The organism is Variovorax sp. CCNWLW225, assembly GCF_037204045.1.
Taxonomy (GTDB): Bacteria; Pseudomonadota; Gammaproteobacteria; order Burkholderiales; family Burkholderiaceae_C; genus Variovorax.
Window position 1 is genome coordinate 110,488 of record NZ_JBBCBV010000005.1, and the last position, 57,031, is coordinate 167,518.

50 protein-coding genes (2 of these 50 running past the window's edge) are annotated in these 57,031 nt (G+C 66.9%); 30 read left to right on the forward strand and 20 right to left on the reverse strand.

The genetic code is table 11. The annotated features are described in order from the left end of the window. The 3 genes in view from V9L20_RS11940 to V9L20_RS11950 are tightly spaced (at most 34 nt apart) and all read right to left on the reverse strand, a layout consistent with a single transcriptional unit that may run on beyond the window. Positions 1-1,406: the 5' portion of an MATE family efflux transporter gene (locus V9L20_RS11940; RefSeq protein ID WP_337296762.1), read on the reverse strand. 4 nt of this gene lie to the left of the window's left edge; only the first 1,406 of its 1,410 coding nucleotides appear in the window; its start codon is at positions 1,404-1,406; its stop codon lies off the left edge, out of view. A 34-nt stretch (positions 1,407-1,440) separates the two neighbouring features. Continuing rightward, positions 1,441-2,676, reverse strand: a complete 1,236-nt coding sequence (locus V9L20_RS11945; protein ID WP_337296763.1) for an MFS transporter — start codon at positions 2,674-2,676, stop codon at positions 1,441-1,443. Further along, positions 2,669-3,166 carry a MarR family winged helix-turn-helix transcriptional regulator gene (locus tag V9L20_RS11950; RefSeq protein WP_337296764.1) on the reverse strand — a complete coding sequence of 166 codons (498 nt, stop codon included), beginning with the start codon at positions 3,164-3,166 and terminating at the stop codon, positions 2,669-2,671. The genes V9L20_RS11945 and V9L20_RS11950 overlap by 8 nt, the downstream gene beginning before the upstream one ends. 50 nt (positions 3,167-3,216) lie before the next feature. Between V9L20_RS11950 and V9L20_RS11955 the strand changes: the two genes are divergently transcribed. The 9 genes from V9L20_RS11955 to V9L20_RS11995 all read left to right on the forward strand — a co-directional run bounded on the left by V9L20_RS11955 (position 3,217) and on the right by V9L20_RS11995 (position 11,846). Further along, positions 3,217-3,762 (forward strand): PaaI family thioesterase, encoded by a 546-nt coding sequence (locus tag V9L20_RS11955; RefSeq protein WP_337296765.1) that lies wholly within the window; start codon positions 3,217-3,219, stop codon positions 3,760-3,762. 14 nt (positions 3,763-3,776) lie between these two features. Then, positions 3,777-4,469, forward strand: coding sequence for a nitroreductase (locus V9L20_RS11960; protein ID WP_337296766.1), 693 nt, complete (start codon positions 3,777-3,779; stop codon positions 4,467-4,469). A 133-nt stretch (positions 4,470-4,602) separates the two neighbouring features. Then, positions 4,603-5,664, forward strand: coding sequence for a Fe(3+) ABC transporter substrate-binding protein (locus tag V9L20_RS11965; RefSeq protein ID WP_258501548.1), 1,062 nt, complete (start codon positions 4,603-4,605; stop codon positions 5,662-5,664). 34 nt (positions 5,665-5,698) lie between these two features. Continuing rightward, complete coding sequence (locus V9L20_RS11970) at positions 5,699-7,378, forward strand: ABC transporter permease (RefSeq protein WP_337296767.1); 1,680 nt, start codon at positions 5,699-5,701, stop codon at positions 7,376-7,378. After that, positions 7,375-8,058 (forward strand): ABC transporter ATP-binding protein, encoded by a 684-nt coding sequence (locus V9L20_RS11975; RefSeq protein ID WP_337296768.1) that lies wholly within the window; start codon positions 7,375-7,377, stop codon positions 8,056-8,058. The genes V9L20_RS11970 and V9L20_RS11975 overlap by 4 nt, the downstream gene beginning before the upstream one ends. Before the next feature lie 99 nt (positions 8,059-8,157). Continuing rightward, positions 8,158-8,835: a glutathione S-transferase family protein gene (locus V9L20_RS11980; RefSeq protein WP_258501554.1), complete on the forward strand. Its 678-nt coding sequence runs from the start codon at positions 8,158-8,160 to the stop codon at positions 8,833-8,835. A 47-nt stretch (positions 8,836-8,882) separates the two neighbouring features. Next, entirely contained in the window at positions 8,883-9,323 is a 441-nt protein-coding gene (gene gloA, locus V9L20_RS11985) for a lactoylglutathione lyase (protein WP_337296769.1), read from the forward strand. A gap of 307 nt (positions 9,324-9,630) precedes the next feature. Beyond that, complete coding sequence (locus V9L20_RS11990; protein WP_337296770.1) at positions 9,631-10,788, forward strand: hypothetical protein; 1,158 nt, start codon at positions 9,631-9,633, stop codon at positions 10,786-10,788. Continuing rightward, positions 10,785-11,846, forward strand: coding sequence for an acyltransferase family protein (locus V9L20_RS11995; RefSeq protein WP_337296771.1), 1,062 nt, complete (start codon positions 10,785-10,787; stop codon positions 11,844-11,846). Before V9L20_RS11990 ends, V9L20_RS11995 begins: the two co-directional genes overlap by 4 nt. A gap of 26 nt (positions 11,847-11,872) precedes the next feature. Here the strand turns inward: V9L20_RS11995 and V9L20_RS12000 are convergent, their stop codons facing one another. The 4 genes from V9L20_RS12000 to V9L20_RS12015 form a co-directional block, all read right to left on the reverse strand. Next, positions 11,873-12,601 (reverse strand): haloacid dehalogenase type II, encoded by a 729-nt coding sequence (locus V9L20_RS12000; RefSeq protein ID WP_337296772.1) that lies wholly within the window; start codon positions 12,599-12,601, stop codon positions 11,873-11,875. A gap of 2 nt (positions 12,602-12,603) precedes the next feature. After that, entirely contained in the window at positions 12,604-13,239 is a 636-nt protein-coding gene (gene eda, locus V9L20_RS12005) for a bifunctional 4-hydroxy-2-oxoglutarate aldolase/2-dehydro-3-deoxy-phosphogluconate aldolase (RefSeq protein ID WP_258501562.1), read from the reverse strand. 16 nt (positions 13,240-13,255) lie between these two features. Then, complete coding sequence (gene edd, locus V9L20_RS12010) at positions 13,256-15,082, reverse strand: phosphogluconate dehydratase (RefSeq protein ID WP_337296773.1); 1,827 nt, start codon at positions 15,080-15,082, stop codon at positions 13,256-13,258. A 172-nt stretch (positions 15,083-15,254) separates the two neighbouring features. Continuing rightward, on the reverse strand, positions 15,255-15,806 hold the full coding sequence (locus V9L20_RS12015; protein ID WP_258501564.1) for an OmpA family protein: 552 nt from the start codon (positions 15,804-15,806) through the stop codon (positions 15,255-15,257). Between the two features lie 45 nt (positions 15,807-15,851). Here V9L20_RS12015 and V9L20_RS12020 point away from each other — a divergent pair, with 45 nt between their 5' ends. Together V9L20_RS12020 and V9L20_RS12025 are read left to right on the forward strand one after the other, a co-directional pair. Then, positions 15,852-16,685, forward strand: a complete 834-nt coding sequence (locus V9L20_RS12020; protein WP_443098570.1) for a gamma-glutamylcyclotransferase — start codon at positions 15,852-15,854, stop codon at positions 16,683-16,685. Further along, entirely contained in the window at positions 16,682-17,224 is a 543-nt protein-coding gene (locus tag V9L20_RS12025; protein WP_258501565.1) for a superoxide dismutase family protein, read from the forward strand. Before V9L20_RS12020 ends, V9L20_RS12025 begins: the two co-directional genes overlap by 4 nt. A 7-nt stretch (positions 17,225-17,231) precedes the next feature. Here the strand turns inward: V9L20_RS12025 and V9L20_RS12030 are convergent, their stop codons facing one another. After that, on the reverse strand, positions 17,232-17,804 hold the full coding sequence (locus V9L20_RS12030) for a nucleotidyltransferase family protein (protein WP_126746227.1): 573 nt from the start codon (positions 17,802-17,804) through the stop codon (positions 17,232-17,234). 55 nt (positions 17,805-17,859) lie between these two features. On the opposite strand from V9L20_RS12030, the gene pdxH reads away from it, so the two are divergent. Then, positions 17,860-18,513, forward strand: coding sequence for a pyridoxamine 5'-phosphate oxidase (gene pdxH, locus V9L20_RS12035; RefSeq protein WP_258501568.1), 654 nt, complete (start codon positions 17,860-17,862; stop codon positions 18,511-18,513). 6 nt (positions 18,514-18,519) lie between these two features. Here the strand turns inward: pdxH and V9L20_RS12040 are convergent, their stop codons facing one another. After that, on the reverse strand, positions 18,520-19,728 hold the full coding sequence (locus V9L20_RS12040) for an OmpA family protein (protein WP_443098571.1): 1,209 nt from the start codon (positions 19,726-19,728) through the stop codon (positions 18,520-18,522). An 18-nt stretch (positions 19,729-19,746) separates the two neighbouring features. Here V9L20_RS12040 and V9L20_RS12045 point away from each other — a divergent pair, with 18 nt between their 5' ends. Then, positions 19,747-20,121 carry a hypothetical protein gene (locus V9L20_RS12045; protein ID WP_337296775.1) on the forward strand — a complete coding sequence of 125 codons (375 nt, stop codon included), beginning with the start codon at positions 19,747-19,749 and terminating at the stop codon, positions 20,119-20,121. A gap of 97 nt (positions 20,122-20,218) precedes the next feature. Here the strand turns inward: V9L20_RS12045 and V9L20_RS12050 are convergent, their stop codons facing one another. From V9L20_RS12050 to msrA, 4 genes are all read right to left on the reverse strand, one after another. Beyond that, positions 20,219-21,169, reverse strand: a complete 951-nt coding sequence (locus tag V9L20_RS12050) for an AEC family transporter (protein WP_337296776.1) — start codon at positions 21,167-21,169, stop codon at positions 20,219-20,221. A gap of 80 nt (positions 21,170-21,249) precedes the next feature. Continuing rightward, positions 21,250-23,334 (reverse strand): TonB-dependent receptor, encoded by a 2,085-nt coding sequence (locus V9L20_RS12055; RefSeq protein WP_337296777.1) that lies wholly within the window; start codon positions 23,332-23,334, stop codon positions 21,250-21,252. Between the two features lie 80 nt (positions 23,335-23,414). Beyond that, positions 23,415-23,843 carry a hypothetical protein gene (locus V9L20_RS12060; protein ID WP_337296778.1) on the reverse strand — a complete coding sequence of 143 codons (429 nt, stop codon included), beginning with the start codon at positions 23,841-23,843 and terminating at the stop codon, positions 23,415-23,417. A 23-nt stretch (positions 23,844-23,866) separates the two neighbouring features. Continuing rightward, positions 23,867-24,418 (reverse strand): peptide-methionine (S)-S-oxide reductase MsrA, encoded by a 552-nt coding sequence (gene msrA, locus V9L20_RS12065; protein WP_337296779.1) that lies wholly within the window; start codon positions 24,416-24,418, stop codon positions 23,867-23,869. A gap of 101 nt (positions 24,419-24,519) precedes the next feature. On the opposite strand from msrA, the gene V9L20_RS12070 reads away from it, so the two are divergent. The 4 genes from V9L20_RS12070 (at position 24,520) to V9L20_RS12085 (ending at position 27,893) form a co-directional block, all read left to right on the forward strand. Continuing rightward, positions 24,520-25,197 carry a TetR/AcrR family transcriptional regulator gene (locus V9L20_RS12070; protein ID WP_337296780.1) on the forward strand — a complete coding sequence of 226 codons (678 nt, stop codon included), beginning with the start codon at positions 24,520-24,522 and terminating at the stop codon, positions 25,195-25,197. A gap of 90 nt (positions 25,198-25,287) precedes the next feature. After that, complete coding sequence (locus tag V9L20_RS12075; RefSeq protein ID WP_337296781.1) at positions 25,288-25,965, forward strand: protein-L-isoaspartate O-methyltransferase family protein; 678 nt, start codon at positions 25,288-25,290, stop codon at positions 25,963-25,965. Positions 25,966-25,979: 14 nt separating this feature from the next. After that, complete coding sequence (locus V9L20_RS12080; protein WP_157614927.1) at positions 25,980-26,318, forward strand: rhodanese-like domain-containing protein; 339 nt, start codon at positions 25,980-25,982, stop codon at positions 26,316-26,318. A gap of 21 nt (positions 26,319-26,339) precedes the next feature. Continuing rightward, entirely contained in the window at positions 26,340-27,893 is a 1,554-nt protein-coding gene (locus tag V9L20_RS12085) for a TolC family outer membrane protein (protein ID WP_337296782.1), read from the forward strand. A 17-nt stretch (positions 27,894-27,910) separates the two neighbouring features. Here V9L20_RS12085 and V9L20_RS12090 read toward each other — a convergent pair whose 3' ends face one another. Then, complete coding sequence (locus V9L20_RS12090) at positions 27,911-29,290, reverse strand: 3-deoxy-D-manno-octulosonic acid transferase (RefSeq protein ID WP_258501582.1); 1,380 nt, start codon at positions 29,288-29,290, stop codon at positions 27,911-27,913. 5 nt (positions 29,291-29,295) lie between these two features. Next, on the reverse strand, positions 29,296-30,678 hold the full coding sequence (locus V9L20_RS12095) for a phosphomannomutase/phosphoglucomutase (protein ID WP_126746240.1): 1,383 nt from the start codon (positions 30,676-30,678) through the stop codon (positions 29,296-29,298). 111 nt (positions 30,679-30,789) lie between these two features. On the opposite strand from V9L20_RS12095, the gene V9L20_RS12100 reads away from it, so the two are divergent. The 3 genes from V9L20_RS12100 to V9L20_RS12110 are packed head-to-tail and all read left to right on the forward strand — an operon-like array spanning position 30,790 to position 33,900. Beyond that, positions 30,790-32,394, forward strand: coding sequence for a DNA-3-methyladenine glycosylase 2 family protein (locus tag V9L20_RS12100; protein ID WP_337296783.1), 1,605 nt, complete (start codon positions 30,790-30,792; stop codon positions 32,392-32,394). Positions 32,395-32,400: 6 nt separating this feature from the next. Continuing rightward, on the forward strand, positions 32,401-32,895 hold the full coding sequence (locus tag V9L20_RS12105; protein WP_258501584.1) for a methylated-DNA--[protein]-cysteine S-methyltransferase: 495 nt from the start codon (positions 32,401-32,403) through the stop codon (positions 32,893-32,895). 36 nt (positions 32,896-32,931) lie between these two features. After that, positions 32,932-33,900 (forward strand): DMT family transporter, encoded by a 969-nt coding sequence (locus V9L20_RS12110; protein WP_258501586.1) that lies wholly within the window; start codon positions 32,932-32,934, stop codon positions 33,898-33,900. On the opposite strand, the gene V9L20_RS12115 is transcribed toward V9L20_RS12110, so the two are convergent. After that, entirely contained in the window at positions 33,875-34,525 is a 651-nt protein-coding gene (locus V9L20_RS12115) for a DUF1345 domain-containing protein (protein WP_337296784.1), read from the reverse strand. The genes V9L20_RS12110 and V9L20_RS12115 overlap by 26 nt on opposite strands. Before the next feature lie 211 nt (positions 34,526-34,736). Between V9L20_RS12115 and V9L20_RS12120 the strand changes: the two genes are divergently transcribed. The 5 genes from V9L20_RS12120 (at position 34,737) to V9L20_RS12140 (ending at position 38,419) form a co-directional block, all read left to right on the forward strand. Continuing rightward, positions 34,737-35,576, forward strand: coding sequence for a hypothetical protein (locus V9L20_RS12120; protein WP_258501590.1), 840 nt, complete (start codon positions 34,737-34,739; stop codon positions 35,574-35,576). Between the two features lie 110 nt (positions 35,577-35,686). Further along, positions 35,687-36,574, forward strand: coding sequence for a phosphate/phosphite/phosphonate ABC transporter substrate-binding protein (locus V9L20_RS12125; protein ID WP_337296785.1), 888 nt, complete (start codon positions 35,687-35,689; stop codon positions 36,572-36,574). Positions 36,575-36,631: 57 nt separating this feature from the next. Next, positions 36,632-37,336: a glutathione S-transferase N-terminal domain-containing protein gene (locus tag V9L20_RS12130; protein WP_258501592.1), complete on the forward strand. Its 705-nt coding sequence runs from the start codon at positions 36,632-36,634 to the stop codon at positions 37,334-37,336. Between the two features lie 242 nt (positions 37,337-37,578). After that, positions 37,579-38,193 (forward strand): RNA polymerase sigma factor, encoded by a 615-nt coding sequence (locus V9L20_RS12135; RefSeq protein ID WP_337296786.1) that lies wholly within the window; start codon positions 37,579-37,581, stop codon positions 38,191-38,193. A 10-nt stretch (positions 38,194-38,203) separates the two neighbouring features. Beyond that, positions 38,204-38,419: an iron dicitrate transport regulator FecR gene (locus V9L20_RS12140; protein ID WP_258501596.1), complete on the forward strand. Its 216-nt coding sequence runs from the start codon at positions 38,204-38,206 to the stop codon at positions 38,417-38,419. A 12-nt stretch (positions 38,420-38,431) separates the two neighbouring features. Here V9L20_RS12140 and V9L20_RS12145 read toward each other — a convergent pair whose 3' ends face one another. Together V9L20_RS12145 and V9L20_RS12150 are read right to left on the reverse strand one after the other, a co-directional pair. Continuing rightward, positions 38,432-38,677 carry a hypothetical protein gene (locus V9L20_RS12145; RefSeq protein WP_258501597.1) on the reverse strand — a complete coding sequence of 82 codons (246 nt, stop codon included), beginning with the start codon at positions 38,675-38,677 and terminating at the stop codon, positions 38,432-38,434. 9 nt (positions 38,678-38,686) lie between these two features. Then, positions 38,687-40,378: a cyclic peptide export ABC transporter gene (locus tag V9L20_RS12150; RefSeq protein WP_337296787.1), complete on the reverse strand. Its 1,692-nt coding sequence runs from the start codon at positions 40,376-40,378 to the stop codon at positions 38,687-38,689. 182 nt (positions 40,379-40,560) lie between these two features. Here V9L20_RS12150 and fhuF point away from each other — a divergent pair, with 182 nt between their 5' ends. From fhuF to V9L20_RS12175, 5 genes are all read left to right on the forward strand, one after another. Continuing rightward, positions 40,561-41,289: a siderophore-iron reductase FhuF gene (gene fhuF, locus V9L20_RS12155; RefSeq protein ID WP_337296788.1), complete on the forward strand. Its 729-nt coding sequence runs from the start codon at positions 40,561-40,563 to the stop codon at positions 41,287-41,289. Between the two features lie 49 nt (positions 41,290-41,338). Further along, positions 41,339-42,190 (forward strand): formyltransferase family protein, encoded by an 852-nt coding sequence (locus tag V9L20_RS12160; protein WP_337296789.1) that lies wholly within the window; start codon positions 41,339-41,341, stop codon positions 42,188-42,190. Further along, a complete protein-coding gene (locus tag V9L20_RS12165) occupies positions 42,187-43,230 on the forward strand; it encodes a GNAT family N-acetyltransferase (RefSeq protein ID WP_337296790.1) in 1,044 nt (347 codons plus the stop codon). The genes V9L20_RS12160 and V9L20_RS12165 overlap by 4 nt, the downstream gene beginning before the upstream one ends. A gap of 12 nt (positions 43,231-43,242) precedes the next feature. Then, positions 43,243-44,577, forward strand: coding sequence for a lysine N(6)-hydroxylase/L-ornithine N(5)-oxygenase family protein (locus tag V9L20_RS12170; protein ID WP_258501602.1), 1,335 nt, complete (start codon positions 43,243-43,245; stop codon positions 44,575-44,577). A 169-nt stretch (positions 44,578-44,746) separates the two neighbouring features. Beyond that, positions 44,747-46,948 (forward strand): TonB-dependent siderophore receptor, encoded by a 2,202-nt coding sequence (locus tag V9L20_RS12175; RefSeq protein ID WP_337296791.1) that lies wholly within the window; start codon positions 44,747-44,749, stop codon positions 46,946-46,948. 84 nt (positions 46,949-47,032) lie between these two features. On the opposite strand, the gene V9L20_RS12180 is transcribed toward V9L20_RS12175, so the two are convergent. Then, on the reverse strand, positions 47,033-51,136 hold the full coding sequence (locus V9L20_RS12180) for an amino acid adenylation domain-containing protein (RefSeq protein ID WP_337296792.1): 4,104 nt from the start codon (positions 51,134-51,136) through the stop codon (positions 47,033-47,035). Continuing rightward, positions 51,136-57,031 carry the 3' portion of an amino acid adenylation domain-containing protein gene (locus tag V9L20_RS12185; RefSeq protein ID WP_337296793.1) on the reverse strand. It continues 1,973 nt past the right edge of the window, so 5,896 of the gene's 7,869 nt are visible here — the last part of the coding sequence; its start codon lies off the right edge, out of view — the gene reads right to left on this strand; the stop codon is at positions 51,136-51,138. The genes V9L20_RS12180 and V9L20_RS12185 overlap by 1 nt, the downstream gene beginning before the upstream one ends.

Sequence of the window (57,031 nt, forward strand, 5' to 3'; positions counted from 1 at the left end):
GCTTGTGCCGCCACGCGCCGCAGCAGGTTTGCGGGCGAGCGCGGCCAGCCGACGCGGCCGAACCACGCGCCGCCTGCAATTGCCGACGCGATGACGATGCCGTACACCACCAGCGCCACGCCTTGCGCGGCGAACACGCCGGTCAGCCCGCCGCCCCAGCGCAACGCCAGCCAGCCGCCGATGCCGGCCACGGCCAGCCGCGCGATGTTGCCGAGCACGGGCCACAGCAGGCGACCTGCTCCCTGCGAAGCAAAGTACAGCACCAGGCCCACACCGAAGAAGCCGTAGAGCGGCCCCACCACGCGCAAGTAGTGCGCGCCGGTTTCGAGCATGGCGGGGTCATTGCCGAACAGCAGCAGCCAGGGGCGCGGAAACAGCGCCGCGGCCAGGCCGATGGTTTCGGTCAGCGCAAAAGCCAGCGCGGCACCGGCCCATGTGGCGCGCAGCGCGCGTTCGCGCTGGCCGGCGCCCATGCAGGTGCCCACCATCGCGACCAGTGGCGCGCCAAGTCCGAACACCAGCGGCACCAGCAAATATTCGAGCCGCGATGCGGTTCCGTAGCCCGCCAGTGCGCCTGAACCGAAATGGCCGGTCAGTGCAGTCGCAATGCCGATCGACAGGTTGGTTGCCACCGTGGACACCGCACCCACCAGCCCGATGCCCAGGATGTTGCGGAACAGCGGCCAGCGCAGCTTCAGCGCGGCGAGCGTCGGGCGCAGCAAGCTGCGCGGCGAGCGCAGGTACACGATGAGCGCCGCCGAGCCCAGCAGGTAGTACAGCAGCAGCGCCATCGCGCCGCCCGCAATGCCCATGCCCGGCAGCGGACCCCAGCCGAAGATCAGCAACGGCGATGCGGGAATGAGGAACACCACGCCCGCCACCGTTACGTTCGCCGGCACCGCCATGTTGCCGGTGCCGCGGATGATGGCCGACAGCGAGTTGAAGAGCCACACCAGCACCGCGCCCGCAAACACCCAGTTCGAGTACGTCAGCGCCGCCTCGAGCGCGGCACCGGTGCCGCCCATGATTCCGTACAGCCAGCGCCCGCCGGCCAGCAGCGCGAGCGAGAAGAGCAAGCCGAAGCCGATGGCAATGACTACCGCGTGCCACACCAGCGCGTCGGCATCATCGCGGCGGCGCGCTCCCAGCGCGCGTGCAATGGACGAGGCAATGCCGCCGCCCATGGCGCCGCTCGACGTCATCTGCATCAGCATGACGATGGGAAACACCAGCGCCATGCCCGCGAGCGCCTCGGTGCCCAGCTTGCCGACGAAGTAGGTTTCGATGAGCCCGACGGAAGCCTGCGCCACCATCACGAGCACATTGGGCGCGGCCAGCCGCAGCAGCGTCGGCACGATGGGCGCTTCGAGCAGCCGCCGCGTGCGCGGATCGAATTCCTGGTTCATTCATCGACCCCTGTGCTTTGCACGCGGTGCGCGCTCATGCGGCCGCCAGCTTCGAACGCACGAGCCGCGCTTCGCGGATCGGCAAGTGCACCAGCGCGGCCCCGGCGGCGAGTGCGATGTCGATGTACCAGACGATGTCGTAGTTGCCCGTGGCCTGGAAGACGTAGCCGCCCAGGAACGCGCCCAGGAAGCCGCCGACCTGGTGCGCCAGCATCACGATGCCGAACAGCATTGCCATGTTGGCCGGCCCGAACATCTTGGCGACGAGGCCCGCGGTCGGCGGCACGGTCGACAGGAAGGTCACACCCATCACGGCGGCAAACACCAGCATCACCGCGGTCGTCTTCGGCGCCAGCAGGAACACCAGCACGGCGATACCGCGCGTGGCATAGACCAGCGACAGCAGCGACTTCATGCGCCAGCGCCCCACGGCCCAGCCCATGGCCAAGCTGCCGACAATGTTGAAGAGCCCGATCATCGCCAGCGCCCAGCCGCCGACTTCGGCCGGCAGCCCGCAGGCTGCGACGACACCGGGCAGGTGCGTGGCCAGAAAGGCGACGTGAAAGCCGCAGACCAGGAAGCCCAGGCTCAGGTAGCGGTAGCTGGGCGTCGCGAGCGCCTGGCCGATGGCCTGGCGCGCACTCAGCGGCTTGGTGCCCGATGCGGCCGCCGACGCCGCGGCCATGGCGTTCGAATTGCCCTTGAGCACCCATGCGGCCGGCAACGCCAGCAGCACCAGTACGCCGAGCCACTGCATCGCGCCGGCCCAGCCCACCGCCGCCGTCAGGCCGACGGCGATCGGCGCCATCGCGAACTGTCCGAAGGAGCCACCGGCATTCACCATGCCGGTGGCCAGGCCACGCTTGTTCGCCGGCACCAGGCGCGTGGTCGCGGCCATCAGCACCGAAGGGCCCGCCATGCCGGCGCCGCCGGCCGCCAGCACGCCAATGGCGAAGATCAGGCCGGCCGTGCTCGTCATGAGCGGCGTGATGAGCGTGCCGATGGCCACCAGCAGCACGCCGATGAACACCACGCGCCCGGTGCCGATGCGGTCGGCCACGGCCCCCCCGAAGGGCTGCGTGAGCCCCCACCAGAGCTGCCCGAAGGCGAACGCAAGGCTGATGCTGCCGATGCCGAGCGCGGTCGAGGTGTTGAGTGCCGAGAGGAACAGCCCCATCGTCTGGCGCACGCCCATCGTGAGCGCGAAAGCGCCCGCGGCCGCCAGCAGCACGAGCCAGAGCGCATGGCGCCGTACAGAGGTTTCATTCATCGCGGGCTCCTGTTGGGTCTTCCGGCTGTGCATCGCCCAGCCCGGCACGCTGCAGCAATTCCAGGCTTTCGTCGAGAAGGGCATGCAGCGCCAGCACGCGCTCCGTGCCGAGGATGTCGTTGAGCGCCAGCTGCGCGCCGTGCCACAGGCGCTGCGCCTCGGCCCGCTTTTCGCGGCCCGCGTCGGTGATCGACAGCATGCGGCTGCGCGCATCGGGGCCTTCGGTCTGCACCAGGAAGCCCGCCGCCAGCATCGGCTTGAGATTGCGCGTGAGCGTGGAGGCGTCGACGTTCATCTCACGCGCCAGGTCGACCGGGCGCAGCGGCCCGAAGTGCAGCACATGCGAGAGCAGTGAATACTGCGTGGTCTTGAGCCCGCTGGGCGCAACGTGCGCGTCATACAGGCGCGACGCCAGCCTGGAGAGCCGCCGCAAGCGGAAATTGGTACATCCCTGGGGCTTCAGCTGAGGGGGCTTCAGAGCGGTGTTCATTTTTTGATTGTAGCTACAATAATTGCATCTACAACCATCGAGGAGATTTCATGTCCGAGCCCCATTCCATCGACGCCTGGATCGCCCAGGAGGCGGAGATCGTCCAACGCCTCGATGCGGGACCCGGCCCCGGCCTGGCACGACCCGAGCAGATCGCCGGCAAAACCGGGCTGGAAATGATGGAAGCGATGCTGCGCGCCGAAATCCCCTACGCCGCCATCGCCAAGACGCTCGACTTCACGCTTCTTTCGGTGAGCCCCGGCGTGGCCGTGTTCCAGGGCACACCGCTGCCGCAGCATCTGAATCCGCTCGGCACCATCCATGGCGGCTGGGTTGCCACGCTGCTCGATTCGGCGCTGGGCTGCTCGGTCCACACCATGATGCCGGTCGGCCGCGCCTACACCACCGCCGAGCTGAGCGTGAACTACGTGAAGGGCCTCACACCCAAGGTGCAGCGGGTTCGTGCCGAGGGCAAGGTCATTCATTGCGGCCGGCAACTCGCCACCGCCGAGGCGCGGCTTTTCGGACCGGACGGGACGCTGTACGCGCACGCCACCACCACCTGCCTGGTGTTCGAGATGCCTTCTCCTCGGTAAGCCGGGCCGCCGCCATGCCATCCACGCCCCTCGACCCTGGCCTCGCGCCGGCTTTCAAGACCCTTCTTGCCGAGAGATACAGCTGCAGGGCCTACCTTGCCGAACCCGTCGCGCGCGAGACGATCGATGCGATCCTTCAGATGGCGCAGCGCACCGCTTCCTGGTGCAACTCGCAGCCATGGCAAGTCATCGTCACCAGTGCGGCCGCCACCGAACGCCTGCGCCAGGTTTTCGATTCCGACGAAGCCGCGGCCGATGCCGCGTTCGACATCGCGCCTCCGGCGGAATACCGCGGCGTGTACCAGGAGCGCCGCCGCGAATGCGGTTTTCAGCTGTACGAAAGCGTCGGCATCGCGCGCGGCGATCGCGAGGCTGCGGCGCGGCAGGCCAAGGAGAACTTCAGGTTCTTCGGGGCACCGCACCTGGCCCTCGTGACCACCGAGGCAGTGCTCGGCACCTACGGCGCGGTGGATTGCGGCGCCTATGTCGGCAACTTCATGCTGGCGGCACGCAGCCTGGGCGTGGCCAGCATTGCGCAGGCGGCCGTGGCGTCGCGCTCGAGGTTCCTGCACCGCTGGTTCGAGATTCCGGACGACCGCCAGATCGTCTGCGGGATCTCGTTCGGCTATGAGGATCCGTCGCACCCGGCCAACCGCTTTCGCACCACGCGCGCAGCGCCGGGCGAGGCTTGTCAATGGGTGGATTAACCGGCGCGGCCCGGTGCTTCTTGTAAGTGCAAGGACGTAAAACCGCCTCAATGGCAGTGATAATGATTCGCATCGTTGCCATGCGGCCGCGATGCTTCTCTCGAAACCTGTCCCTGCACCTGGAGGATCCTTCATGACCGACCGCCTCGGCGTTCAAGGCCGCGCCGCCCGCGCATTGCTCGGCGTCTCCGCCGCCTGGCTGGCCGCTGCCGCCCTGCCTGCCTTCGCCGCCAACGACGAACTCACGCTCTACACAACGCGTGAACCCGCGTTGATCCAGCCGCTGATCACGGCCTTCAGCACGCAGACCAACATCAAGGTCAACACCGTGTTCGTGAAGGACGGCCTGCTGGAGCGCGTCAAGGCCGAAGGCGCACGCTCGCCGGCCGACGTGCTGATGACGGTGGACATCGGCAACCTGATGGACCTGGTGGACGGCGGCGTGACGCAGCCGGTGAAATCGGCCGCGCTCGAATCGGCCATTCCCGCCAACCTGCGCGGCGCCGATGGGCAGTGGTTCGCGCTCTCGCTGCGCGCGCGCGTGCTCTACGCCGACAAGAACCAGCCGCTCACCCGCTTCAGCTATGAAGACCTGGCCAACCCGAAGTGGAAGGGCAAGGTCTGCATCCGCGCGGGCCAGCATCCCTACAACACGGCGCTGATCGCATCGATGATCGCGCATGACGGCGAAGCCAAGACCGAACAATGGCTGCGCGGCGTCAAGGCCAACCTGGCGCGCAAGGCCACCGGCGGCGACCGCGACGTGGCGCGCGACATCCTGGGCGGCATCTGCGACATCGGCCTGGCCAACTCGTACTACGTCGGCCAGATGAAGAGCGCCAAGGAAGGCACCGACGCACGCAAGTGGGGCGACGCCATCAAGGTGATCCGCCCGACCTTCGCGGGTGGCAAGAGCGGCGGCACGCACGTCAACATCAGCGGCGCGGCCGTGGCCAAGAACTCGCCGCAACGCGCCAACGCGGTCAAGCTGCTCGAGTTCCTGGTGTCGGAGCCGGCGCAATCGCTGTACGCCCAGGCCAACTACGAATACCCGGTGCGCAAGGGCGTGGCGCTCGACCCGATCATCGGCGAGACCATCGGCGAGCTGAAGGTCGACCCGCTGCCGCTCACCGACATTGCCAAGTACCGCAAGCAAGCCAGCGCGCTTGTCGACAAGGTCGGCTTCGATCAGTGATGAACACGGCCGGGCACGCCTTGCCGGTGCCTGAATGCTGATCGCGCGGAGGCGGTTGCCGGGCCTGCACGCTGCAGGCCCGCTCTGGCGCAGCGCTTCGTTCGCAATTGCCGTCGGCGTACTTGCGCCGGTGCTCACGCTCGCCTGGCTCGCGTTCGGCTCCGGCGTGGCGCACTGGGGGCCGCTGTTCGCGCACGTGCTGCCGCAGGCGGCGCTCAATACGGCCGTGCTGCTGGCAGGTGTCGGGGTGCTGGTGCTGGTGATAGGCACCGGGTGCGCCTGGCTGGTCACGGCCTGCGACTTTCCGGGGCGCCGCGTGCTGCACTGGGCACTGCTGCTGCCGCTGGCCATGCCGACCTACATCGTCGCCTTCGCCTACCTGGACCTGCTGCACCCCATCGGCCCCGTGCAGGGTGCAATCCGCTGGGCATTGGGCTTCGACAGCCCGCGCCAGTTCCGCCTGCCCGACCTGCGCTCGATGCCCGGTGCAATCTTCGTGCTGGGCTTTGTGCTCTACCCGTACGTCTACATGACGGCGCGCGCGATGTTCATGACGCAGCCGGCCCACTTGATGGAAGCCGCCCGCACGCTGGGCGAAAGCCGGCGCGGTGCGTTCTTTCGCGTGGCGCTTCCGCTCGCGCGCCCGGCGCTTGCCGTGGGGCTGAGCCTTGCGCTGCTCGAAACGCTCAACGACATCGGCGCCTCCGAATTCCTGGGCGTGAACACGCTCACCGTGGCGGTCTACACCACGTGGATCACGCGCTCCGACCTGGCCGGCGCGGCGCAGATTGCCTGCGCAATGCTGTTCGTGGTGGTGGCCCTGGTCTGGCTCGAACGCAACGGCCGCCGGCATCAGCGTTTCGGCTCGACGCAGCGCATGCGCCCGATGCAGCCGCGGCGCCTGCACGGCTGGGCGGCATGGCTGGCCACTGCCACCGCCGCGTTGCCGGTGATGATCGGATTCGCAGCGCCTGCTCTCTACCTCGTCTGGGAAAGCAGCAAGCGCCTGCGCCAGGGCGGCGGCATTTCGCAAGGCCTGCTCTCCAGCCTCGGCAACACGCTGGCACTGGCCGCGGGCGTGACCGTCGTCGCCGTGGCCGCCGGGCTGGTGGTGGCATGGGCGGCCCGCAGCCAGGGGTCGCGGCCCAACCGCGCGCGCTGGCAGGCGCGCGTGGCCGCGCTGGGCTACGCCGTGCCGGGTACGGTGCTCGCCATTGGCCTGCTCACGCCCGCGCTGGCGTTCGACGCCGCATTGGCAAACACGTTCGGCCTCGCGGGCCTGCCGCTGATGGGCGCGGGTGTGGTGCTGGTGGTGGCCTGCGCCATCCGTTTTCTCGCCATGCCGGTGGGTGGCATCGAAGCCGGGCTCGCCCGTATTCCTCCGGCCATCGAACAGGCCTCGCGGCTGCTGGGCGAAACCACCGGCGGCACGCTGCGCCGTGTGCACCTGCCGCTGCTGCAGCCCGCCATTGCCACTGGCGCGCTGCTGGTCTTTGTCGACGCCATGAAAGAGCTGCCCGCCACGCTGCTGCTGCGCCCCGCCAATTTCGACACCCTGGCCACATGGCTCTATGCCGAGGCCGCCCGCGGCACGTACGAGGAAGGCGCCATTGCCGCGCTGGCCATCGTCGCGGCCGGGCTGCTGCCTGTGGTGCTGCTGGCACGCAATCAACTGGGCACGCCATCGGCTTTGCCCGGTCCGGACAAAACATGAGTTCCCCCCTTTCCCTCGAGTCGATCCAGCTCGCCTACGAAACACCGCGCGGCCTGCACACCGTGGTGAACGACTTTTCGCTGTCCCTGCCCGCAGGCGAAATAGCCTGCCTGTTCGGCCCTTCGGGCTGCGGCAAGACCACCGTGCTGCGGGCCATCGCCGGCTTCGAGCCCGTGCGCGCCGGCACGATCCGGCTCGGCGACGTGCTGCTGTCTTCGACCCAGGTGCACCTGCCGCCCGAGCAGCGGCGCGTCGGCATGATGTTCCAGGAGTACGCGCTGTTTCCTCACCTCTCGGCAAGCCAGAACGTGGCTTTCGGCTTGCGCCGCGCGGGCCGCGTGCAGCAGCAGTCGCGCACGGCCGAAATGCTCTCGCTCGTCGGCCTGGCGGACGCCGGTGAACGCTTTCCGCACGAGCTCTCGGGCGGCCAGCAGCAACGCATTGCGCTGGCCCGTGCGCTGGCGCCTTCGCCCGCGCTGCTGTTGCTCGACGAGCCTTTTTCGAACCTCGATGGCGGCACGCGCGAACGCCTGACGGCGGAGGTGCGCGGCATTCTCAAGCGCGCCGGGCAGACCGCCATCCTGGTCACCCACAACGATGCCGAAGCCCATGCCATGGCCGACCGCATCGGCGTGATGCACGCAGGCCGCATCACGCACTGGCTGGACACCGCCAAATAGCACAAGGCGCCCATTCGGCGAATGGGCTTTTCGGGAAAAGGTTGTTCGGGATCGCAAGAATGCGGCGCTCCCACCTTCCTATTTTTCCGGAGCACGCCCATGGCCCAACCCCTTACCCTCGTCAGCCACCTGCTGTGCCCCTATGTGCAGCGCGCAGCCATTGCCCTGGCCGAGAAGAACGTGCCTTTCGAACGCGTGGTGATCGACCTCGCGGACAAGCCGGACTGGTTCATTGCGATCTCGCCGCTCGGCAAGGTTCCGCTGCTGCGCCTTCAGCGGCCAAGCGGCGGCGAAGCGGTGCTGTTCGAAAGCAACGTGATCTGCGAATACCTCGAAGAAACCCAGCCGGGCCCGCGCCTGCATCCTGAAGACCCGCTCACCCGCGCCGAGCACCGCGCGTGGATGGAATTCGGCTCGGCCATATTGGGCGACCTGTGGGGCTACGAGACCACGCGCGATGCCGAAGTGTTCGAGCAGAAGCGCCTGGCGCTCGCCGCCAAGTTCGAGCGCGTCGAAGCAGCGCTAGGCGCCGGCCCGTACTTCGCGGGCGAAAACTTCAGCCTGGTCGATGCGGTCTTCGCGCCCGTCTTTCGCTACTTCGAGGTGTTCGACGAGATCAGCGACTCGCACATCTTCGATGCGCTGCCCAAGGTGAATGCATGGCGCAAGGCACTGGCCGCGCGGCCCAGCGTGCGCAGCGCCGTGGTGCCGGAGTATCCGCAGCACCTGCGCGAATTCCTGAAGAAGCACGAGGCGCACTTGCTCACGCTCGCGTAAAACCGACAATCGAATTCTTCCCACAACAACGAACAGGCACCCACGAGATGCGACTTCTCCACACCATGCTGCGCGTCGGCAATCTCCAGCGTTCCATCGACTTCTATACGAAGGTGCTGGGCATGAACCTGCTGCGCACCTCCGAGAACCCCGAGTACAAATACAGCCTCGCCTTCGTCGGCTATGGCAACGGCAACCCCGACCAGGCAGAGATCGAGCTCACCTACAACTGGGGCACCGAAAGCTACGAGCTCGGCACGGCCTACGGCCACATCGCGCTCGGCGTGCCCGATGCCTATGCAGCCTGCGAAAAGATCAAGGCGGCCGGCGGCAACGTCACGCGCGAGGCCGGCCCGGTAAAGGGCGGCAGCACCGTGATCGCCTTCGTCACCGATCCGGACGGCTACAAGGTCGAACTGATCCAAGACAAATCGAAGACCTCCGGCGACAAGGCAGACGCCGCCGCAGACGCTTTGCGCGCACCTTGATCAGCCGCCGCAATGAGTGCCGGCCACCGGGCCGGCACCGCCAGGTTGCAAGCAACCGTAAGAAACGCGAGGCCTGGAATGCGCGGGCGAATTAACGAGACAAAATAGCCGCCTTCGCAGGGGCGACCGGCATATTCTTTGCTGCTGTTCCTTGGCAAGAAGCGTTAATGCTTAACGCTTCAGACGCCCGAATTTGCAACAAGAACTTTCATGCTTGAACGCGGATAGCAGTTCAAAAGTATTGAAATGGCTCGTTGATTTTTTCCCCGTCTTCCAAATGAGCGCTTTCTTCTAAAGCGGAACGAATTTGACCAGTTTAAGCATCCGCGGCAAGGCGATCGACCCGGCAATATCGCTCATCGTATTTCTATTTGCCGCGCTCGTCGTTGGAGCCATTCCGTTCGCGTATCACGACACGGCAGCCCAGATCTTTCCGGACGAGGACACGCTGCTGAGCTTCTTCGGCGCCGATTCATGCCAGCTGACCTCCACCACCATCGAGGAAAGAAACTCCTACGCCTGCAGCGCGTTCCTTCTTGAATCGGTGGGGTTGAGCGCCGGCACCGCGCCATTGGCGGGCGCCCTGCTGAGCGTGTCGCTCACCTTGATTCCGATCTTTCAGTTCGCCCGCATTCCCTTGGGCGTATTTCTCGCGTCGCTGGCCTGGGGCGTCATCCGGGCGATTTTTCTTTCTGTTCTCTCCAAGGACATGCTGTCCGCCGCCGTGGTCCTCGTTTCGGTCATGGCTGCCCGGCAACCATGGTTCGGGCTCACGTGGCTGTTGTCCGCCACGATTTACGGCTGGGTCGTCAGAAAGTACTGGCTGCTGGTCAGCGGCGTCTGGTTCGGGCTGAGGCTCATCAGAAAGCAGCTCACTGTATTCAGGCTGCTGGTCGTCATTGTTCTGGTTTACATCGCACTGGCGCTGACATTCCAGATTGCGCTGGGCGTCACGCTGGACTTTGCCCGCCTCGCGGTCAATGAAAACCGGGAGGTTGGTGCCGAAGGATCGCGAACGGTGATCGAGGCGGTCATTGCTTCCGACAATGCACTGCTGCAAGCGCTCAATGCGACGATCACATTTTTCAGGCTCGCATTTCCGCTCGAGCTTCTGCGCTTTGGATCGGTCAGCCAGCTGGCATTTATTTCGATCATGCCTTTCACCTTCATCTGGATGGTGAAGGTCATTGTCAAGAGCGCGAAGTCTGACGATAAAAGGATCATCCAGGCCGGCAAGATTGCCTTGGCGCCTTTGTCTTTTCTCATTATCGAAGGCGTGTTCGAGCCCGATTTCGGCTCCTTTGCCCGTCACTTCGCCATTGTGAGCCCGCTTGTTTTTTCCGCCATGGCAATGCTGCAGAAAGCCGAACTGCGTGAAGAAAAGCGGCTGCGGCGCAGCGGCAATGCCGCCCCTTCCGGCGCACCGGCTCTCGTTGGCGCCATTCAGCAGGATCGCATCTCGTGAAGTCTCAATCCATCGCGGTCGACCAGCCCCAGTACGTTGAATCCATCCAGGCGGGAAGAGGCATTGCCGCTCTTTTGGTGGTGGTTCATCACATCGCGCAGAAATCGCACGCGCTTTCGGGCGGCGCCATTCCGTTGTTCGATTTCGGGATCGTCGGGGTTGATATCTTTTTCATGATCAGCGGCTTCATCATCTACTTTGTCACCGCGAACAAGACGATGACACATGTGGAGTTCATGGAAAAGCGGATCGTGCGGGTGTTTCCGCTGTATTGGGGGCTCTCGTTGCTGGCATTGCTGGTTCTGATCTTCAAGCCCAACCTGATCAACAGCAACGCGCAGCAAGCAACGGATATTGCCGCCTCGTTTTTCTTGTGGCCCACCACCGCGCCATACCTGGTGAACAACGGCTGGACGCTGACCTACGAGATCATCTTCTATGCGCTCTGGGCACTCGTCGCGCTGCCGACAGCCAATCGAAAAACCGCAACCATTGCGTGCCTGGTACTGGCTGCGGGTTCATTCATGGGGCTGCTTTTCAACGTAGATCCCAAGGTCATCAATTTTTCGCTGTTCGTGGAATTTGCCTTTGGCGTGGCCGTTGGCGTCGCGTTCAAGAAGGGGGTGTTCCGCCAGCACATTCCTGCCGCCATCGGCCTGACCGTTGCCGGTGCTTTTCTCGCCCACCTGGCCATATCCCAGGGCCTTGGCAGCGGCCAGTTGCGGGGGTTTGCGCTGGCAATTCCTTCGGCCATGATGTTCATCGGAATCATCCTGCTCGGGCCGTTCTGGAAAAGAATGCGCACGGTGCTGGCCATTGGTGACAGCTCCTATTCGCTGTACCTCTTTCATCCGTTCATCCTGGTCGGCATTCCCATCACGGTGAAGCTGCTCGGCATTTCCTCGCCGGTGCAGATACTCGCCATTTCCGCCGCGGTCGGCGTTGCGGCCATTGCGGCTTCGCACATGGTCTACAAGCTGGTGGAATTTCCGCTCACGCAAATGATGCGCGGAATGATCAAGTCCGCGAAGTCGCTTGGCGCAGCAAGAGCCAGGTAATTGCGGTCCGCTGAGCCTCGGCGCGATCAGCAGCCCAGCAGATCGGCCAATTGGTTGATGTCTCGCGCATGCAGGTTGTTCTCTGCGTTCGGCGAAACATCCTTGGGCTGCGCGCTGCCGAATTCGTGGGGGCGCTCGATGTAGGCGGTCTTCAGGCCGCACACGCGCGCCGCGGCAAGATCGTCATGGTGCGCCGCCGCCAGCATGACCTGGCCGGGCGTTGCGTCGAACACGCCCGCCACGCCAAGGTAAGTGCGCGGATCGGGCTTGTAGGCCTTGAACACTTCGGCCGAGAGCACGCAATCCCATGGCAGGCCGGCGCGTTTGGCCATTTCGGTGAGCAGGCCGATGTTGCCGTTGGACAACGTGCAGATGGTGAACTTCTTCTTCAGGCGCGTGAGCCCCTCGACCGCATCGGGCCATGCGGGCAGCCGGTGCCAGGCGCGGCTCAGGTGGCGCTTGGCGGCGGTGTCGAGTTGCTCGGCCAGGCCGAAGTCATGCAACACCTGCTCGAGCATGCTCAGGTGCAGTTCGTCGAGCAGCGTGAAGCCGCCCTCGCCCGCGGCAATGCGCTCCATCACCGATTTCATTGCGGGCTGGTAGCCGGCGCGCCACGCCAGCGCGAAGGTGGCGCCGTCCACACCCGGCAACGCGAGTTCGGCCTCGGCGGCAATGCCGCTGTGCCAATCGACCACCGTGCCGAAAACGTCGAACGCGATGACCTTCAGGTCGCTCGCGTCGAAATCCGCGCGCATGGTCAGCGCTGCAGTTGGCTCGCGGCGCGTGCCAGCTGCTCGATCAGCGCCCAGTTGCCTTCGCGGATCGCGTCGGTCGGCACGATCCACGAGCCGCCCACGCAAGCCACGTTCGAGAGCGCGAGAAACTCGGCTGCGTTGCCCGCATGGATGCCGCCGGTGGGGCAGAAGGTGACGTCGCCGAACGGCCCTTGCCAGGCCTTGAGCATCGGCAGGCCGCCCGCCTGCAGCGCGGGAAAGAACTTGAGCTCGGTGTAGCCGTCTTCCTGCGCCGTCATGATTTCGCTGCCGGTGGCCACGCCGGGCAGCAGCGGCAAGCCGAGGTCGTGGCAGGCCTTGCCCACCGCGCGCGTGTAGCCCGGGCTCACGCCGAACTTGGCCCCGGCCAGCGCCGAGGCTTGCGCATCGGCCGCGCTGCGGATGGTGCCGGCGCCGGCCACGGCTTCGGGCACGTCCTTGGCAATGGCTTCGATGCACTCGAGCGCCTGCGGCGTGCGCAGCGTGACTTCGAGCATGCGGATGCCGCCGGCCACCAGCGCGCGCGCCAGTGGAATGGCATGTTTCACGTCGTTCAGCACGATGACCGGGATGACCGGCGCATCGCGCATGACGTCGAGTGCGGTGAGTTTGTCTGTCATTTCATTGCTCCATTGTTCACAGCCACGAGCATGCGCCCTCTTCCGCGGTCAGTGCATTGCGCCGCATGCCGGCGAACAGTTCGCGGCCGAGGCCGTGGCCGTCGGCGATGCGCTTGGCTTCGGGCAGCTTGGCAAGCTCGCGTTCGGCCCATTCGTCGTCGGGCACCAGCACGGCAAGCGTACCCGCTACCGCATCCAGGCGTATGACGTCGCCGTCGCGCACCTTGGCGAGCGGGCCGCCCGCGGCGGCTTCGGGCGAGACATGAATCGCGGCCGGAATCTTGCCCGATGCGCCGCTCATGCGGCCGTCGGTGACCAGCGCCACGCGAAAGCCCTTGCCCTGCAGCACCGACAGCGGCGGCGTGAGCTTGTGCAGCTCGGGCATGCCGTTGGCCTGCGGGCCCTGCCAGCGCACCACGCACACCACGTCGCGCTCGAGTTCGCCGGCGGTAAAGGCCTGCTGCAGCGCGGCCTGCGAATCGAAAACGCGCGCCGGCGCTTCGATCACGTGGCGGTCGTCGGGCACCGAAGACACCTTGATCACGCTGCGCCCCAGGTTGCCGTTGAGCAGCTTCAGGCCACCAGTGGCGCTGAAAGGGTTCTCCACGGGCCGAGCCACCGCCTCGTCCTTCGAAGGCGCGGCGGATTGCCACACCAGGCGCTTGTCGTCGGCCATGGTGGGCACGTTCGCAAATTCGCGAATGCCGCCGGCGCGCACGGTCAGCACGTCGGCATGCATCAGGCCCGCATCGAGCAGCTCGCCCATCACGAAGCCCGGACCGCCCGCCGCCTGGAATGCGTTCACGTCGGCGCTGCCGTTGGGGTACACGCGCGTCAGCAGCGGAATCACGTCGGAGAGGCGCGAGAAGTCGTCCCAGTCGATCACGATGCCGGCCGAGCGCGCCACGGCCACCCAGTGGATCAGGTGGTTGGTGGAGCCGCCGGTGGCAAGCAGCGCAACCATGGCATTGACGATGCAGCGCTCGTCCACGACTTCGCCGATGGGCGGGCAATTGAATGCGGTTTCGCTCGCGCGGCCGAGCACCGTGCGAACGGCCTCGCGCGTGAGCGTTTCGCGCATGGCGTCGCCGGGCTGGATGAAGGCCGTGCCGGGCACATGCAGGCCCATGGCTTCGAGCAGCATCTGGTTGCTGTTGGCCGTGCCGTAGAAGGTGCAGGTGCCCACGGTGTGATAGGCCGCCATCTCGGCGTCGAGCAGGCCCTGCCGGCCGACCAGGCCTTGCGCGGCCTGCTCGCGCACCTTGGATTTTTCGCCGTTCGACAGGCCCGAGGGCATGGGGCCAGCGGGCACGAACACCGTGGGCAGGTGGCCGAAGTGCAATGCGCCGATCAACAGGCCCGGCACGATCTTGTCGCACACGCCCAGAAGCAATGCGCCGTCGAACATGTCGTGCGTGAGCGCCACCGCGGTGCCCATGGCGATCACGTCGCGGCTGAAGAGGCTCAACTCCATGCCGGGCGTGCCCTGGGTCACGCCGTCGCACATGGCGGGCACGCCGCCGGCCACCTGCGCCGTGGCGCCGAGGCTGCGCGCCTCGTTCTTGATGATGTCGGGGTAGCTCTGGTACGGCGCGTGGGCCGAGAGCATGTCGTTGTAGGCGGTGACGATGCCGATGTTGGGCGCGCGCTCCGTCACCACCCTGAACTTGTCGTTGGCAGGAATGCCGGCCACGGCGTGCGCGACGTTGGCGCAGCCCATGCGGTCGGAGCCGCGGTCGCGGTTGCGGATTTCGGTGAGGCGCTGGAGGTACGCGGTGCGCGGCCCCCGGCTGCGTTCGCGAATGCGAGCGGTAACGTCAAGGACGGTGGGATGTGTGCTCATGGGGATGTATTCGGTCGCACTGCCGGCATCTGGCCAATGTCACTTTTGCGACCTTCGACTTGGAAGTGAATAGTACCAAGACAGCAAGACCAAGGCCGATCGAAAACGGCCTTCCGGCAATACGCATTTACATCCCGCATCGAGATCCACGGGCTGATTGGGCGGAGGCCGCTCAATCGATGAGCTTGACTTCGACGCGGCGCGCCTCTGCGTTGTTGCCCGAACCCGCCGTGACAGCGGGCTTCTGCAGGTCGACCTTGCTCGCCGGAACGCCCAGGCCCACCAGCACGTCGCGGATCATCTCGGCGCGCTTCTTGGCAAGCTGCTCGTTGATGGCCGCGTCGCCGGTGGTGTCATGAAAGCCCGAGACCACGGCCTTGCGGCCGCTCTCCACGCCCTTGATGACGGCGGCCAGCGCCTCGGCGGCACCGGGTGCGAGATCGGCGCTGCCGGTCGCGAAATAGAAGTTCACCACGCCGTTGGCCACGCGGATGCTGGCGCCGTCGGGGATCACGACTGTGACCGTTTCGGTGACCTCGGCCACGGTGGTGGTGGGCGCCGGCGCCGCGGGGGCCGCTGCAACCGCTACGGCGGGCCTGGCCTTTGCCGCCGCGTTCTTGCCCTTGTGCCAGAACGCGATGCCCAGTACGAAAGAGATCACCAGCGCGATCAGTATCACGAGAAACCCGAGGGCGAATTTTTGCTGGCTGTCGTCTTCATTCATGGGTCTGCGTTCTCCGTAGGGAAGAGGTCGGTAAATAATGGTGCGGTGAACCATGATCGCCAAATTGTAGGCGCCGGCCCGTCGGGCCCCGCACCCGACCCCGGGCCGCCGGGGCTGGACCCGATGCCCCGGCCGTTGCGCGACCCGCAGCCGATGCTCGAACAGGCCATTGCCGACTGGGGCGGCCGCGAGGACCTGTGGCTCTTCGGCTACGGCTCGCTCATCTGGCGCCCCGAGTTCGACTTTGCCGAGCGGCGCTTTGCCTGGGTGCATGGCTGGCACCGCGCGCTGAAGATGTGGAGCCGCATCAACCGCGGCAGCGTGCAGACGCCGGGCCTCGTCTTCGGCCTGCTGTCGGGCGGCAGCTGCCGCGGCATGGTGTTCCGCGTGCCGGCTGTACAGGGCCTCGAAACGCTGCGCAGGCTCTGGCTGCGCGAAATGCCCACCGGCGTGTACGACCCGAAGTGGCTCAAGTGCGTCACCCCCGAAGGCCCGGTGCGCGCGCTTGCCTTCACGCTCTCCAGGCGCAGCCCCAATTTCACTGGGGAGCTCAGCGACGAGCGTTATCGCCACATCTTCACCCATGCGGTCGGCCGCTACGGCAGCTCGCTCGACTACGCACGCCAGACCTTGCTGGAGTTGCGCCGCCACTCGATCCACGATGCGGCACTGGCCCGGCTGGTTGCTCTGGCGCACGAGAGGCAAGAGCAGCAGGAGCAACACGACCGTGAGGCGCAGCAAGCGCAATCCGGCGCCGCGGCTGATTGCGGCACGCCTCCTGCTCCGGTATATGTTCCGGGGTCTCCGGACAAAAAAACTTCTTCTTCCCGTTCCTTTTCTTCCCAACAATCTTCCGGACCGTCCAAGGAAAAACCATGAACCATCGTCTCTCGATCGCCACCGGCACCGCCCTTCTCGCCAGCGCCCTGCTCTCGGCCTGCGGCGGCATGATGGGCGGCAAGCCGAGCGCGGCCGCCGAACTGATGCCCACCGCGGCGATCTCGCCCAACCCCACGCGCGGCACGGTGACCTTCACCGCGCTGGACCACGGCGTGCGTGTGGCCGGTGAAGTGCGCGGCCTGGCACCGGGCAGCGAGCACGGGTTCCACATTCATGAAAAGGGCGACTGCGGCGACAACGGCAACGCCTCGGGCGGCCACTTCAACCCCACCGGCGGCACGCACGGCAAGTTCGGCGCGCCGGGCAGCCACGCCGGCGAGCTCCCCAGCCTCGTGGCCGATGCCAGCGGCGTGGCGCGCTTTCGCGTCGACATCCACTCGATCTCGCTGACCGAAGGCGCCGCCAACAACGTGGTGGGCCGCGCGCTCGTCGTGCATCGCGACCGCGACGACTTCACGACCCAGCCAGCCGGCAACTCCGGCCCGCGCACGGCATGCGCGGTGATCGCGCGGCGCTGATCGCCGGTTAAGCCAACCCCGCCGAGCGCTCCCGCCAAAGGGCCTCGGCGTGCGCCAGGGCCTCCGGCGTGTCGATGTCGGTCACGATGCCCACGTCGTCCACCACAAGGTCTGCGACCGCGTCGATGGCGCGCATCGCCTTGAGGATGGGCGCGGCGCCGAAGTTTCCCTGCAGCGCCGCGAGCTGTGCGCGGCATCCGGCCGCAAAGCCCACCGGATGGCCGCGCTCGCCCTTGTATTGCGGCTGCGCGGCGCACGTGCGGCCGGTGAGGGCCCCCGCCACCGCGCGCAGGGTTTCAGGGCGCACCAGCGGCAGGTCGCCCGGCAGGATCAGCCAGCCGGCGGCGTCGGGCGTGGCCCGCACCGCGGCGGCAATCGAATCGCCCATGCCCGGGTGGCCGGCGTCTTCCAGGCGCCAGGGCAATCCGCTGGCGCGAACGGCATCGAGCGTTCGCTCGAGCACCGGCTTGCCCGCGAGCGGCGCCTGCAGCTTGGAGCCCACGCCACCGGCCGCGTTGAAACGCTCGCCGCGCCCCGAAGCCAGCACGATCACCCACGGAGAATTAGCCTTTGTCGCCATGGGCCGAGTATGTGCGCGGAATGGCGGCGGGCAAGGCTTGCGCAACAATGTCGGCATGACCTCTTCTCCAACCAACGAAACGTTGGCCGCGCTGCGCAAGAGCTACGAGCGGGCCGAACTCGGCGAAACCCACAGCGCCGACGATCCGCTGAAGCAGTTCGAACGCTGGCTCGGCGAAGCCATCGACGCCCAGGTGCCCGAGCCCAATGCGATGACCCTGTGCACCGTGGGCAGCGACCTGCGGCCTTCGAGCCGCATCGTGCTCATCAAGGGCTACGACGCACGCGGAGTCGTCTGGTACACCAACTACGAAAGCCGCAAGGGCCGGGAGCTGTCGGGCAATCCGTATGCGGCGTTGCAGTTCCACTGGGTCGAGCTCGAACGCGTGGTGCGCATCGAGGGCCGCGTCGAGAAAACCAGCGCCGAGGAAAGCGATGCCTACTTTGCCAGCCGCCCGCTCGACTCGCGCATCGGCGCCTGGGCCAGCCCGCAAAGCGAAGTGATCAGCGGCCGCGACGTGCTGGTGAAGAACGCCGCCGTGGCCGCCGCCAAGCACCTGCTCTCGCCGCCGCGCCCACCGCATTGGGGCGGCTACCGGCTTGTGCCCGACCGTTGGGAATTCTGGCAGGGCCGCAAGAGCCGCCTGCACGACCGGCTGCGCTACCGGCTCGAAGGCGGCAACTGGGTGCGCGAGCGGCTCGCACCCTGAGCCTGGTCAAGCCTCGCAGGCTGCGACCTTGAATTCGACGCGGCGGTCGAGCGCATCGCTCGCGTCATCGGCCCCGGTGCCCACGATGTTCTCGCGGAAGCCCATGCCCGATTCGCGCAGCTTTCTCGACAGCGGCGGCGCCTCGCCGACGAGGCGGGTCTTCACGCTCACGGCGCGCTGCAGCGACAAGCGCTCGTTGACCGCCTCCGGGCCGGTGCGGCTCGTGTGGCCCGTCACCACCACGCATGAATCGATCTGCGCCGCCTGGCGCGCGATCTGCCGCAGCCACATCGGATAGGCAGCGCTGATCTTCGGGTCGGCCAGGAAATCGGTCGAGCCGGGCTTGAACAGGAACTTCACGCTCAGGTTGTTGGTTTCCAACCCGAGCCGCGCAAGGGTGCCGAAGGTTTTTTCCGCATCGGCGGCGCGGCCCAGATGCGCCTGCGTGAGGTACAGGCCGCTGTAGATGCGCAACTGCTGGCCATCGGGCCGGCGCGATGCGGCTTCGTAGCGGCTCAGGGCTTCGCTCATGCGGCCGGCCTCGTAGGCGGCGGTGGCTTCCTGCAGCACCGTCGAGGTGGGCAGGCGCTCCAGGTACAGCGCGTCGGCGGCCTGGCCGGGCTGCGTTTCGGCGGTGCGGATGTAGCCTTCCACGCCGCGGTCCTTGCCGTTCACCGGGCTGTCGCGAAAGAAGGCCGTCGGCCGCGTATCCAGCGTCGGGTCGCTGATGCGCGCCACCGACTGCGCGATGACCACGCCGCTCTTGATTTCCGTCAGCGCCAGGTTGAGGCGGTAACGCCCATCGGACGAATCCTTGTCGCGCACCAGCGTGCCGTTCAGCACGTACTGGGCGCGCTCGATCTCGGCGCTGTTGAACGGCGTGACGGTGAACTGCTTGAACTGCGACTGCATGCGCTGCACCACGCGCTGCTCGGCCACGCGCGTCACTTCGGTCTGCTGGCCGCTCGATCCCTCGAGCAGCGGGTCGATCACGATGCGGCTCTGCTTGATGGTCGACTCCACCTTGGCCAGGAAGGCCGGCAGCTTCTGCGTTTGCACGATCAGGTCGTCCACCGCCTGGTTGACGGCCTGGTCGAAAGGCATGGCGTTGCCCGGCGCGGGCCGGTGCGCACACGCAACGGAAAGCGCCGCGGCGCACAGCGCGAGCACGCGCAGCACGGTCCCGATCGGGTGGATGGTTTTCATCATCAGCATTGGCTCCTCAAGATCTTCATGTCTTCGTCCGACAGCGGCTCACCCACCGCTGCCCGCATGTTGATTTCGCTGCAGCGCCTGGAGAGCGGCGGCTTTTTGGGAGCCGCGGACTTCTCCACCTCCGGCACTGGCAGCGGCGACGGCTGCGCGGCCGCTACGGCCTGCGGCCTGGGCCGCGTTGCCGCAGCCGGCTTTGGCCCCGCTGGCCTGGCTGCCGGTAGCCCGGCTGTCGGCGGCACCGCCTCCCTCGGTACCCCCGCCGAAAGGCACGGCGTTCTGCACGGCTTGGTATCGGCCGTGGCCGTGGCCGTTGCGGCAAAGGCGGCACAGCACAGCGCGACCACCATCGCGATCGGCGCCATGGCGGGAAACGGCGAAGACCGCACCTGGTAAATCATCAGCCGGCAAATGTAGAGCGGCAGGCGCCGCTCGCCATCTCGCCAAATGGCCACCCTGCCGAACGGCATAGGCGCCGGGGGCTACAAGAACTTCAGGGAAGCCACTGCACCAGCGTCATCACCAGCGTGAGCGTGGCAAGCGCGAGCACCGTCGACACCGCCACGCTGGCCGTTACCAGGTCTTCGGCCGTGCGGTAGCGCTGCGAAAAGAGAAAGACGTTCGCGCCGATGGGCAGTGCCGCCGCCACCACCATCACGGTGAGCGGAATGCCGCGCACGCCCAGCAGCCAGCCGATGCCGGCCACGAGCAGCGGATGCAGCAGGTTCTTCACCAGGGCCTGCACCGTGGCACCGCGCCAGTGCCGGCCGATGGGCGTCAGCGCGAGCGTGATGCCCACCATCACAAGTGCCACCGGGCCGAAGGCCTGCCCGAGCAGCATGATCGGCTTGTCGAGAAAATCGGGCATCGCGAGCCCGGTCTGCGCAAACAGCAGCCCCGCGATGATCGGCATCGGCACAGGATGGATGATGGCGTTGCGGAGAGCCCGCAGCACCGTGCGAACCATGGAGCGCTTCTCCTCCCCGCTCACCACCGCATGCTCGCGCGCGACGGCCAGCTCCAGCACCACGGTGGCGCTCGTCAACAGCACCAGCGAATGCAGCGAGATCAGCGTGAGCAGCACCACCATGCCTTGGTCGCCATAAGCAAGGCCGACCAGCACGATGCCGATCATCACGGTGTTGCTGTAGGTGTTGGCTAGCGCAATGACGGCTGCCGTGCGGTTGAAGCCGCGCAGCGCCAGCGTGCCTGCGAACAGCAGGCCCGAGGCAATGAAGTACGCCGCCACGGGCTTGAGGCTGAGTTCTTCCACGTGCACCGTGCTCATCGCGCGGAACAGCAGCGCGGGTGCAAGCAGCAGGAAGATCAGGTTGGAAAGGTCCTTGACGGCGTTGCCGCCGATCCAGCGGCGCCGGCCTGCCAGGTAGCCTGCTGCGATCAGGACGACGACCGGCAGCAGCGAAGAAATGACGAACGGGTTCACCCGGTCGAGGATAGCCGAGGGTGCGTTCAGCCCGGCCTGCCCTTTCTTTTCCAGAAAGAGCAGGCCTGATGGGCTTCAGGTCAGAACGTCACGCGCAGGCCGACCTTCAGCGAACGTCCCGGCAGCGGTGCGTTCGGGTACACCGTCGTCGTCAGGATCGACGTCGGGCTGTAGGCCAGCTTGTTGGTGATGTTGTCGACGCGCGCATACCAGGTGAGATTGGCGTGCTGCACCTTCATGCGGTAGGTAACGGCGGCATTCCACAGCGTGTAGGAGTCGGTCTCGCGCGCGCCCACGCTCGGCACCCGGCGCTGCGCCGCGTTGTAGTCGAAGCCCAGGCGCGCACCCCACGGGCCGTTGCCGTAGGCCAGCGTGGCGCCCAGGCGCAGCGGCGCAATGCGCGGCAGCGGCTCGCCGGTGTCGAGGTTCTTGGCGCGCACGATGTCGCCGCGCCATTCCAGGTCGAGCGTGGAGCCGTCGGCCGAACGCGCAAAGCCGTCGGTGCCCAAGAGGCGCAGGTTGCCGTTCGCCTCGATGCCGGTGAACCGCGCGCGCACGCCGCTGTAGAGGTACTCGGCCAGCGTGTCCGTCGCTTCCGGGTCGGTCACCACCTGGCCTTCTTCATCGAGCGTGCGGCCCGATGCCGTCAGGCCGATGTAGTTGCGAAAACGCGTGACGTACGCGTTGACGCGGGCGGTGTTGGCGCCCGACTTCCATTGCGCCCCCAGGTCGAACCCGGTCGACTTTTCCTTGTCGAGGTTCGGATTGCCGACCTCCCATGCGGCCGTTGCCACGTGCGGGCCGTTGGCGAGCAGTTCATAGTCCTTAGGTGCCCGCTCGGTGTAGGCCAGGTTCGAGGTGAGCTGCCACTGCGGCGTCAGGTTCACCAGCGCTCCCAGGGCCGCGCTGTGCGGGTTGAAGGTGCGCTCGCCAACGGCAAAGCGCGTCACGGTCGGATCGTCCGGATAGCCGAGCGAAGTGACGCGGACCTTCTCGGTGCGCGCGCCAAAGCTCAGCCGGCCCCATGAGGTGCCGAGTTCTTCATACATGAACAGCGCGTTGGAGCGCGTGCGGCTGTGCGGCGCAAAGGCTTCCGCGCCGTCCGCGGCGAAACGGTTGGTCTCGCTGCTGAAACCGACCAGGCCTTCGAGGTTGCCGATCTTCTGGTGGCGCACCTCGATGCGCACATCGTTGCTCATGTTCGAGAAGGTGGTGCCGGCCTCGCGGCCTTCGAATTCGGTGTGGCGGTAGTCGGTGTGGCTGAGCTTGGCGTGAACGCTGCTGATGATGCCGCCCGGGCGCCATTCGCCTTCGATGGCATAGCGGTCGGACTTCATGCCGATGGTCACGTCGTCTTCGGCCACCGTGCCGTAGTTGCTGCGGTAGGTGCTGGCCGAGGCGCCGATCCAGCCCTGGTCGAAGAACAGTGTACCGCCCACGGCGCCGCCGTGCGCCTCGTTGGCCGAATTGCAGATCTTGCGCGCCAGCGTGGGGCGGCCGGGCTTGGTGCATTCCAGTTCGATGGGCACCGAGACATCCTTGGAGTCGCGGTTGAACGCATCCACATGCAGCGCCAGGCGGCCGTTGCCGCCCTCGAAGACCACGCCGCCGTTCTTTTCCTTGTTGCCGGTCGAAAAGCCCAGGTCGGCACGGCCGCCGAAGCCGTCGATCGGCTCGGTCGGAATGCGGTTGTCGATGACGTTGACCACGCCGCCCACCGCGCTGCCGCCATATTGCAGCGCAGACGGCCCGCGCAGCACTTCGACGCGGTCGGTCACCAGCGAATCGACCGGCACCGCGTGGTCGTAGCTCAGCGCCGAAGCATCGGGCGCGCCGCCGCCGTTCTGCAGGATGCGGATGCGGTCGCCGTCCAGGCCGCGAATGATCGGCCGACTGGCGTTGGGACCGAAGTAGCTGCTGCTCACGCCGGGCAGGTTGTTGAGCGTTTCGCCGAGCGTCGATTCGGAGCGCATCAGGAGCTTGTCGCCCGAAAGCGCGGTGGTGGGCGCAATCAGGTCGGCCGCGCCCAGCGGATTGCCGGTGACGGCAATTTCAGGCAGGGAGGCCGCGGACGCTTCGGCGGGTTGCGCCTGGGCCATGGCCGCGAAGGAAGCCAGCAAAAGAACGGCAGCGCCGATGGCGTTGCGACGGAAATTGGGAATCATGAATGAGCACTCGTTGAATCAAGGGGCGATCTGCCGCGACCGCAGGAAAGCGCGGTGCAGCAACCGGAACACGGAGGGATTCAGCGAGTGGAAGGCGGGCCGCGCGCGTCGAACAGCGCGACCCAGCGGGCGATGGCTTCGCCCTGCAGATAGGCAAAGGTGGCGGACGGCAGCAACACCGGCAGCACCAGCGTGGGAACGCCCAATGCGCCCGAGCCGTGCGACAGCTGGTCGTACAGCCGGCATTCGGCGTCGGTGTGGTCGCCGAACAGGCTGGCAATGCCGTGGGGCACGTGGGGCACGTGTGACACGTGGGCTGCCTGCACGCGCGCCTCTTCGCCATGGCTGGCCTGCGCCGCCGCGGCCGGCTGGCCAAGGCCCGGCACGTGCAGCGACCGGTGGATCAGCCCGAGCGTGCCCGCGAACCACAACGCCACCACCAGCGCGATGGCGATCGCACGGGTCGACAGGATCGACCGATGCGGAGCCTGGCTGGCGGTGATGTGCACGGGGGCGGGCCTTTGGCGAAAGATCAGGCCTTGACGCGCGAGGCGAAGGTCTTCTGGAACTTCTCGACCTTGGGCCCCACCACGAAGGCGCAGTAGCCCTGGTTCGGGTTGTTCAGGAAGTAGTCCTGGTGGTAGGCCTCGGCGGTCGAGTAGTTGGCGAGCGGCACCACCTCGGTCACCACGGGGGCGCTGTAGGTCTTGCCGGCCTCGATTTCGCGGATGACCGCCTGGGCCACTTCCTTCTGCCCGTCGTTCGTGAAATAGATGCCGCTGCGGTACTGCGTGCCAACGTCGTTGCCCTGGCGGTTCAGCGACGTGGGGTCGTGCACCACAAAGAAGATCTCGAGAATTTCGCGCAGGCTGATGACGGCGGGGTCGAATTCGACCTTCACGACCTCCACATGGCCTGTGCGGCCTGTGCAAATCTGCTCGTAGGTCGGGTTGACGGTCTGGCCGTTGCAGTAGCCCGACTCCACGTCCACCACGCCCTGCACGCGGTCGAAAACCGCCTCGGTGCACCAGAAGCAGCCGCCGCCCAGCACGATGGTTTCGGTTTGCGACGGCGAGGAAGACATGGGCTGCTCCGGCAGGTAGGAAAAAAGCGAACCCGATATTGTCGCGGCTTGACGGGCCGGATGCTGGTCACTACATTACTAACCCGCGAGTCATTAATCTCATGCCCTCCCCCCGTTCCTTTGTCGACAAGATCTGCCCGGTGCGCTCCAAACGCGAGCGCCGGAAGGAAGCGCGCCCCGGCGAACTGCTGGCGGCGGCGCTCGATCTCTTCGTCGAAAAAGGCTTTGCCGCCACCCGCGCCGAGGAAGTCGCGGCGCGCGCCGGCGTCTCCAAGGGCACGCTTTTTCTTTATTTCCCGAGCAAGGAAGAGCTCTTCAAGGCCGTGGTGGTCGAAAACCTCAGCGGCCGGTTTTCCGAGTGGAACGAAGAATTCGAGACCTTCGAGGGCACCTCGGCGGACATGCTGCGCTATTGCATGCGCGTCTGGTGGGAGCGGGTCGGCATGACCAAGGCTTCGGGCCTGACCAAGCTCATGATGAGCGAAGGCGCCAATTTTCCGGACCTGGCGGAGTTCTACCGCAAGGAAGTGATCCGGCCGGGCCATTCGCTGTTGCGGCGCATCCTGCAGCGTGGCATCGACAAGGGCGAATTCGCGCCGGTCGACATCGACCACGCCATCTACTCGGTGGTGGCGCCCATGGTCTTCCTGATGCTCTGGAAGCATTCGGCCATGGTGTGCGTCGACGAAGACACCGCGCTCGACCCCGAAAAATACCTTGCCACCCAGGCCGAGACCGTGCTTTACGGCCTCACCCGCCGGCCCGGAGCCGCGGCATGAAGCGTGCATGGATGGCCGGGCTTCCGCGAGCGGGCGCGGCGCAACCTAAAATTGAAGGTTTGTCCTGAGCCCCACAAGGAAAAGCCCCCAATGAACCCGACCCCCACCCTCGAGCGCTTGCGCTTCAACATGATCGAGCAGCAGATCCGGCCCTGGGATGTGCTGGACCTGGAAATTCTCGACCTGCTGGCCGCCATCCGGCGCGAAGACTACGTGCCGCCCGCGCACCGCGGCCTGGCCTTCTTCGACATGGAAATTCCGCTCGGCGACGGCTCCGTTCCCGGCCAGGTGATGCTCTCGCCCAAGGTCGAGGCACGCATGCTGCAAGACCTGCACGTGCAAAAGCACGAGTCGGTGCTCGAGATCGGTACCGGCTCCGGCTTCATGGCCGCCCTGCTCGCCCATCGCGCGGCCCAGGTGCTGTCGCTCGAAATCGACCCCGTGCTGGCCGCCCGCGCCGCCGAGACGCTGCGCCAGAACGGCCTTGCCAACGTGGAAGTGCGCAACGCCGATGGCGCCGTGCCGCTGCCGAGCGGCCCCAGCTTCGACGTGATCGTGCTCAGCGGTTCCGTCGCCCGCATTCCGCAGAACCTGCTTGGCTCCCTCAAGGTGGGTGGCCGCCTGGCCGCCATCGTGGGCGAAGAGCCGATGATGCGCGCGCACTTCGTCACCCGCACCAGCGAAAGCAAGTGGGACACCATCCAGCCGTGGGACACCGTGGCGCCGCGCCTGCTCAACTTCCCCGAGCCTTCGCGCTTCTCGTTCTGAACGGGCGCAATCGAATGATCGATCAAGTCCGCCCCGCCGATCTCGCAGCCTGGTTTGCGCAAAACCCCGATGCGGCGCCCGTGCTGCTCGACGTGCGCGAACCCTGGGAGCTGCAGACGGCAAGCGTCGCGCCCCAGGGCTTCACGCTGGTCGCCATCCCGATGAACGAAATTCCGGGCCGGCTTTCCGAACTCGACGAAGGCCAGCGCATTGCGTGCCTGTGCCATCACGGCGCACGCAGCCAGCGTGTGGCGGCCTTCCTGAGCCAGAACGGCTTTGCCGAGCTGGCCAACGTGGCCGGCGGCATCGACGCCTGGTCCGCACAGCACGACCCTGCCGTGCCGCGCTACTGATTCTTTCTTCAAGGACGTTCAATGCCTTCCAGGCCCAGGCTTTTGCCTCTTTCCGCAGCGCTCGCAAGTCTCTTTGCCACCCTGCTCGCACTGCCGGCCCAAGGCCAGACACTGAACGAACTCTACGAATCCGCCCGCGGCTTCGACGCCACCTACCAGGGCGCGCGAGCCCAGTACGAAGCAAACGTGGCGCGTGCCGCCCAGGCCAGGGCGGGCATTCTTCCCGCGGTGGGGCTCACGGCCGGCGCCACGCGCAACAACCTCGACATCGACACCCTGACCGGCCCGGGCCGCGGAACCAGCACGCCGCGCGACTTCACCACGCAGAACGTCGGCATCAATGCCACGCAGCCGATCTACCGGCCTGCCAACTGGGCGACCTACGAGCAAGGCAAGCGCCAGGCCGAGATTGCCGAGGCGGTGCTCACCGCGGCCGAGCAGGACCTGATCGTTCGCGTGAGCCAGGCGTATTTCGACGTGCTCGCCAGCCAGGACAGCCTGACGCTGGTGCGCGCGCAAAAGGTGGCCGTGGCCGAGCAGCTCGCATCGGCCAAGCGCAATTTCGAGGTCGGCACCTCCACCATCACCGACACGCGTGAAGCGCAGGCGCGCTACGACCTCGTCATTGCGCAAGAGATTGCCGCCGAGAACGACCTGCAGGTCAAGAAGATCGTCCTCGACCAGTTGGTCGGCCGGCCCGGCAGCGTGCCGGTTCCGCTGGCGCAGCCGGTGGTGCTGCCGACGGCCATGCCGGCCAATATCGAAGCCTGGGTGGCGCAGGCCGAAGAAGCGCACCCCTCCATCCGCCAGGCGCGGCTCGGCCTCGATGTGGCCGGCCTCGAAATCCGCAAGGCCGAAGCCGGCCACAAGCCCACGCTGGACGCCAACCTGGGCTACAACATCACGCGCAATCCGCACGGCACCAGCACCAGCACGGTGGGCACGCGCATCGATGCTGCGTCGGTGGGCGTGGTGTTCAACGTGCCGCTCTTCGCGGGCTTTGCCACCGAGAACCGCATCAAGGAAACGCTGGCGCTCGAAGACCAGTCGCGCAGCGTGCTCGAAGGCACCCGCCGCAGCGTGGCGCAGGCCACGCGCGCGGCCTACCTCGGGCTGGTGTCCGGCGCGGGCCAGGTGAAGGCGCTCGAAGCCGCCGAGGCCTCGAGCCAGAGCGCGCTCGACGCCAACCGGCTTGGCTACCAGGTGGGCGTGCGCATCAACATCGACGTGCTCAATTCGCAAAGCCAGCTGTACCAGACCAAGCGCGACCTTGCGCAGGCGCGCTACAACGTGCTGCTGGGCAACCTCAGGCTGCGCCAGGCCAACGGCACGCTGACTGTGGACGACATGAACGCGATCAATGCGACGCTGGCGAAGAACGGAGGCGCGTCTTCGCAGCCTGCGCAACCTTCGCTGGGCGAACGACCGCAGACGGCGCCTTCGACCGTGGTGCCGGTCACGCCCCCGAGCATTCCCGTGGTGCCGCCCGTGCCCGTGCCGCCGTTCAATCCGCCGGCACCGACGATGCCTTCGGCACCGCCGCCACCGGTCATCCTGAACCCCCCGGCTCGCTGAGGAACTGGCCTCCGCGGCTACTCGAGCGTAGGTTCAGCTCTCGCGTCTTCTTCCAGAGGCGCGGCGCCGGTCGGCACGGGGTCCGCGGCCTGCGCAATGGCCAGCACCGCCGCGGCGGTGCGTTCGGCCGCCCCGCGGTTCGAAGATGAGAAGGCCAGCGCGGCCTGCGCCATGGCCGCGCGGCGCTCGGGGTTCTCGACCAGCTTGAGCGCCGCGGTCACCGCCTGCTCCATGTTTTCGACGCGCAGCGAGGCACCGGCCGCAAGCGAAAGCTGCGCGGCTTCGGCAAAGTTGAAGGTCGAAGGGCCCATGACCACCGGGCAACCGCAAGCGGCGGGCTCGATGAGGTTCTGGCCGCCCAGCGGTTCGAAGCTTCCGCCCAGCAGCGCGACATCCGCCAGGCCGTAGTAAAGCGCCATTTCCCCGAGCGAATCGCCAAGCCATATCTCTGCATCGGTCGGCTGGCCGGCCGCACTGCGGCGCGCCACGGCAAAGCCCTGCGACTCGATGAGCGCGGCCACTTCGTCGAAGCGCTGGGGATGGCGCGGCACGATCATCCATTGCACGTCGTGCACGCGCTTGGCAATCGAACGAACGGCGCCCTGCTCCGGCGGCACGGGCGACGTGGCACCGAAGCGCTTGAGCACCTCGAGCAGCATGCGCTCTTCGCCGTCGCGCGAGCTCGCAAGCACCACCATCGGCTTGGGCAGCCGCTCGCGCAGCGCCACGGCCGCGGTGAGCTGGCGCGCGTCGGGCGAGGCATCGAACTTGAGGTTGCCGTAGATGCCGGCCACCTTGGCGCCAAGCGACACCAGCCGGTGCGCGTCGGCCTCCGTCTGTGCCCACACGGCGGCCAGCGCCGAATACGCGGGCCGCGCAAGCCAGCTCAGGCGCTCGGCAGCGGCCAGCGACTTTTCGTTGAGGCGCGCGTTGGCCAACACCAGCGGAATGCGGCGCTCGGCGCAGGCGGCGGCCATCTCGGGCCAGACCTCGGTTTCCATCAGCACGCCGATGCGCGGCTGAAAACGATCGAGAAAACGCGCCACCGCGCCCGGCGTGTCCCACGGCTGCCAGACCTGCGTGTCGCCGGGCTCGAGCAGCTTGGCGCCCTCTTCACGGCCCGTAGCGGTGCCGTGCGTGAGCAGGATGGGGATGCCCGGATACTGCCGCCGCAATTCCGCGATCAGGATGGCTGCCGCGCGTGTTTCGCCAAGCGAAACCGCATGCACCCAGCACTGCCCCTCGCCGGTGGTTGCGTCGTCGTAGTAGCCGAAGCGTTCCTCCACGGCCACGCCATAGCCGGGCTCGGCCACCGCGCGGCGCCGCAGCTTGCGGCGAACCAGCGGTTGCACAACGGTGGTGAAGACGCCGTACAGGCGCAGCAGCAGCGAACGCACGGGGTTCAGTGCGACGCTTCGGCCAGCGTCGCGTCGGCCTTGACGGTTCTGAGGAGCGCGAGCATCTCGGCTTCGATGCGCTTGAGCGCCGCATCGGTCTGGCCTTCGAAACGCAGCACCAGCACCGGCGTGGTGTTGGAAGCGCGAATCAAGCCGAAGCCGTCGGGCCAGTCGACGCGCAGTCCATCGATGGTCGAGACCACGGCCGGTGCCGCGAAGCTGGCGCCTGCAACCAGCTTTTCGACCACGGCGTGCGGCTCGCCTTCGGCGCACTTCACGTTGAGTTCGGGCGTGGAGAAGCTCGTGGGCAGCGCGTTGAGCGTGTCGCTCGCGTTCGGCGTCTTGCTCAATATCTCGAGCAGGCGGCAGCCCGCATAGGTGCCGTCGTCAAAGCCGAACCAGCGCTCCTTGAAGAAGATGTGGCCGCTCATTTCGCCGCCGAGCGGCGAATCGATCTCCTTCATCTTGGCCTTGATGAGCGAATGGCCGGTCTTGAAGATCATCGGCTTGCCGCCCGCGGCCTCGATGGCCGGCGCCAGGCGCTGCGAGCACTTCACGTCGTACACGATGGTGCCGCCCGGCACGCGCGAAAGCACGTCCTGCGCAAAGAGCTGCATCTGGCGGTCGGGGAAGATGTTCTGGCCGTCTTTCGTGACGATGCCCAGCCGGTCGCCGTCGCCATCGAAGGCCAGGCCCAGCTCGGCGTCGCCCGTGGCCAATGCGGCCATCAGGTCCTTCAGGTTCTCGGGCCGGCTCGGATCGGGATGGTGGTTGGGAAAGTCGCCGTCGACCTCGCTGAACAGCTCGGTCACTTCGCAACCGATGGCGCGAAAGATGGCGGGGGCCGAAGCGCCCGCAATGCCGTTGCCCGAATCGACCACGATCTTCAGCGGCCGCGCCAGCTTGATGTCGCCGACGATGCGCTTCACGTAGGCCTCGGTCACGTCGACATTGCGCACGCTGCCGCCGGGTGCGAGCTTGGCGGTGCCCTCTTCCATCACCTTGCGCAGGCCCTGGATCTCGTCGCCGTAGATGGCGCGCCCCGCCAGCACCATCTTGAAGCCGTTGTAGTCCTTCGGGTTGTGGCTGCCGGTCACCTGGATGCCGCTGCTCGACAGCGTGTGCGCCGCAAAGTACAGCATGGGCGTGGTCACCGCGCCTACGTTGATGACCTCGATGCCGGTGGCGACAAGGCCCTTGATCAGTGCTTCGGCGAGCGCAGGGCCCGACAGGCGGCCGTCGCGGCCCACGGCCACGGTTTTTTCACCGGCGGCACGGGCGGCGCTGCCGAAAGCCCGGCCGAGCGCTTCGGCGACCTCGGCATCGAGCGTGACGGGCACCACGCCTCGAATGTCATAGGCCTTGAAAATCGACGCACTGAGTTGCATGAGAAGGCATTCCCTGTAGTTCTAAAGACCGAGCCATTGTAGGCAAGCAGTCTGGTGCCCACATGTCCGAAAACGGCCAGTTGAAACGAGTCGAAACCGTATCATTTGTCCATGCCTTCCACACCTACCTCCACCGAAGTGCTCGAGAGCGACGCCTGCTACCTGGCAATGAAGACGCACGACGCGCGCTTCGACGGCTCTTTCTTCACCGCGGTGACCTCCACCGGCATCTATTGCCGGCCGGTCTGCCGCGTGAAACTGCCGCGCCGCGAGAACTGCCGGTTCTTCCGCCATGCAGCGCAGGCGGAGGCCGAAGGCTTTCGCCCTTGCCTGCGCTGCCGGCCCGAACTGGCGCCGCGCGCGGCAAGCTGGTCCACCGAAGATGCCTCCCGCATTCTCGCGCTGCAGGCCGCGCGCCTCATCGACGAGCCCGATGCATGGGCCGAAGACGGCCCGGGTGCCGCGCAGATCGCGGCACGGCTCGGCGTGAGCGACCGCCATCTGCGGCGCATCTTCGAGGCGCAGTTCGGTGTCTCGCCCCTGCAATATCTGCAAACGCGCCGCCTGCTGGCCGCCAAGCAATTGATCGCCGACACGCGCCTGCCCATGACGCAGGTGGCCCTGGCCAGCGGCTTTGCGAGCGTGCGCCGCTTCAACGCCGCATTTCTGGAGCACTACGGCCTCAACCCGAGTGCGCTGCGGCGCGCGGGCGGCGCCGAGGGCGGCGAAGGCAAGGCGATCGAAGTGCGCCTGGGTTTCCGTCCGCCCTATGACGTGAATGCGATGCTGGGCTTCTTCGCGCGCCGCGCGCTGCGAGGTGTCGAGGTTGCGTTCACGGCCGACGGCAAGGAGCCCGCCAAGGGCAGCACGCCTGCTTATGTGCGGCTGGCCCGCACGCTGCGCGTGCAGCAAGGCACGCAAACGCACGCCGGATGGCTGCAGCTGCGCTTCGACATGGAGCGCGAGCAGATGCTGCTCTCGGTCAGCGATTCGCTCGCCGCGGTGCTGCCGATCGTGATCAGCCGCGCGCGCGCCATGCTCGACCTCGATGCCGAGCCGATGGCCATCAACGCCGCGCTGCACGAAGCCTTTCCGCATGGCGACGGGCTGCGCGTGCCGGGCACGGTCGACGGCTTCGAGCTCGCGGTGCGGGCGGTGCTCGGCCAGCAGATCACGGTGGCCGCGGCGCGCACGCTGGGCTCGCGGCTGGTCGCGGCATTCGGCGAACCCATTGCCACGCCCATCGAGGGCCTGGACCGGCTGTTCCCCACGCCTGCAGTCGTGGCAGCCGCGAGCGGAGATGCGCTCGGTCAGCTCGGCATCGTGCGCCAGCGGCAGGCCGCGCTGCAGGCCATTGCCCGCGAGGTCGCGGCCGGCAAGCTGGCGCTGCATGCGGGTGCCGACGTGCCTTCGACCATCGCCGCGCTGCAGGAGTTGCCCGGCATCGGCGCCTGGACCGCGCAGTACATCGCCATGCGCGCGCTGCGCTGGCCCGATGCGTTTCCCGCGGGCGACATCGCGCTGCAAAAAGCATTGGGCGTGACCACCGCGCGCGCGGCCAGCGAGGCATCGCAGGCATGGCGCCCGTGGCGCAGCTATGCGGTGCTGCGCGCATGGCATGCACCGTCGCCATCACCGGCAACCGCGCCGGCCGCGGAATCACCCGCGGCAGAGCCTTCTTCCAGCAACATCGCAACGGCAGGCGCCTCCGCCTGAAATGTCATGAAGTTCAAGACCAAAGTCATCTACACATCGCACATCGAAACGCCGCTCGGCGGCATCACCATGGCGGCCACGGACGAAGGCCTGGCGGGTGTCTGGTTCGACCAGCAGCGCCACTGGCCCGACACCACGGGCTGGCAGACCAAGGACGACCATCCCGCGCTCGTCGAAGCCGGCGCGCAATTGCGCGACTACTTTGCCGGCAAGCGCGACACCTTCGACGTGAAGCTCGACCTCTCGCATGGCACCGCGTTCCAGCAGAGCGTGTGGCAGGCACTGCTTGCCATACCCGCAGGCAAGACCATGACCTACGGCGCACTGAGCGCAAACGTGGGCAACCCGACCGCGGTGCGTGCGGTGGGTGCGGCCGTGGGACGCAACCCGATCAGCGTGATCGTGCCCTGCCATCGCGTGCTCGGTGCCAACGGCTCGCTGACCGGTTACGCTGGCGGGCTCCACCGCAAGACCGCCTTGCTGGAACTCGAATCGAAATAGCGCCGGCTCCGGCCGCGCGCACCATCAAGAGAACGCATGAGCATGACAACGAAAGACAACACCACAGCTCCCGACTCGCCCAAGCCCAAGGCCTGGCTCATCGATCTGGTGCTGCTGGGCGCGCTCTGGGGCGCGTCTTTTCTTTTCATGCGCATCGGCGCGGCCGAGTTCGGTGCCTTGCCTGCGGCCGCGGTGCGCGTCGGCGTGGCCACGCTCTTCTTGTTGCCGCTGCTGTTCATGCGCGGCCACGGCGAGGCGCTGGCGCAGCACTGGAAGGCGTCCATGGCCATCGGCGTGCTGAATTCCGGCATTCCGTTTGCGCTGTTCTGCTTTGCGCTGCTCACCATCAACAGCGGCCTGGCCGCGGTGATCAACGCCACGGTGCCGATGTTCGGCGCGCTGGTGGCATGGGCCTGGTTTCGCGACCGGCCCGATGGCTCGCGCATCGTCGGGCTGATCATCGGTTTTGCGGGTGTTGCCATGCTTGCAAGCCGCAGCGCAGGCTTGCATGCCGATGCAGGCGGCAATGCCGCGCTGTGGGCCGTGCTGGCCTGTCTTGGCGCCTGCGCAAGCTATGGCGTGGCGGCCAGCGCCACGCGGCGCTACCTGGGCGGCGTGCCCGCGCTGGCCACGGCCACCGGCAGCCAGATTGGCGCCACGCTGTTCCTTGCGTTGCCCGCGCTGTGGTTCTGGCCCACGCAAATGCCCAGCCTGCGCGCATGGCTCGCGTTGCTGGCGCTGGGCATCGCCTGCACCGGCCTGGCGTACATCCTTTTCTTCCGGCTTATCGCCAATGCGGGACCGGCGCGCGCGCTGACCGTGACATTCCTGGTGCCGGTGTTCGCGGTGTTCTACGGCGCGGTGTTCCTCGGCGAAAACATCACGCAATGGATGCTGATCTGCGCGGCCGTCATCGTGTGCGGCGTGGCGCTTTCCACGGGCCTCGTGAAGCTGTGGCCGGGTGCGGGCTCGGCGGCCGCTACATCGCCGCCGCGACCACGTTGACCGACAACGCAAGCACCAGCATGTTGAATGCAAACGCGAGCACGCTGTGCACCAGCGTGATGCGCCGCATCTCGCGCGAAGTGGCCTGCACGTCCGACACCTGCGAGGTCATGCCGACCACGTACGCGTAATACAAAAAGTCGAAATAGTCCGGCTCGTCCTTGCCCGGAAAATCCAGCCCGCCGTCGGGCGAGCCGTCCCGCTGGTCGATGTAGTAGCGGTGCGCGTAATGAAACGCGTAGATCGTATGCATCATGAGCCAGGAGCCCACGAGCGCCACCAGCCCCAGCGCGATGTGCGCGGCCCGCGCGGGACCGCTCATCAGCTTGACCTGCTGCAGCAGCATTGCAATGGCAACCACGCTCGCACCAATCGCGACCAGCACCGACACCAGGATCACCAGGTTGGGCTGATCCAGCGACTGCGCGCGCTCGCGGGTTCGCTGTGCATCGAAAGTATCGGCCAGCCACCACGTGAGAACCAGGAAGACCGCAGCGCCGGTGCACCAGCCTGCAAGGCCGCGCACCATCGGCTCGAGCGGAGCGACCGCCGCAACGGCAATGCCTGCCACCGCACCATACAAGAGACGCTGCGGACCGGTGGTCGTGGAAAGATGTTCATGCATGTTCAAAGCTTAGCTTGAATACTTTTTCAGGCGCGCTAACGCCTGCATCGACAACGTCCTACAAGCACAGCGGCAATCAGCGCATGGGTTTTTGGCATGCGCCCTATTAACTTGTCGGTCATCAAAAAGGGAGCCCCGCCCGGAAGCACCGCGCGCATAGAAATTGCGTGTCGAGCCCGAGGCATTTTTTTTGCCTTCTGAAGGACCTTTCATGCTGCTGCCTCGCTCCCGCCCGCTCGCCAACACCGCAAGATTGACGACGCTGGGCACTCTGGCCGGTGCCGGATTGCTCTTTGCCCACGCAAGCGCCTGGGCGGAACCATCGCCCGCACTCGACCGGTTCAGTTTTTCGGTGGGAGCCTTCAGCGCCGATCCCAAGTTCAATGCATCGGTCAGCTCGCCCTACGGCGCGCTGCGAACGCGTGACCTCGAGCCCGGCCGCGTGACCATGCCGCGCGTGACGGCGGACCTGCTGATCGGCGACAGCCACGGACTCTCCTTCGACTACTACCGCTACAAGCGCGACTACTTCGGCCAGGCCGGCGGCAGCGAATCGCTTGGCGGTTTCGGCACGTTCAATGCCCTGGGCAACGCCAACCTCAACGTGAAGCTCGACTTTGCCAAGCTCTCGTACAAGTGGTGGCTGGGCACGGGCAACACGGTGTTCGGGCTGGGCGCGGGCGCGGCCTACTACCGCATCAATGTGGGCGCGAACGCCAATGTGGCGGTCAACGGGCGCATCAGCCAGTTGAATGAAGACGCGAGCGACGACGCCATTGCGCCCTTGCTCGAAGTCGGCGTGCGGCATGCCATCAACCCGGACCTGCGCCTGTTTGCAGACCTCTCCGGCGTGCGCAAGGGCGGCGGGCGCTTTCACGGCAACATCTACAACGCCAGCGCGGGCGTGGAGTGGTTCCCTGTGAAGAACGTGGGCCTGGTGCTGGCCTACGGCGTCACCAACATCGACCTGGCGCGCGAAAGCAGCACCGCCGAGACGCGGGTCAAGGTGAAGCTGCACGGGCCGTCTGCCTTCCTCAAGGCGCGGTTCTGAGGCTTCCACTGCCGCAGCGGCCCGGCGCCATGCATGCCATGGGCGGGGCGCCGCGCGCATAGGTGCTTGCGATCATCGGCGGCCGCGCCCCCGGCCCCTATGATCTTTTGATGTACACCCCCGCCACACTCCGCCCCGACAACATCGACGTGTGCACCGCCAGTGCGCGCCGCACCCGCAGGCCGCGCTCGCTTCTGCTTGCGGCTCCAGCGGCGGCGTTGCTGCTGGCCGCGGCCGCACCGGCCCAGGCGCTGGTCATCGGCGTGACGGAAGGCGTGAGCTACCAGGTGACGGAAAGCCAGATCGCACCGCGCTTCGAGCCCATTGCCGAGGCCTTGAGCAAGGCACTGAAGCAGCCGGTGACCATCAAGGTGTTGATTTCGTACAACGGTGCGCGCGAGGCCCTGAAGGAGCAGCAGGTCGACATGGCCTTCATCCACCCGGCCCATGTGGCGCTGGAGGCCATCAAGAGCGGCCGCTACCAGGCGCTGGCCTGGACTGGCGGCTTTACCGCGTACAAGGTATCGCTGCTGTGCAAGGAGCCGCAGCCCATCTCCGACTGGAAGAGCATTGCCGGCAAGGGCCTCGTGATGCCCGACCCGGATTCGATCACCTCGGTGATCACGCGCGCCATGCTGCGCGAGCAAGGCGTGCAGGCAGCCTCGCTCAAGCTCACCAACACGCGCTACCAGGACGCCGTGCCCTTCTACGTGAAGAACGGTTTTGCCGCTTATGGCGCCACGGCCTCGTCGGGCGTGATCAAGGCCTGGAAGGACAGCGGCGGCAACGTGTGCGCCGAGTCGCGCGCGGTGCCCATCAAGCAGTGGGTGGCGTCGCGCAAGCTCGATGCCGCCACCACCGCCGCGGCGCGAGAAGCCCTGCTGGGGCTCGCACAAAGCGACGCCGGCAAGCGCGCGCTTGCAACCTCGACCTACACTGGCTTCGTCGCGCCGTCGGCCGAGGTCGAGGCCGCCTTGCTCACCTGGCTGGGCATCTGACAACCGGCCGGCGCGGCGCCATGGCTCCGCTCCTTTTCCGCTCTTTCAGAATTGCCCATGCACGATCTTTCCAGCTTTCCCATCACCAAGAAATGGCCCGCGCTGCAGCCTGACAGGCTGCAGCTCTATTCGCTGCCCACGCCCAACGGCGTGAAGGTTTCGATCATGCTGGAAGAAACCGGGCTGCCGTACGAAGCGCACCTGGTGAGCTTCGAGACCAACGACCAGATGTCGCCGGAATTCCTGTCGCTCAATCCGAACAACAAGATTCCCGCCATCCTCGATCCCGACGGCCCCGGCGGCAAGCCGCTCGCGCTCTTCGAGTCGGGCGCCATTCTTCTCTACCTGGCCGACAAGACCGGCCAGTTCATTGCGCAAGATGCCGCGGGCCGCTACGAAACCATCCAGTGGCTCATGTTCCAGATGGGCGGCATCGGCCCCATGTTCGGCCAACTCGGCTTCTTCAACAAGTTTGCCGGCAAGGACTACGAAGACAAGCGCCCGCGCGACCGCTACGTGGCCGAATCGAAGCGGCTGCTCGGCGTGCTCGACAAGCGCCTTGCAACCAGCCAGTGGGTGGCGGGCGACAGCTACTCCATCGCCGACATCGCCATCTTCCCGTGGGTGCGCAACCTCGTCGGCTTCTATGAAGCGGGCGACCTGGTGGGCTTTGGCGAGTTCAAGAACGTGGCGCGTGCGCTCGAAGCCTTCGTTGCGCGGCCGGCCGTTGCGCGCGGCTTGGCCATTCCGAAGCGCGGCTGATTGCCAGGGGCGGCGCAGCCGCCGCCCAATCCGAAAACAGAACTATTCATTTTCGGAGCGAGTGTCTCTTTCAGGCACGCACATGAGGTTCCCAAACCTTTATCGCACCTCGTTGGGCAGCGGTTAAGGTTACACTTCAATAAGAATAATTCTTATTCAACCATCCGCGTCACCCTTCGCTCTGCGCCGGTGACCGGCCCGGGAACCACCACCACTGCGAATGCTTGCGAGAAGGCGATCGGATGCGCGACCTCGTCCAGGAACTGGTAGCTCACTATGCGGACTTGCGTCGGCAGCTGACGCGCGACCTGCGGGACCCTCACTACGCGGCGGACATCGCGCAATCCAGCTTCGAGCGGGTGTATGCGCACGCGCTCAAGCTGAACAAGGACATCCGCATCGGTGCGGCAACCGATGCGCTGCAGGGCTCGGGCATCGAGTCGCCAAGGGCGCTGCTGTTCCGCGTGGCGCGCAACCTGTGCGTGGACGACGCACGTCATCGCAAGGTGGCGCAGGAGTGGGCCAGCACGCATTTCAGCGCCGGCTCGCGCCAGACGGTGCCGTCTTGCGAATACATCGCCTCCCAGCAGCAGGTGCTGGCGCGCGTCGTCGAAACGCTGGAAACCCTGCCGCCGCGGCGGCGCGAAGTGTTTTTGCTGTTCCGCGCCTACGGCCACACGCGCGCAGAAATCGCGCAGCAGCTCGGCATCACTGAAATGGCGGTGGCCAAGCATCTGCTGCGCGCCGCCATCGACTGCTCGCGCGTGTTTGCGGCGTTGCGCTCGGAGTTGGTCGAGCAGACCATCGTCTCGAACCGAACAGGCTTCGACGCGAAGCTGGCCGAAGACTTCGCCTGAGCGACGCAACGTGGCAAGCGCGCCGGAAGAAAAGCTCATCGAGCGTGCACTCGCGCTCATCGTTGAAAGCGAAAGCGCCCCGCAAGATGCGGCTGTTGCCGCGCGCCTGGCCTTGAGCCGTTGGCGCAGCCGGTCGGCCGAACACGCAGCCGCAGCGCAAGAAGCGCGGCGTCGCTGGGACGCCCTCGGCGGCATGGCGGCGGAACTGCGCAACCTGCAAAAGTAACGGCGCCGCGCCTCACTGCAGGCGCCCCTCTTCGCGCAGCGCCTCGTCCATCGAAGGCTTGATCAGCGCGGCGCCGGTCAGTGCCCACAGCGTCAGCACGTCGTCCAGCGCGCAGATGTTGCCGGGGTTCACGCCGAGCCAGCGTATGAGCTCTTCGGCCCGCTCCGGCGAAGGCGAATCATGCAGCGTGCAGAAGAGCGTCCAGGCGACGTCGAAGGCCGGGTCGTCGTCGGTCGGCCGGGTCGTCTTGTCTTTCATTCCCCTCCTTCACGCTGCGAGGCTTTCCCGCGATTCGCGCACCTTGTCCTCGACGATCTTTCCCGCCTGCATGGTGATGACGCGGTCGGCCAGGTGAAAGTAGCGGTCGTCGTGCGAGATCACCACCAGCAGGTGTCCCTTGGCGCGCAGCTCGGGCAGCAGCTCGGTATAGAAAAGATGGCGGAAGGTCGGGTCCTGGTCGGCGGCCCATTCGTCGAACACCAGCACCGGGCGGCCTTCGAGGTAGGCATGCACCAGCGCCAGCCGCTTGCGCTGCCCGGTCGAAAGATCGGTGGTGCTGAATGCGCCGTTCTTCAGGCTCACCTTGTGGGCAATTTCCAGCCGCTCCAGATAGGGCAGCGCCGTTTCGGGCAACACCTCCATGCCGGCGCCGCCTTCGCTTTCTTCACCGGCCACAAGATCTTCGAACAGATAGAAGTCGGAGAACACCGTGGTGAACAGCTGGCGGTAGTCGTCGCGGCCTTCGGGCTTGACCACCGAGCCGTCGATCAGCACGTCGCCTGCCTGCGGCGCATACAGGCCCAGCAGCAGCTTGATCAGCGTGGTCTTGCCGGAGCCGTTGTCGCCCACCACAAACACCATTTCGCCGCGCCGCAGCTTCAGGTCGATGGGCCCGAGCGTGAAGGCCTCGCCGCCTTCGGGCGCATCGAAGGCATAGCGCACGCCGCGCATGCCGATTTCATTCTTCAGGATGACGCCGTTGGACGCGCGCTCCAGGTGCAGGTGCGGCTCCGGCGTGGCAAAGCGGGCCGACAGGTCGCCGATTCGCTGGAAGGCCACCTTGGCACGGCCCACGCCGGGCAACAGGAGCGCGATCTGGTCCAGCGGCCCCTTCAGGAACAGCAGCACCAGCACGAAGCCGCTGAGCACCGCGGGCTCGGTCGGCTGGAACGCAGCCCAGCCCAGGATCAGCGCGATCAGCAAAAAGAACAGCGCCGAGCCGAAGGCGGTCGCAATCACATAGGTGTTGATGGCGCGCCCGTTGACGACGCGGATGGTGTCGACGATGCGCTCGATCTGGCCGGAGAACATGCGCGTGCGGCGCGTGCGGTGCATGCGCAGTTCCTTCGCGCCTTCGCTGATGGCGCGGTAGGCCTTGTGCAGCTGGTCTTCCTGTTCGCGCGCTTTCCAGAAACCGGCCTCGCCGCGAATCTGCGCCATGAGCTGCACCGTGATGCCGATCACCAGCGCCACCAGCATCAGCCCGAACAGCGGCAGCGAAAGAAATGCGAGGTAGCTCAGGCAGCCCAGCGCCACGGCGATCGCGATCAGCATTCCCGACAGCGCGAACGCCACGTCGCTGATCATGTCCACGTCCTGCGACAGCACCGGCATCAGGCGGTGCGTGCGGTAGCGCTCCAGCGCATCGATGGGCGCCGCGAGAATCTTCTGCGCCAGGCTCTTTCGCACCTGGGCCACCAGGCGCTGGCCGACGAAGTTGGTCGACACGTCCGACGCCATGCGCCCGAAGAGCGCCACGCCGCACAGGCCGATGAAGGTCAGCAGCAGGCCGCCGGCCAGCCCGCCCGGTTGGTTGAGCACCCGGTTGATGGTGCCGAGCAGCGCGACCGTGGCGGCACCGGCGCTGATGCCCGTGACCGCGGACAGCACTATCCACGGAAGAAAGGGTTTCAGCAGGCGCCCGATTTCGGCGCCGTTGCCTGCGGTGGTAGTTGTCATGCAAAGGCTCTTTCCGCCCGGGGGCGACAGCTGGGTAACGACCATGCCGCCTGGCACGGCCCCGGTGGCTTCGTGCCACCTACTGCCTAGACGGTTGAGCCGCGGCAATGTTCAGCGCGGTGCGCGTGAACAGTTGCCCTGCAAATCCGTCTTGATGGCATGACCTTGCCGACGGCCGATCCGTGATCCCGCTGCTGGAGCCCCTGTTCCCCGGCGAGCTGGCCGTGCATGGCGAAAAGCTGCAATGCGCCGACACCGTGCCGCCCGGCGCGGTGCGCGTGGCGGATCTTGCGCAATCGCCCGCGCTGCTTGCCGACGTGCTGCAGAGAAATGCGCGCTACCGGGGCGTTGCCGGCACAGACCTGCGCGCCGTTGCGTCCGCATGGAGCCTCGAATACATCGCGATGCTGCTGCCGCCCGTGATGGCCGCGGCCAGCATGCTGCAGCACGTGTTTCCGGTTGCGGCGGAACACACCTGGGTGCGGCTCGACGCGCATGGCGGCCCCGCGAGCTTTCACATCCGGCACATGGGCCGGCCGCACCACGGGGCCGGCACCGCGGAGCGCTACGCGCCGCTGCTCTGGCAGCACCTTGCGCCGCTGTTCGAGGCGCTCGCCGGCCGGACGCGGCTCGCGCCCAAGATTCTCTGGAGCAACACCGTGCGGCTCATGGAGCCCGTGTTCGACGTGGCGTTGGCCGCCACCGGCGGCGCACCGTCGATCTCGTGCGACCGGCAGCTGCTGCTGCACAGCGCCAAGTGGCCGAACGAGCTTCGCCCCAACCCGCTTCACGGCCGCGAACGCAGCCACCCCGTCAAGCTGCACCGGGAGTGCTGCCTCAACTACCTTCTGCCGCACGAGCACCACTGCAACGCCTGCCCGCTTGCGCCGGAGCATCGCGGTCTCGGGTGAACAGATTGCGGGCCATTCCGTCTTCCATCTATCCATCCATTCCACACATATGTCCAAGGCCAAGCTCGTCTACATCCTGTCTTTGAGAAATGCCGCCGCCGACAAGGCCGGCCAGCATATTGCGTACAAGGGAGAACAGCGCTACATGGCCTCCCCGCTCGAGTACCTGGCCAAGGCGCTCGACGAGACACCGCTGGGCGATGCCTACTCGCTCGAAGGCATCGTCATAGACGACGATCCGCGCTCGCCGAAAGACCAGGCCGCGCTGCAGGACTACGGCTTTTCATGCCAGCCCGACAAGAAATGGATCTTTCCGGCGGGCCTGAAGACGCAAGGCAAACAGCTCACGGACATCTTCCATCCGGTGCCTTCCGAATACAGGCGGCTGCCGCTCGATTCAGCCGAACGCCCCGCGGGCAAGAGCCGCTTCGAGCGCACCCTGCTCGACAAGCTGCTGACGCTGCAGGCCGACATCGTCGTGCTCGACGGCCTGCTCGTGATCCTCGACGAGCTGGTGCGGCCCGGCGCACCGTTCCACCGCAAGATCGTCAACATCCATCCGGGCATCACCCGCATCGAATCGCCTTACGAGCGCCGCGGCGCCTACGCAACCCTCGATGCGCTGCACGGCGCGCAGGGCCGCAAGATCGTGAACTGGCAAACGATGGAAAGCGTGCCCGTGCCTCCGCTCTACAAGACAGGCGCCTCGCTTCACTACGTGGACAACGGCATCGACTCCGGCGAGGTGATCCACGACGCGCTGCGCACCACCATCGACCCGAACGACACCATCCTCGAGCTGCGCTGGAACAACTTCAACCACAGCCTCTTTCCCGCGCTGCACGAGGGCCTGGCCCTGCTCGCAGGGCAACGGCAACCGCTCACCGAAAGAACCGCATGACGCCAACTCCCCATGTCTCCTATGCGGGCGGCATGCCGCACGCCATCACGCGCGACGGCGACACGCTCAGCGTACGCAACACGCAGGACGAAACACGCTCGCTCTGGAAAACCAGCCAGGCGGCCTCCGGCGCCGTGCTCCAGTGGGTGGACGGCAGCAATGCGTCCACGGCCCACCTGCTGGCCGCACTGGAAGGCGCGTTCGAACACCACCCGGCCCACAAGACGCTGCGCGTGGTGCCCAGCCAGCCGGCGGCGTCGCTCGTGCAGGCCGGCGTGCTGCTGCAAGCCGAAGGCGGCCAGGCCCTCGCCTGCCGCGACATGCTTTGGCAGCAGCCTTCGCTGTGGCTGCCCGCAGTGCACGCCCCCATGGCCCTGCAATACGCACTGACCAACGGCAAGCGCCACCCCGTGCGCCCGCCCAAGCCGCGCGGCGTGCTCTACCAGCGCTTCATTCCCTGGCTCGGCAAGACCTTTTCGTTTCGCAGCTTCGACTTCGAGGCCGACCTGCCGATGTTCAACCGCTGGATGAACGACCCCGACGTGGCCGTGATCTGGGAGGAAGAAGGCGACCTGGACAAGCACCGCCAGTACCTCTCGGCCATCGACCGCGATCCGCACATGTATTCGATGATCGCCTGCCTCGACGGCGAGCCCTTCGGCTACTTCGAGATGTACTGGGCCAAGGAAAGCCGCATTGCGCCGTTCTACGACGTGGACGACTACGACCGCGGCTGGCACGTTCTGATCGGCGAGCCGGCGTTTCGCGGCAAGGCCTTTGCCACCGCCTGGCTCACCTCGATCTCGCACTACATCTTCTTGTGCGACCCACGCACCCAGCGCGCCGTGGGCGAGCCGCGCATCGACCACCTGCAGCAGATCCGCAACCTCGACAAGTCCGGCTACGCGAAGGTGAAGGAATTCGACCTGCCGCACAAGCGCGCCCTGCTGGTCGTGATGCTGCGCGAACGCTACTTCACCGACGCCCTCTGGCTGCCCCGCAGCGACGGCGCCGCCACGCCTGCCCAACATTCTGCGTAAAGGAAAACCGCCATGGTGATTCACGACCTCATCGGTATCGGCTTCGGCCCTTCGAACATCGCACTGGCCATTGCGCTGGACGAGAAACGGCGCGACGGCCGCCGTGTCGATGCGATGTTCATCGAGAAGCAGGCCGGCTTCGCCTGGCACAAGGACATGATGCTCGACCAGGCGCACATGCAGATCTCGTTCATGAAGGACCTTGCAACGCTGCGCAACCCCACCAGCCGCTTCACCTTCATCAACTACCTGCATGAGAAAAAGCGCCTGCAGGACTTCATCAACCTGAAGACCTTCTTTCCCAGCCGCCACGAGTTCAACGACTACCTAGGCTGGGCCGCGTCCCAGTTCGAAGATGCCTGCGTCTACGGAGAGGAAGTCTTCGAGGTGCTGCCCGAAAAAGAAGGCCACGGCGGCGAGGTCTCGCTGCTGCGCGTGCGCTCGCGCGACGGCGCCGGCCACGTGACCGAGCGCCTTGCACGCAACCTGGTCGTGAGCATTGGCGGCATGCCCAACATTCCGGACGGATTCCGCGCACTGAGGAATGACCCCCGCGTGTTCCATTCGAGCAGCTACCTGCGGGACATGGCCCGCCTGCCCGATGCCGCAAGGATTGCCATCGTGGGCGCGGGGCAGAGCGCGGCGGAGATCTTCATGGACCTGCAAGGCCGCCCGCACGCGCCGCAGGTCGACCTCATCATGCGGGCCCGCTCGATCCGCCCGTCGGACGACAGCCCCTTCGTGAACGAGGTGTTCAACGTCGAGTTCACCGACTACATCTACAGCCAGCCCGAAGACGAACGCGCCGCGTTGATCGACGAATTCGGCCACACCAACTACGCGGTGGCCGACCTCGACCTGATCCAGCAGATCTTCAAGATGTTCTACGAGCAGAAGGTTCGCGGCGAAGAGCGCATGCGCTTCCTGCGCCGGCACGAGATCCGCGGCGTGCATGCGGCGGCCGATGGTGTTCACCTGACCCTGCACGACCAGAACACCGGCCATGAAAACACCCTGCGCTACGACGCCGTGGTGCTGGCCACCGGCTATGGCCGCGAGCAGCACAAGGCGCTGCTGACGCCGCTTGCCCCCTACCTCGGCGATTTTTCGGTCGACCGCCACTACCGCGTGGGCAGCACGCCGGACTTTCACCCCGCCATCTTCCTGCAGGGCGCCTGCGAGTCGTCGCATGGGCTGAGCGACACCCTGCTGTCGGTTACCTCGGTGCGCACGGGCGAGATCGGCAACGCCCTGCTCAAGGCGATTCCGGCCGGCGCGCCGGTGGCCGCCACTGCCGTGAACGCCGCAAACAGCCCCCGTCACGAGCGGCAGGCGGTGCAGGCCTAGGCGCGGCTACCCGGCGCCGGGCAGGCAAAAAGAAAAAGGAGACAGGCCGCTGTCTCCTTTTTTTTAAGCCAAACGTCTCATGTATGGAAGCGCCAAGGTGCCGAAACCGGCCGGCCTTGGGCGTCGCAACGTGAACACGTCGTATTCAAGCACCTGGAGTATCAACTTTATGCGTCCCCTGCCCCGTCAACGTCTATTGAATGCCGCGCTCGCCACGGCCTTCGGAACGGCCTTTTCCCTTTGCAGCGTGAGCGCCCTGGCGCAGGCGACTGGACAGCAGCAGCGGGCCGGCGATTCGACGCTGCCCGCCATCACGGTGAACGCCGACACGGAAGAATCCGCCACGGGCCGGGTCAACGGCTATCTTGCCAAGCGCAGCACGGCCGGCAGCAAGACGGACACGCCGATCGTCGAGACGCCGCAGTCGATCTCGGTCATCACGGCCGACCGCATGGACGCCATCGGCGCCACCACCGTCAAGGACGCGCTCGGCTACACCCCGGGCGTGAGCATTTCGCCCTTCGGCGCCGATTCGCGCTACGACTGGATCTCGATCCGCGGCTTTGACGGCTATGCGCCGGGCTTCTACCTGGACGGCCTGCCGCTGCGCAACAACGGCACGTGGGGCGTCTGGAAAACCGAGAACTACGGCAGCGAACGCATCGAAGTTCTGCGCGGCCCCACCTCGGTGCTCTATGGCATGGCAAGCCCGGGCGGCGTGGTCAACATTGCGAGCAAGCTGCCCACGGCAGAGCCCGTGCGCGAGATCCAGCTGCAGTACGGCAACGACGCCCGCCGCCAGGTGGCCGGCGATTTCTCGGGTGCGCTCGATGCCGAAGGCAAGGTGCTCTACCGCATTACCGGTGTGGTGCGCGACGCCCAGCTCCCCGGCGGCAGCTCGCGCGACGACCGCACCTACATTGCGCCCTCGATCACCTGGAAGCCATCGAGCGACACCACTTTCACGCTGCTGGCCCAGTACCAGAAGAACCGCGCCGGCGCCTACAGCCGCATTCGCCCCGCGGCCGGCTCGCTCACGCCGACGCGCATCGGCACCTACATTCCCAGCGACCTGAACGTCGGTGATCCCAACTTCGATCACTTCAACCAGGACCAGAAGATGATCGGCTACCAGCTCGAGCATCGCTTCAACGACACCTTCACCGTGCGCCAGAAGCTGCGCTACGGCAAGCTCGAGGTCGACTACCGCGCCCTGCAGTCGCCGGGCTTCGTTCCCATGGACCCGGCCAATGCGCTGAGCGCGGAGAACTACCGCTACCTGAACCGCGGCGTCTTCGGCAGCCAGGAAAGCACCTCGTCGGTCACCATGGACAACCAGCTGCAGGCCGACCTGCGCTCGGGCGACTGGCGCCACAAGGTGCTGGTGGGCCTGGACTACCAGCGCACCCGCATCGACCAGTACACCTACAGCAGCCCCTTTGGTACGCCGCTGCTCGACATCTACGCGCCTGTGTACGGCGGCACCATCGATATTCCGCAGCCCTACGTCAACGGTGTGAGCCGGCTCGCGCAGACCGGCATCTACCTGCAGGACCAGATCAAGTGGGGCGACCGCTGGTCGCTCACCATCGGCGGGCGCTACGACACGGCGCAAAGCACCAACTACAGCCGCCTGGATGGCTCCACGCAGCGCATTTCGGAACACAAGTTCACCAAGCGCGCGGGCCTGGTCTACCTGGCGCCCAACGGCCTGGCGCCGTACCTGAGCTACTCGGAGTCGTTCGCGCCCATCGGCGCGCTCGACCCGGCCACCCGGACCCCCTTCAAGCCTGAAAGCGGCCGCCAGTACGAGGCCGGCATCCGCTACCAGCCGCCGGGCGGCAAGTCGCTGTACAGCGCGGCCATCTTCGACCTGCGCCGCAAGAACTACATCACGTATGACGCGACCTTCATGCCGAAGCAGACCGGCGAGATCTCGGTGCGGGGCCTCGAGCTCGAAGCCACCACCGAACTCATGCCGCGCCTGAACCTCACGGCCTCCTACGCCTACACGCCGCGCGCCATCGTCACGGCCAGCAGCCGCGCCGAAGAAATCGGCAAGCAGGCGATGTCCGTTCCGCGCAACCGCCTCTCGGTGTGGGCGGACTACCGCTTCAGCAACGGCCTGAAGGTGGGCGCGGGCGTGCGCTTCAACGGCTCGACCCGCGGCGACGCGGAAGTCGTCGCGCCGGCCAAGGTGCCTTCGTACACGCTGCTGGACGCCATGATCGGCTACGACATCGACCGCTGGACGCTGGCGCTGAACCTGCGCAACCTGACCAACAAGACCTACGTTGCGAACTGCGCCTACGGCTACTGCTACCTGGGCACGCAGCGCACGGCGGTGGCAACGGCCACCTATCGCTGGTAAGCCCTTCGGCCCCAAAGAGCCAAGGCCGGATGCCCTCGCGGGCATCCGGCCTTTTTTGCGCGGCTGCTCGGCCTTGCCCTGCCGCTAGGCGGCGTCGAGCGCCAGCAGGCGGTTCTTTACCGTGGCGCCGAACTGTGCATCGCGAATGATGTCCAGGTGCCCGGTTCGCGGCACCACCTCGGTCGAGAGCACGCGGGCGCGCTCCGGCCAGCGGCGCAGCACACCCGGCGCCTGCAGCGAGCGCTCGGCATGGAACACCTCCACGGGCAAGTCGGTTTTGGCCTGCGCGCAGCGGGCGTAGTGCGCGGACTGCACGCGGCTGTCGAGCGTGGCCCACAGAAGGTACTCATAAGCCTCGTCGCCCGCACCGTCGAGCGGCGACACCCAGGTTGGGGCCAGCAGCTGCTCGGCCACCCAGGCCTGTTCTGCATCGGTCATGCGGGCGAACAGCTCTTTCCATTGCGCCGCCATGTCCGACCTTGCAAGCCACGCGGCCAGCACCTCGTCGGCCTGTGTGCGCTGCGCCGGCGTCAAGCTGCCTTGGGGAACCATCGGCTCCGACTCGAACACATCGACCGCGCCGAAGAACACGATCTCGATGCGGCCGTGCAGTTGCCGCGCCACCTCGAAAGCCAGGTCGCCGCCCAGCGACCAGCCCAGCAAGGCGCACCGGCCGCCGGTGGCCGTCTTGACGATGAAATCCGCATACTCGGCCGCAAGCTCGCGAATGGCAAAACCGCGCCACCGCTTGCGCGTGTAGACATGGCTCACAAAGGCATACACCGGCCGGTCGCCCTGCACCGCGCGCGCCAGCGGCTGGAACTCGCGCGAGTTGACGATGAGGCCGGGCAGGCAGAAAAGCGGCACGCCCGCACCGCCGGCATGCAGGCACACGGCGTCATTCGCGCTCTCGGCCCGCTGGTCCACGCGCGCGGCCAACTCACGAAGGCTTGCGGCCTGCATCACATCGGCCAGGCCCAGGTGGCTGCCGCCGGGCAGCTGCTTGCGAATGCGCGCGATGAGCTTGAGGCTCAGGAGCGAATCGCCGCCCAGCTCGAAGAAGTTGTCGCCGCGCCCCACCTGCGCCACGCCCAGCACCTCGCGCCAGATGGCAGCCAGCGCCTCTTCGGCATCGCCTTGCGGGGCTTCATACGCAAGCTCGCTGGCGAACACAGGCTCCGGCAGCGCCTTGCGCTCCACCTTGCCATTGGCACTCAGCGGCAAGGCATCGAGCACGACGATCAGCCGCGGCACCATGTAGTCGGGCAGCACCCGGCCCAGGCGCTCCTTGAGCACCGCGGTGTCGATGGCCTGCCCCGCTTGCATCGCATGCACCGAGACATAGCCCACCAGCCGCGCACCGCCCGGCCCCTCCCTGGCCACCACCACCGCCTCGCGCACCTCGGGCTGCGCCAGCAGCTGCGCCTCGATCTCCCCCAGCTCGATGCGCAGCCCCCGGATCTTCACCTGGTGGTCGATGCGCCCCAGGTACTCGATCTGCCCCTCGGCGTTCCAGCGCACCAGGTCGCCCGTGCGGTAGAGCCGCCCCCCGCCTTCGCTATCGAATGGATCGGCCACGAAGCGCTCCGCACTCAGGCCGGGCCGCTTCAGGTAGCCCCGCGCCAGGCTCACGCCGCCCAGGTACAGCTCGCCGGCGACGCCCCGAGGCACCAGGTTGAGCTCGGCATCGAGCACATAAGCTTGGGTGTCGGTGATCGGCCGGCCGATGGGCACCAGGCTCTGGCCATCGTCCCTGCAGGTCCAGCGCGTCACGTGGATGGTGGTCTCGGTGGGGCCGTACAGGTTCTGCAGCGTGGCGCCATGGAGGCGCTGCAGGGTCTCCTTCTGGGTCTCGGCGGGCATGGCCTCGCCGCCGCAGATGATGTGCTTCAGGCGGGTGCTGGCCTCGATGCCTTCGTGCGCCAGGAAGGCCTGCAGCATCGAGGGCACGAAGTTCAGGGTGGTGACCTGGTGGCGCTGGATGAGCGCGACCAGCCGGGCCGGGTCTCGCTGGTCGCCGGGTTGGGCCACCACGAGGCGGGCGCCGGCGGTCAGGGGCCAGAACAGCTCCCACACCGACACGTCGAAGCCGAAGGGGGCCTTGTGCAGCACGGTGTCTTCGCGGGTGAGGCCGTAGGTGCGCTGCATCCAGGCCATGCAGCTGTGCAGGGCGTGGTGGCGGATGGCGGCGCCCTTGGGCCTGCCGGTGGAGCCGGAGGTGTAGATGACGTAGGCGAGGTGCTCGCCGTGCAGGGCGACCTGCGGATCCGCCTCTGGCTCGCCGCTGAAGTCGAGGCTATCGATCTCCAGGGTGGTGAGGCTGCCGCGGTCGTCGAGACAGTCGCGCGTGGCGCGGTGCGCCAGCAGCAGCTCGATGCCGCTGTCCTGCACCATGTAGGCCAGGCGCTCGGCGGGGTAGTCGGGGTCCAGGGGCAGGTAGGCGCCGCCGGCCTTGAGCACGCCCAGGATGGCGACGACCATCTCGACGGAGCGTTCCATGGCGATGCCCACGAGCACCTCGGGGCCGACGCCCAGGGCGATGAGGCGGTGCGCGAGGCGGTTGGCACGGCGGTTCAGTTCAGCGAAGCTCAACGCCTCGTCAGCGAACAGGAGCGCGATGGCCTCGGGCTGCTGGCGGGCGTGCCGCTCGATCATGCGGTGCACGGGCTCGGGAGCCGGCTCGCGATGGGGGTTCACGCTCCAGGCGATGAGCTGGGCCTGCTCGGGGGCGCCGAGCAGCGCGATGTCGCCCACCGCACACCCTTCGTCATCAGCCAACGCACCGAGCATCGCCACATAGTGCGCGGTCATGCGTTCGATGGTGCCGGGTTCGAACAGCTCCGATGCATAGATAAAGCTCGCATGCAGGCGCCCATCGGCGTCTTCGCTGGTGTTCAGCACCAGTTCGAACTGCGCCACCGGCGCGGCCAGCGCATAGTCTTCGAGCGCCAGGCCGGGCAACTGCTTCAGCGTGCGGGAGTCGGTGCGGTCGTGGCTGAACATCACCTGGAACAGCGGGTTCACGCTCAGGCTGCGCTCGGGCTGCAGCGCATCCACCAGCTGTTCGAAAGGCAAGTCCTGGTGCGCCTGCGCGCCGATGGCGGCTTCCTTCGCCTGCGCGAGCACCTTTGCCAGGCTCATGCGGCCTTCGACCGTGCTGCGCATGACCTGCGTGTTGACGAAGAGCCCGATGATGCCTTCGGTCTCCGCGCGATGGCGGTTGGCCACCGACACGCCCACGCGAATGTCCTGCTGCCCGCTGTAGCGGTGCAACAGCGCCTGAAAAGCCGCCAGCAACACCATGAAGAGCGTCGCCCCGCCGGTGCGCGCGCGCTTGTGCAACGCCTGCACCAGCTCCGGCGGAAGATCGACGCCGTGCCTGGCCGCGGTGTAGTGGCCGTTCGGCCGGCGGCTGTGGTCCGCCTGCAGCTGCAGCACCGGGTTGCCGGTGCCCAGGCGCTCGGTCCAGTAGGCAAGCTGCCTGTCTTTCTCACCGGCTTCCAGCCAGTTGCGCTGCCATGCCGCGTAGTCGATATAGCGGATCGGCAGCGGCGGCAGGTCCACCCGGTCGCCGAGCACCCGCGCACGGTACTGCGCGACGAACTCGCCCACCAGCAGATGCAGCGAGCCGCCGTCGGAAACGATGTGGTGCATTACCAGCACGAGCACGTGCTCTTGCGGTGCAACCCGGATCACGCCCACCCGCATCAGCGGACCCGTTGTCAGGTCGAACGGCGTCGCGCTCAGGCGGCGGGCTTCTTCTCGCGCACGCGCCTCCGCATCGCCGGGCCAGTGGGCCACGTCGATCACCGCGATGTCGAGATCCACACGCTCCTGCACAACCTGTTCGCACAACCCCTGCGCATCCGGCCTGAACACCGTGCGAAGCGACGCGTGGCGCTCCAGCAGTGCCGCAAAGCTGTTCTTCAGCGCATCGACGTCGAGCGCCCCGTGCAGCTTCAGCGCGCCGGAGATGTGGTACGCCGTGCTCTTCGGGTCCAGCTGCCAAAGGAACCACTGGCGCAGTTGCGCATAGGAAAGTTCGGCCTTCGTTCCGGCCGGCAGGGGCACGATGGGCAGCCTGGCAAAGTCCACGCCCTGCTTTTGCAGCAGGCCGAGAAACGCCTTCTGTTTTTCACGGGGCAGGCGCGCAAAGCGGTCCGCAATGCTGTTCTTGTCGATCTCCATCAATCCTCCAGAAGGTCGAGCATCGCGGCCATCTGCGCGAGGTCTTCCGAGCCCGCGGCCGCGGCTGTGCCGACCTCTTCCTGCACGGCGCCCGCCATTGCGGCCAACGTCGGGTTTTCGAAATAGCGCTTGAGCGGCAACTGCACCGCAAGCTGCTTCTGCACCTTGGCCTGCACGGCCAAGAGGGTCAGCGAGTGGCCTCCCAACTCGAAGAAGTTGTCGCTCCGGCCCACGCGTTCCACCTCGAGCACTTCGGCCCAGATGGCGGCGAGTGCGCTCTCCACCTCTCCCACCGGCGCTGCATAGGCGCCGCCGGCGGCAATCTCCGGATCGGGCAGCGCCTTGCGGTCGACCTTTCCGTTCGCGTTCAGCGGCACGGCATCGAGCACCATCAGCGCCGCGGGCACCATGTAGTCCGGCAGCTTCTGCAGCAGCCGCTCGCGCAGCATTGCAGCATCCACCGCCTGGCCCGCGCGCGCGGACACATAGGCCACGAGCCGCGTGCCGCCCGCGCCCTCTTTTGCCAGCACCACCGCCTCTCGCACTTCGGGCTGCGCCAGCAACTGCGCCTCGATCTCGCCAAGCTCGATGCGGAAGCCGCGGATCTTCACCTGGTGATCGATGCGCCCGAGGTAGTCGAGTTGGCCGTCGCTGCGCCAGCGCACCAGGTCGCCGGTGCGGTAAAGCCGCCCGCCCGCGGGGCCGAAAGGCGCCGCCACGAAGCGCTCCGCACTGAGCCCCGCGCGATTCAGGTAGCCGCGCGCCAGGCCCGCGCCCGAAACATGGAGCTCGCCCGCCACGCCAACGGGCAGCGGGTTGAGGTCGCCGTCGAGCACCCACATGCCAAGGTCTGGAATGCAGGCGCCCACCGGACTGCTCTGTTCGTCGAGGTCGGCGCGCGCGATCGGCCGGTAGGTCACGTGTACGGTGGTCTCGGTAATGCCGTACATGTTGATGAGCTGCGGCTGCCGGTCGCCGAAGCGATCGATCCACGGCCGCAGGCTCTCCGGTTCGAGCGCCTCGCCACCGAAAATCACGCATCGCAGCGGCAGCCGTTCGCCCGCGGCAAGCGCCGCGCTGTGAATCAATTGCCTGAAAGCAGACGGCGTCTGGTTCAGCACGGTGACCTGCTGCTCGCGCAGCAACGCAACGAAATCGTCGGGCGAGCGGCTGACCCAGAACGGCACCACCACCAGCCTGCCGCCGGTGCACAGCGCACCGAAGATTTCCCACACCGAGAAGTCGAAGGCATACGAGTGGAAGTTCGTCCACACGTCTTGCGCGCCGAAACCGAACCAGGGCTGCGTCGAGTCCAGCAGCCGCGTCACGTTGCGATGTGTCAGCTGCGCGCCCTTGGGCCGGCCGGTGGAGCCCGAGGTGTAGATCACGTAGGCGAGATGGTCGGCATGCACCGGCACGTCAGGCGCGTGCGCCGCCTCCGAGTCCAGGGCGGCATCGTCGAGCGTCAGCACGCGCACATCGCCCGGCAGCGCAAGCCTGGGCTGCACATGGCTTTGCGTGAGCAGCAGGCGAATGCCGCTGTCCTCGATCATGTAGGCCAGGCGATCGGCGGGGTACTCGGGGTCGAGCGGCACGTACGCGCCGCCGGCCTTCAGGATGCCGAGCAGCCCCACGACCATTTCAATCGAGCGTTCGACCGCGATGCCCACCTTCACCTCGGGCGCCACGCCAAGACCGATGAGCCGATGCGCGACCTTGTTGGCGCGTGCGTCGAGTTCCGCGTAGCTCAGGCTTTCATCGCCGAAGACCACCGCCGTCGCGTCCGGATGCAAGGCCGCCTGCCGCTCGAACCAGCGGTGCACCGGTTGCGCGATGTCCGCGGCAAGCAAGGGCTCCGCGGGTCGGGCCGGCGGCAGCGCCGCCTTGTCTTCGTCCTGCAGGCCGATGTCGCCCACATGCGCACCGGGCGTTGCCGCGAGCATTTCGATCAGTTGCTCCATGCGGCGCGCCAGGGTCTGCACGAGCGCATCGCCAAACTGGTTGCGCGCGTGGCTGTAGCTCAGCATCAGCGTCTCGCCCTGGTTGACCGAGAGCGTCATCGGGTAGTTCGTCTCCTCCCGGTTCCAGACCTCGCCGAAGCGCAGCCTGTCGGGCGCGCCCTGCTTCAGCGCCTGGTCGAGCGGATAGTTTTCGAACACCACGATGCTGTCGAACAGGTCTTGCCCGCCCTGCCCCGCCCAGCGCTGTATTTCATAGAGCGGCGTGTGCTCATGATCCTGCGCGCCGAGGTTGCGCGCCTGCAGTTCGCGCAGCCAGTCGCCCACGCGCTGTGCCGGCTCAAGCGTGGCAATGACCGGCAGCGTGTTGATGAACAGGCCCAGCATCTGCTGCGCGCCGGGCAGCTCCACCGGCCTGCCCGCCACGGTGGCGCCAAAGCTCACCGTGCGCTGCCCCGTGTGGCGCGCCAGCAGCAACGCCCAGGCGGCCTGCACCAGCGTGTTGAGGGTCACGCGCTCGCGCTTGGCCGCCTCCGCCAGCGCGCGGGTGCGCTGCGCGTCGATCTCGCAGCGATGCATGCCATGGCCGGTGCGCGCGTCGCGCGGTTTGGGCAGGGTGTTGGCCAGCCAGGTAGGCCCATCTATGCGCGCCAGCTGCTCGCGCCAATAGCGCTCGTCGCCCTTTCCGTCGCGCTTCTGCAGCCAGGCGATGTAGTCCGCATAGCGGCCGCCCGGCGCTGCGAGGGCTTCGCCGGCGTAATGCCGCAGCATTTCACCCATCAGCTGCGAGGTGCTCCAGCCGTCCAGCAGCAGGTGATGCATGGTCCAGACGAAATGGTGCTTGCCGCCCTGCATCTGAACCAGCACGAAGCGCATCAGCGGGGGCTGCGCCAGGTCGAAGCCCTGCGCGAGTTGCGCTTGCGCCAGGTCGTCGAGCGCACCGGCGGCGTCCGCGCGGTCTCGCCAGTCATGCTCGGCCATCGGAAGCTCGAGATGCCGCGCGACCCATTGCAAGGCCGGTTCGCCGGCCAGGAAGCCGGTTCGCAGCACGTCGTGCCGCTGCAGCACCGCACGCCATGCGGCCCTGAAGCGCGCGACATCCAGCCCGTCGATGTCGACGCGCAGCTGGTTGACGTAGGCGCTGCCGCCGGGCGCGTACAGGGTGTGGAACAGCATGCCCGCCTGCATGGGCGAAAGCGGGTACAGGTCCGCCAGGTTGGAAAGCGGCACCGGCAGGGCATCGAGCTGCTGCGCGCCGATGCGGGCGAGCGGAAAGTCCGACGGCGTGACGCCATGTGCGCCGCTGGTGCAATGCGCTACCAGCGCTTCGAGTTCCTGCTGGAACCGCCGCACCCAGCCTTCGACGGCGCCGCGGTCGTGGCGGGCCTGGCTGTAGCTCACGCGCAGCGCCAGCACGCCTTCGTGCACCTGTCCGTTGACCGCGAACTCGTGCGTCAGCGGTGCGCCGCCGTCCACCGGGGCGCCGCTCGCCTCGTCGGCCAGCAGCCAATGCGAGCGCTCATCGGAGCCGGCGTCGAACTGGCCCAGGTAGTTGAAGACCACCTGCGCCCGGGGCAGCCGCCGTAGCGCCTGCTGTTGCGCGGGGTTGCCAAGGTACTTGAGCACGCCATGGCCAATGCCCTTGTCGGGAATGGCGCGCAGGCTTTCCTTCACGCGCTTGATGGCAGCGCCGGGTTCACCCAGCGGATCGAGCGCAACCGGAAACAGCGTGGTGAACCAGCCGACGGTGCGAGACAGGTCGATGTGGCCGAACAGGTCTTCGCGGCCATGGCCTTCAAGATCGACCAGCACCTTGTCATGGCCGGCCCATGCGCACAGCGCACGGCCGAGCGCCGTCAGCAGCAGGTCATTGGCCTGCGTGCGATAGGCCACGGGTGCGTCCTTCAGCAGCGCCTGCGTCGTCGCCGCGTCCAGCCGCACTTCGAGGGTCTGCTGGTCGGCTGCGGTGTTCGATCCGTCGGGATGAGCGCACGGCAGGTTGGCGTGGGCATCCGCCAGCGTCGCCCAATGGCCGATTCCGTCGGCGTGGCTTGCGGCATAGCCCTGCAATGCAGTCGTCCAGTCTTTGTAGCTGCTGCTCTTGGCGGGCAGCGCAACGGCTCGGCCCGCCAGGCTCTGGCGATACGCATCCTGCAGGTCTTCCAGAAGGATGCGCCACGACACGCCGTCGACCACCATGTGGTGAATGGCGAGCAGCAGGCGCAATTCGCCGTCCGGCAATTCGACGGCGAGCGCGCGCAGCAACGGGCCGCGCGCCAGGTCGAGGCTGCGCTGCGCCTCGTCGCAGAGCGCTTCGAGCTGCCCCGCATCGCGTGCCTTGCGCACCCACAGCAGTTCGGCGAGTTCGTTGTCGGACATTGCCGTGTAGTGCTGATGCCATGCACCTTCGGCGTCCTGGCTGTAGCGCAGGCCCAGGCTGTCGTGGTGCCGCACCACGGCCAGCAAGGCCTGCCGGAAGGCGGCCAGCTGCAAGGGCTCGCGGCACCTCAGCAGCACCGCCTGGTTCCAGTGGTTGCGCACCGGCATCTGCATCTCAAAGAACGCGTGCTGGAATGGCAGCAGGGGCGCCTCGCCTGCCGCATCACCGGCAGCCATGCGCTTTGCATCGCCAACGGGTTCGGCCGCGCCTGCAAGCTGCGCCACGGTCTGCCGCTCGAAGATCTGCTTGGGGCTCACCTTCCAGCCCGCAAGGCGCAGCCGCGCCACGATCTGCAGGCTCAGGATGGAGTCGCCGCCCAGCTCGAAGAAGTTGTCGTTGCGGCCCACCCGTTCAAGACCGAGCACGCCGCGCCATACCTTGGCAATCGCCTCTTCAGCCTCGCCGAGCGGCGGTTCATAGGCCTTGTCGTCCTGCGGGAGTTCAGGTTCAGGCAGGGCTTGGCGATCGACCTTGCCGGCGGGGCCGATCGGAAGCGCATCGACCACCACGATGGCCGAAGGCACCATGTAGTCCGGCAATGCGCGCGCGAGCTGCTCCTTCAATGCCGCTGCGCCTATGGGCTGCCCGGCGTTCAGCGACACATAGGCTGCCAGCCGCGCCCCGGCCGGGCCGCTGCGCGCGACCACCACGGCCTCGCGCACTTCGGGCCGGGCCAGCAGTTGCGCCTCGATCTCGCCAAGCTCGATGCGGAAACCTCGCACCTTCACCTGGTGGTCGATGCGGCCCAGGTACTCGAGCTGGCCGTCGTCGCGCCAGCGCACCCAGTCGCCGGTGCGGTACAGGCGGCCACCGTTCGCGTCGAAGGGGTCGGCCACGAAGCGCTCCGCGGTGAGCGCGGCGCGGTGCAGGTAGCCGCGCGCCAGCCCCTCGCCGCCGAGGTACAGCTCACCCGCCACGTTGCGCGGCACAAGGTTGAGGTCTGCATCGAGCACGCGCGCGCTGCGGTCGCCCACGGGCCGGCCGATGGGCGCATAGCCCTCTTCGAAGCTCGCCGCGCCATCGACCTTCCACAGCATCGGCGTGACGACCGCTTCGGTAGGCCCGTAGCCGTTGATCAGCAGCTCGGGCTTCAGGTGCCGGCGCACGGCATCGAAGCCTTCGCGCGACATGGCCTCGCCGCCGAAGGAATACAGCTGCACCGGCGGGCAATGGCCGGTGTCGCGCGCCCAGTCGGCCAGTTGGCGCAGGTAGGCGGGAGGAAAGCCCGCGTTGGTAACGCCGTGGCGCTGCATCGCGTCCAGCGTCTGCTCGGCGGTCCAAAGAGATGCATCGCGCAGCAGCAGCGAGGCGCCGCAGCACAGGGCCGTGAAGAGGCGCTCATGCGCGCCGTCGAAGGAGAACGACAGAAAGTGCAGTTCGCGGGAGTGCGGCCCCATTTCGTACAGCACAGCCGTTTCAACGCAATGGGCGGCAAAGGGGCCATGCGAAACCATCACGCCCTTGGGCATGCCGGTCGAACCCGAGGTGTAGATGATG

Bases quoted from the DNA above. Each gene is read 5' to 3' on its own strand.
- V9L20_RS12030 (WP_126746227.1), bottom strand. From the start codon at position 17,804: ATGGCGACAAAGGCTAATTCTCCGTGGGTGATCGTGCTGGCTTCGGGG.
- msrA (WP_337296779.1), bottom strand. From the start codon at position 24,418: ATGTCTTCCTCGCCGTCGCAAACCGAAACCATCGTGCTGGGCGGCGGC.
- V9L20_RS12040 (WP_443098571.1), bottom strand. From the start codon at position 19,728: ATGCTGATGATGAAAACCATCCACCCGATCGGGACCGTGCTGCGCGTG.
- pdxH (WP_258501568.1), top strand. From the start codon at position 17,860: ATGACCTCTTCTCCAACCAACGAAACGTTGGCCGCGCTGCGCAAGAGC.
- V9L20_RS12075 (WP_337296781.1), top strand. From the start codon at position 25,288: ATGAACCCGACCCCCACCCTCGAGCGCTTGCGCTTCAACATGATCGAG.
- V9L20_RS12100 (WP_337296783.1), top strand. From the start codon at position 30,790: ATGCCTTCCACACCTACCTCCACCGAAGTGCTCGAGAGCGACGCCTGC.
- V9L20_RS12125 (WP_337296785.1), top strand. From the start codon at position 35,687: ATGTACACCCCCGCCACACTCCGCCCCGACAACATCGACGTGTGCACC.
- V9L20_RS12165 (WP_337296790.1), top strand. From the start codon at position 42,187: ATGACGCCAACTCCCCATGTCTCCTATGCGGGCGGCATGCCGCACGCC.
- V9L20_RS12080 (WP_157614927.1), top strand. From the start codon at position 25,980: ATGATCGATCAAGTCCGCCCCGCCGATCTCGCAGCCTGGTTTGCGCAA.
- V9L20_RS12120 (WP_258501590.1), top strand. From the start codon at position 34,737: ATGCTGCTGCCTCGCTCCCGCCCGCTCGCCAACACCGCAAGATTGACG.
- V9L20_RS12025 (WP_258501565.1), top strand. From the start codon at position 16,682: ATGAACCATCGTCTCTCGATCGCCACCGGCACCGCCCTTCTCGCCAGC.
- V9L20_RS11960 (WP_337296766.1), top strand. From the start codon at position 3,777: ATGCCATCCACGCCCCTCGACCCTGGCCTCGCGCCGGCTTTCAAGACC.
- V9L20_RS12105 (WP_258501584.1), top strand. From the start codon at position 32,401: ATGAAGTTCAAGACCAAAGTCATCTACACATCGCACATCGAAACGCCG.
- V9L20_RS11980 (WP_258501554.1), top strand. From the start codon at position 8,158: ATGGCCCAACCCCTTACCCTCGTCAGCCACCTGCTGTGCCCCTATGTG.
- V9L20_RS11950 (WP_337296764.1), bottom strand. From the start codon at position 3,166: ATGAACACCGCTCTGAAGCCCCCTCAGCTGAAGCCCCAGGGATGTACC.
- V9L20_RS12135 (WP_337296786.1), top strand. From the start codon at position 37,579: ATGCGCGACCTCGTCCAGGAACTGGTAGCTCACTATGCGGACTTGCGT.
- edd (WP_337296773.1), bottom strand. From the start codon at position 15,082: ATGAGCACACATCCCACCGTCCTTGACGTTACCGCTCGCATTCGCGAA.
- V9L20_RS11970 (WP_337296767.1), top strand. From the start codon at position 5,699: ATGCTGATCGCGCGGAGGCGGTTGCCGGGCCTGCACGCTGCAGGCCCG.
- V9L20_RS11955 (WP_337296765.1), top strand. From the start codon at position 3,217: ATGTCCGAGCCCCATTCCATCGACGCCTGGATCGCCCAGGAGGCGGAG.
- gloA (WP_337296769.1), top strand. From the start codon at position 8,883: ATGCGACTTCTCCACACCATGCTGCGCGTCGGCAATCTCCAGCGTTCC.
- V9L20_RS12145 (WP_258501597.1), bottom strand. From the start codon at position 38,677: ATGAAAGACAAGACGACCCGGCCGACCGACGACGACCCGGCCTTCGAC.
- V9L20_RS12175 (WP_337296791.1), top strand. From the start codon at position 44,747: ATGCGTCCCCTGCCCCGTCAACGTCTATTGAATGCCGCGCTCGCCACG.
- V9L20_RS12095 (WP_126746240.1), bottom strand. From the start codon at position 30,678: ATGCAACTCAGTGCGTCGATTTTCAAGGCCTATGACATTCGAGGCGTG.
- V9L20_RS12170 (WP_258501602.1), top strand. From the start codon at position 43,243: ATGGTGATTCACGACCTCATCGGTATCGGCTTCGGCCCTTCGAACATC.
- V9L20_RS12000 (WP_337296772.1), bottom strand. From the start codon at position 12,601: ATGCGCGCGGATTTCGACGCGAGCGACCTGAAGGTCATCGCGTTCGAC.
- V9L20_RS11945 (WP_337296763.1), bottom strand. From the start codon at position 2,676: ATGAATGAAACCTCTGTACGGCGCCATGCGCTCTGGCTCGTGCTGCTG.
- V9L20_RS11965 (WP_258501548.1), top strand. From the start codon at position 4,603: ATGACCGACCGCCTCGGCGTTCAAGGCCGCGCCGCCCGCGCATTGCTC.
- V9L20_RS12180 (WP_337296792.1), bottom strand. From the start codon at position 51,136: ATGGAGATCGACAAGAACAGCATTGCGGACCGCTTTGCGCGCCTGCCC.
- V9L20_RS12160 (WP_337296789.1), top strand. From the start codon at position 41,339: ATGTCCAAGGCCAAGCTCGTCTACATCCTGTCTTTGAGAAATGCCGCC.
- V9L20_RS12115 (WP_337296784.1), bottom strand. From the start codon at position 34,525: ATGCATGAACATCTTTCCACGACCACCGGTCCGCAGCGTCTCTTGTAT.
- V9L20_RS11975 (WP_337296768.1), top strand. From the start codon at position 7,375: ATGAGTTCCCCCCTTTCCCTCGAGTCGATCCAGCTCGCCTACGAAACA.
- V9L20_RS12110 (WP_258501586.1), top strand. From the start codon at position 32,932: ATGAGCATGACAACGAAAGACAACACCACAGCTCCCGACTCGCCCAAG.
- V9L20_RS12130 (WP_258501592.1), top strand. From the start codon at position 36,632: ATGCACGATCTTTCCAGCTTTCCCATCACCAAGAAATGGCCCGCGCTG.
- V9L20_RS12150 (WP_337296787.1), bottom strand. From the start codon at position 40,378: ATGACAACTACCACCGCAGGCAACGGCGCCGAAATCGGGCGCCTGCTG.
- eda (WP_258501562.1), bottom strand. From the start codon at position 13,239: ATGACAGACAAACTCACCGCACTCGACGTCATGCGCGATGCGCCGGTC.
- V9L20_RS12015 (WP_258501564.1), bottom strand. From the start codon at position 15,806: ATGAATGAAGACGACAGCCAGCAAAAATTCGCCCTCGGGTTTCTCGTG.
- V9L20_RS12070 (WP_337296780.1), top strand. From the start codon at position 24,520: ATGCCCTCCCCCCGTTCCTTTGTCGACAAGATCTGCCCGGTGCGCTCC.
- V9L20_RS12085 (WP_337296782.1), top strand. From the start codon at position 26,340: ATGCCTTCCAGGCCCAGGCTTTTGCCTCTTTCCGCAGCGCTCGCAAGT.
- V9L20_RS12055 (WP_337296777.1), bottom strand. From the start codon at position 23,334: ATGATTCCCAATTTCCGTCGCAACGCCATCGGCGCTGCCGTTCTTTTG.
- V9L20_RS12045 (WP_337296775.1), top strand. From the start codon at position 19,747: ATGTCTTCGTCCGACAGCGGCTCACCCACCGCTGCCCGCATGTTGATT.